General features: G+C 62.0%; 56 protein-coding genes (2 of these 56 only partly in view). 25 read left to right on the forward strand and 31 right to left on the reverse strand.

Annotation, left to right across the window (positions count from 1 at the left end; translation table 11 throughout):
- Positions 1 to 69, reverse strand: partial view of an acyl-CoA dehydrogenase family protein gene (locus FX984_RS15480; protein WP_146477762.1) — the beginning only. The gene continues 1587 nt to the left of window position 1, outside the view; 69 of the gene's 1656 nt are visible here — the first part of the coding sequence; it begins with the start codon at positions 67 to 69; the stop codon falls past the left edge of the window.
- A gap of 99 nt (positions 70 to 168) precedes the next feature.
- Positions 169 to 2559, reverse strand: a complete 2391-nt coding sequence (locus FX984_RS15485) for a hybrid sensor histidine kinase/response regulator (protein WP_146477760.1) — start codon at positions 2557 to 2559, stop codon at positions 169 to 171.
- A gap of 276 nt (positions 2560 to 2835) precedes the next feature.
- On the opposite strand from FX984_RS15485, the gene FX984_RS15490 reads away from it, so the two are divergent.
- The 4 genes from FX984_RS15490 (at position 2836) to FX984_RS15505 (ending at position 6372) form a co-directional block, all read left to right on the forward strand.
- Positions 2836 to 3633 carry a hydroxymethylpyrimidine/phosphomethylpyrimidine kinase gene (locus tag FX984_RS15490; protein WP_108574255.1) on the forward strand — a complete coding sequence of 266 codons (798 nt, stop codon included), beginning with the start codon at positions 2836 to 2838 and terminating at the stop codon, positions 3631 to 3633.
- A gap of 32 nt (positions 3634 to 3665) precedes the next feature.
- Entirely contained in the window at positions 3666 to 4289 is a 624-nt protein-coding gene (gene thiE / locus FX984_RS15495; protein ID WP_065938355.1) for a thiamine phosphate synthase, read from the forward strand.
- Between the two features lie 18 nt (positions 4290 to 4307).
- Positions 4308 to 5591 carry a glutamate-1-semialdehyde 2,1-aminomutase gene (hemL, locus tag FX984_RS15500; protein WP_108574253.1) on the forward strand — a complete coding sequence of 428 codons (1284 nt, stop codon included), beginning with the start codon at positions 4308 to 4310 and terminating at the stop codon, positions 5589 to 5591.
- Between the two features lie 226 nt (positions 5592 to 5817).
- A complete protein-coding gene (locus FX984_RS15505; protein WP_027605258.1) occupies positions 5818 to 6372 on the forward strand; it encodes a tetratricopeptide repeat protein in 555 nt (184 codons plus the stop codon).
- A 3-nt stretch (positions 6373 to 6375) separates the two neighbouring features.
- On the opposite strand, the gene FX984_RS15510 is transcribed toward FX984_RS15505, so the two are convergent.
- The 6 genes from FX984_RS15510 to FX984_RS15535 form a co-directional block, all read right to left on the reverse strand.
- A complete protein-coding gene (locus tag FX984_RS15510; RefSeq protein ID WP_027605257.1) occupies positions 6376 to 7488 on the reverse strand; it encodes a succinylglutamate desuccinylase/aspartoacylase family protein in 1113 nt (370 codons plus the stop codon).
- Between the two features lie 9 nt (positions 7489 to 7497).
- Positions 7498 to 8208 (reverse strand): ABC transporter permease, encoded by a 711-nt coding sequence (locus FX984_RS15515; protein ID WP_027605256.1) that lies wholly within the window; start codon positions 8206 to 8208, stop codon positions 7498 to 7500.
- On the reverse strand, positions 8205 to 8921 hold the full coding sequence (locus tag FX984_RS15520; RefSeq protein ID WP_027605255.1) for an ABC transporter permease: 717 nt from the start codon (positions 8919 to 8921) through the stop codon (positions 8205 to 8207). The genes FX984_RS15515 and FX984_RS15520 overlap by 4 nt, the downstream gene beginning before the upstream one ends.
- Positions 8922 to 8938: 17 nt before the next feature.
- Positions 8939 to 9697: a transporter substrate-binding domain-containing protein gene (locus FX984_RS15525; RefSeq protein WP_115487522.1), complete on the reverse strand. Its 759-nt coding sequence runs from the start codon at positions 9695 to 9697 to the stop codon at positions 8939 to 8941.
- A 38-nt stretch (positions 9698 to 9735) separates the two neighbouring features.
- Positions 9736 to 11790 carry an oxidoreductase gene (locus tag FX984_RS15530; protein ID WP_027605253.1) on the reverse strand — a complete coding sequence of 685 codons (2055 nt, stop codon included), beginning with the start codon at positions 11788 to 11790 and terminating at the stop codon, positions 9736 to 9738.
- Positions 11791 to 12019: 229 nt separating this feature from the next.
- Positions 12020 to 12346: a DUF1820 family protein gene (locus FX984_RS15535; RefSeq protein ID WP_003215457.1), complete on the reverse strand. Its 327-nt coding sequence runs from the start codon at positions 12344 to 12346 to the stop codon at positions 12020 to 12022.
- Positions 12347 to 12477: 131 nt separating this feature from the next.
- On the opposite strand from FX984_RS15535, the gene miaB reads away from it, so the two are divergent.
- The 5 genes from miaB to lnt all read left to right on the forward strand — a co-directional run bounded on the left by miaB (position 12478) and on the right by lnt (position 17809).
- A complete protein-coding gene (gene miaB / locus FX984_RS15540) occupies positions 12478 to 13806 on the forward strand; it encodes a tRNA (N6-isopentenyl adenosine(37)-C2)-methylthiotransferase MiaB (protein WP_146477758.1) in 1329 nt (442 codons plus the stop codon).
- 133 nt (positions 13807 to 13939) lie between these two features.
- Positions 13940 to 14944, forward strand: a complete 1005-nt coding sequence (locus FX984_RS15545; RefSeq protein ID WP_053138073.1) for a PhoH family protein — start codon at positions 13940 to 13942, stop codon at positions 14942 to 14944.
- A complete protein-coding gene (gene ybeY / locus FX984_RS15550) occupies positions 14937 to 15395 on the forward strand; it encodes an rRNA maturation RNase YbeY (protein WP_027605250.1) in 459 nt (152 codons plus the stop codon). The genes FX984_RS15545 and ybeY overlap by 8 nt, the downstream gene beginning before the upstream one ends.
- 42 nt (positions 15396 to 15437) lie before the next feature.
- Positions 15438 to 16277 (forward strand): CorC family transporter, encoded by an 840-nt coding sequence (locus tag FX984_RS15555; protein ID WP_005791724.1) that lies wholly within the window; start codon positions 15438 to 15440, stop codon positions 16275 to 16277.
- An 8-nt stretch (positions 16278 to 16285) separates the two neighbouring features.
- Complete coding sequence (lnt, locus tag FX984_RS15560; protein ID WP_027605249.1) at positions 16286 to 17809, forward strand: apolipoprotein N-acyltransferase; 1524 nt, start codon at positions 16286 to 16288, stop codon at positions 17807 to 17809.
- 74 nt (positions 17810 to 17883) lie between these two features.
- Here lnt and FX984_RS15565 read toward each other — a convergent pair whose 3' ends face one another.
- Both FX984_RS15565 and FX984_RS32750 read right to left on the reverse strand, forming a co-directional pair.
- Positions 17884 to 18645 carry a YdcF family protein gene (locus FX984_RS15565; RefSeq protein WP_027605248.1) on the reverse strand — a complete coding sequence of 254 codons (762 nt, stop codon included), beginning with the start codon at positions 18643 to 18645 and terminating at the stop codon, positions 17884 to 17886.
- A gap of 97 nt (positions 18646 to 18742) precedes the next feature.
- A complete protein-coding gene (locus FX984_RS32750) occupies positions 18743 to 19060 on the reverse strand; it encodes a hypothetical protein (protein WP_027605247.1) in 318 nt (105 codons plus the stop codon).
- A 261-nt stretch (positions 19061 to 19321) separates the two neighbouring features.
- Between FX984_RS32750 and leuS the strand changes: the two genes are divergently transcribed.
- The 5 genes from leuS to FX984_RS15595 all read left to right on the forward strand — a co-directional run bounded on the left by leuS (position 19322) and on the right by FX984_RS15595 (position 25459).
- The gene (leuS, locus tag FX984_RS15575) at positions 19322 to 21928 is read left to right on the forward strand and encodes a leucine--tRNA ligase (protein WP_146477757.1); all 2607 of its coding nucleotides are present in this window, start codon (positions 19322 to 19324) and stop codon (positions 21926 to 21928) included.
- Between the two features lie 88 nt (positions 21929 to 22016).
- Positions 22017 to 22622 (forward strand): LPS-assembly lipoprotein LptE, encoded by a 606-nt coding sequence (locus tag FX984_RS15580; RefSeq protein WP_027605245.1) that lies wholly within the window; start codon positions 22017 to 22019, stop codon positions 22620 to 22622.
- A gap of 39 nt (positions 22623 to 22661) precedes the next feature.
- Positions 22662 to 23699, forward strand: a complete 1038-nt coding sequence (holA, locus tag FX984_RS15585) for a DNA polymerase III subunit delta (protein WP_027605244.1) — start codon at positions 22662 to 22664, stop codon at positions 23697 to 23699.
- Between the two features lie 208 nt (positions 23700 to 23907).
- Positions 23908 to 24072: an alternative ribosome rescue factor ArfA gene (gene arfA, locus FX984_RS15590; protein ID WP_003176285.1), complete on the forward strand. Its 165-nt coding sequence runs from the start codon at positions 23908 to 23910 to the stop codon at positions 24070 to 24072.
- 61 nt (positions 24073 to 24133) lie between these two features.
- Entirely contained in the window at positions 24134 to 25459 is a 1326-nt protein-coding gene (locus FX984_RS15595; protein ID WP_146477755.1) for a lytic murein transglycosylase, read from the forward strand.
- A gap of 68 nt (positions 25460 to 25527) precedes the next feature.
- Here the strand turns inward: FX984_RS15595 and FX984_RS15600 are convergent, their stop codons facing one another.
- The 13 genes from FX984_RS15600 to FX984_RS15660 all read right to left on the reverse strand — a co-directional run bounded on the left by FX984_RS15600 (position 25528) and on the right by FX984_RS15660 (position 37998).
- The gene (locus FX984_RS15600) at positions 25528 to 26448 is read right to left on the reverse strand and encodes a S66 peptidase family protein (protein WP_146477753.1); all 921 of its coding nucleotides are present in this window, start codon (positions 26446 to 26448) and stop codon (positions 25528 to 25530) included.
- Between the two features lie 155 nt (positions 26449 to 26603).
- Positions 26604 to 27605: a lipoyl synthase gene (gene lipA, locus FX984_RS15605; protein ID WP_057444888.1), complete on the reverse strand. Its 1002-nt coding sequence runs from the start codon at positions 27603 to 27605 to the stop codon at positions 26604 to 26606.
- A gap of 26 nt (positions 27606 to 27631) precedes the next feature.
- The gene (lipB, locus tag FX984_RS15610; protein WP_027605241.1) at positions 27632 to 28279 is read right to left on the reverse strand and encodes a lipoyl(octanoyl) transferase LipB; all 648 of its coding nucleotides are present in this window, start codon (positions 28277 to 28279) and stop codon (positions 27632 to 27634) included.
- The gene (locus FX984_RS15615; protein WP_098480875.1) at positions 28279 to 28554 is read right to left on the reverse strand and encodes a DUF493 domain-containing protein; all 276 of its coding nucleotides are present in this window, start codon (positions 28552 to 28554) and stop codon (positions 28279 to 28281) included. Before FX984_RS15615 ends, lipB begins: the two co-directional genes overlap by 1 nt.
- Before the next feature lie 84 nt (positions 28555 to 28638).
- On the reverse strand, positions 28639 to 29796 hold the full coding sequence (locus FX984_RS15620; protein ID WP_027605239.1) for a D-alanyl-D-alanine carboxypeptidase family protein: 1158 nt from the start codon (positions 29794 to 29796) through the stop codon (positions 28639 to 28641).
- A gap of 176 nt (positions 29797 to 29972) precedes the next feature.
- Positions 29973 to 30971 carry a septal ring lytic transglycosylase RlpA family protein gene (locus FX984_RS15625; RefSeq protein ID WP_027605238.1) on the reverse strand — a complete coding sequence of 333 codons (999 nt, stop codon included), beginning with the start codon at positions 30969 to 30971 and terminating at the stop codon, positions 29973 to 29975.
- Positions 30971 to 31981 (reverse strand): lytic murein transglycosylase B, encoded by a 1011-nt coding sequence (mltB, locus tag FX984_RS15630; protein WP_027605237.1) that lies wholly within the window; start codon positions 31979 to 31981, stop codon positions 30971 to 30973. The genes FX984_RS15625 and mltB overlap by 1 nt, the downstream gene beginning before the upstream one ends.
- A gap of 17 nt (positions 31982 to 31998) precedes the next feature.
- Positions 31999 to 33102: a rod shape-determining protein RodA gene (gene rodA, locus FX984_RS15635; protein WP_051429342.1), complete on the reverse strand. Its 1104-nt coding sequence runs from the start codon at positions 33100 to 33102 to the stop codon at positions 31999 to 32001.
- Positions 33103 to 33133: 31 nt separating this feature from the next.
- A complete protein-coding gene (mrdA, locus tag FX984_RS15640; protein WP_027605235.1) occupies positions 33134 to 35032 on the reverse strand; it encodes a penicillin-binding protein 2 in 1899 nt (632 codons plus the stop codon).
- A 15-nt stretch (positions 35033 to 35047) separates the two neighbouring features.
- Entirely contained in the window at positions 35048 to 35515 is a 468-nt protein-coding gene (gene rlmH, locus FX984_RS15645) for a 23S rRNA (pseudouridine(1915)-N(3))-methyltransferase RlmH (protein WP_003176297.1), read from the reverse strand.
- Between the two features lie 9 nt (positions 35516 to 35524).
- Positions 35525 to 36019 (reverse strand): ribosome silencing factor, encoded by a 495-nt coding sequence (rsfS, locus tag FX984_RS15650; protein WP_003176298.1) that lies wholly within the window; start codon positions 36017 to 36019, stop codon positions 35525 to 35527.
- 69 nt (positions 36020 to 36088) lie between these two features.
- Positions 36089 to 36733 carry a nicotinate-nucleotide adenylyltransferase gene (gene nadD, locus FX984_RS15655; protein WP_065910068.1) on the reverse strand — a complete coding sequence of 215 codons (645 nt, stop codon included), beginning with the start codon at positions 36731 to 36733 and terminating at the stop codon, positions 36089 to 36091.
- Positions 36733 to 37998: a glutamate-5-semialdehyde dehydrogenase gene (locus FX984_RS15660; protein WP_065938368.1), complete on the reverse strand. Its 1266-nt coding sequence runs from the start codon at positions 37996 to 37998 to the stop codon at positions 36733 to 36735. Before FX984_RS15660 ends, nadD begins: the two co-directional genes overlap by 1 nt.
- A gap of 175 nt (positions 37999 to 38173) precedes the next feature.
- Here FX984_RS15660 and FX984_RS15665 point away from each other — a divergent pair, with 175 nt between their 5' ends.
- Entirely contained in the window at positions 38174 to 38857 is a 684-nt protein-coding gene (locus FX984_RS15665) for a DNA-3-methyladenine glycosylase (protein WP_092358220.1), read from the forward strand.
- Between the two features lie 25 nt (positions 38858 to 38882).
- On the forward strand, positions 38883 to 40199 hold the full coding sequence (locus tag FX984_RS15670) for a bifunctional DedA family/phosphatase PAP2 family protein (RefSeq protein WP_027605231.1): 1317 nt from the start codon (positions 38883 to 38885) through the stop codon (positions 40197 to 40199).
- On the opposite strand, the gene FX984_RS15675 is transcribed toward FX984_RS15670, so the two are convergent.
- The 4 genes from FX984_RS15675 to FX984_RS15690 all read right to left on the reverse strand — a co-directional run bounded on the left by FX984_RS15675 (position 40193) and on the right by FX984_RS15690 (position 42187).
- Positions 40193 to 40408 carry a hypothetical protein gene (locus FX984_RS15675; RefSeq protein WP_074847728.1) on the reverse strand — a complete coding sequence of 72 codons (216 nt, stop codon included), beginning with the start codon at positions 40406 to 40408 and terminating at the stop codon, positions 40193 to 40195. The genes FX984_RS15670 and FX984_RS15675 overlap by 7 nt on opposite strands.
- Before the next feature lie 100 nt (positions 40409 to 40508).
- Positions 40509 to 41099: an LON peptidase substrate-binding domain-containing protein gene (locus FX984_RS15680; RefSeq protein WP_027605229.1), complete on the reverse strand. Its 591-nt coding sequence runs from the start codon at positions 41097 to 41099 to the stop codon at positions 40509 to 40511.
- Between the two features lie 21 nt (positions 41100 to 41120).
- Entirely contained in the window at positions 41121 to 41837 is a 717-nt protein-coding gene (locus FX984_RS15685) for an LrgB family protein (RefSeq protein ID WP_027605228.1), read from the reverse strand.
- Positions 41834 to 42187, reverse strand: coding sequence for a CidA/LrgA family protein (locus FX984_RS15690; protein ID WP_092358214.1), 354 nt, complete (start codon positions 42185 to 42187; stop codon positions 41834 to 41836). Before FX984_RS15690 ends, FX984_RS15685 begins: the two co-directional genes overlap by 4 nt.
- Positions 42188 to 42352: 165 nt before the next feature.
- Here FX984_RS15690 and FX984_RS15695 point away from each other — a divergent pair, with 165 nt between their 5' ends.
- The 3 genes from FX984_RS15695 (at position 42353) to FX984_RS15705 (ending at position 45304) form a co-directional block, all read left to right on the forward strand.
- Complete coding sequence (locus tag FX984_RS15695; protein ID WP_027605226.1) at positions 42353 to 42808, forward strand: MaoC family dehydratase; 456 nt, start codon at positions 42353 to 42355, stop codon at positions 42806 to 42808.
- 105 nt (positions 42809 to 42913) lie between these two features.
- Entirely contained in the window at positions 42914 to 44632 is a 1719-nt protein-coding gene (locus FX984_RS15700; RefSeq protein WP_027605225.1) for a C13 family peptidase, read from the forward strand.
- Positions 44633 to 44662: 30 nt separating this feature from the next.
- Positions 44663 to 45304: an oxidoreductase gene (locus FX984_RS15705; protein WP_027605224.1), complete on the forward strand. Its 642-nt coding sequence runs from the start codon at positions 44663 to 44665 to the stop codon at positions 45302 to 45304.
- Between the two features lie 37 nt (positions 45305 to 45341).
- Here the strand turns inward: FX984_RS15705 and FX984_RS15710 are convergent, their stop codons facing one another.
- The 4 genes from FX984_RS15710 to FX984_RS15725 all read right to left on the reverse strand — a co-directional run bounded on the left by FX984_RS15710 (position 45342) and on the right by FX984_RS15725 (position 49563).
- Positions 45342 to 45626, reverse strand: a complete 285-nt coding sequence (locus FX984_RS15710) for a YceK/YidQ family lipoprotein (protein ID WP_027605223.1) — start codon at positions 45624 to 45626, stop codon at positions 45342 to 45344.
- The gene (gene ubiX / locus FX984_RS15715; protein WP_146477751.1) at positions 45619 to 46248 is read right to left on the reverse strand and encodes a flavin prenyltransferase UbiX; all 630 of its coding nucleotides are present in this window, start codon (positions 46246 to 46248) and stop codon (positions 45619 to 45621) included. The genes FX984_RS15710 and ubiX overlap by 8 nt, the downstream gene beginning before the upstream one ends.
- Positions 46245 to 47594, reverse strand: coding sequence for a UDP-N-acetylmuramate:L-alanyl-gamma-D-glutamyl-meso-diaminopimelate ligase (mpl, locus tag FX984_RS15720; RefSeq protein ID WP_053138137.1), 1350 nt, complete (start codon positions 47592 to 47594; stop codon positions 46245 to 46247). Before mpl ends, ubiX begins: the two co-directional genes overlap by 4 nt.
- A gap of 73 nt (positions 47595 to 47667) precedes the next feature.
- Positions 47668 to 49563, reverse strand: a complete 1896-nt coding sequence (locus tag FX984_RS15725; protein ID WP_146477749.1) for a sigma-54-dependent Fis family transcriptional regulator — start codon at positions 49561 to 49563, stop codon at positions 47668 to 47670.
- A gap of 272 nt (positions 49564 to 49835) precedes the next feature.
- Between FX984_RS15725 and exaC the strand changes: the two genes are divergently transcribed.
- From exaC to FX984_RS15755, 6 genes are all read left to right on the forward strand, one after another.
- A complete protein-coding gene (exaC, locus tag FX984_RS15730; protein ID WP_027605219.1) occupies positions 49836 to 51356 on the forward strand; it encodes an acetaldehyde dehydrogenase ExaC in 1521 nt (506 codons plus the stop codon).
- A 146-nt stretch (positions 51357 to 51502) separates the two neighbouring features.
- Entirely contained in the window at positions 51503 to 52936 is a 1434-nt protein-coding gene (gene eat, locus FX984_RS15735) for an ethanolamine permease (protein WP_024077594.1), read from the forward strand.
- A gap of 57 nt (positions 52937 to 52993) precedes the next feature.
- On the forward strand, positions 52994 to 54388 hold the full coding sequence (locus FX984_RS15740; protein WP_027605218.1) for an ethanolamine ammonia-lyase subunit EutB: 1395 nt from the start codon (positions 52994 to 52996) through the stop codon (positions 54386 to 54388).
- Positions 54385 to 55218, forward strand: coding sequence for an ethanolamine ammonia-lyase subunit EutC (eutC, locus tag FX984_RS15745; protein ID WP_027605217.1), 834 nt, complete (start codon positions 54385 to 54387; stop codon positions 55216 to 55218). The genes FX984_RS15740 and eutC overlap by 4 nt, the downstream gene beginning before the upstream one ends.
- A 92-nt stretch (positions 55219 to 55310) precedes the next feature.
- Complete coding sequence (locus tag FX984_RS15750; protein ID WP_027605216.1) at positions 55311 to 55769, forward strand: GNAT family N-acetyltransferase; 459 nt, start codon at positions 55311 to 55313, stop codon at positions 55767 to 55769.
- A 301-nt stretch (positions 55770 to 56070) separates the two neighbouring features.
- Positions 56071 to 56502: the 5' portion of a DedA family protein gene (locus FX984_RS15755; protein WP_027605215.1), read on the forward strand. Its footprint extends 225 nt past the window's final position; the window shows 432 of its 657 coding nt (coding positions 1–432); the start codon lies at positions 56071 to 56073; its stop codon lies off the right edge, out of view.

Consider the following 56502-nt stretch of genomic DNA (forward strand, 5'->3'; position numbering starts at 1 on the left):
ATTGGTGCCGTCCAGGCAGGGCGGCTGGTTGGTGACGTCGTGGGTTTCGGCGAACTGATGCAGGTTCATGACAGGCCTCCTGGAAAAAGGCCCTGTCGAATGCGCACCTACCCATAAAGGCGCAGATCGATTGAGGCCGGTTTTTTCAGTTAAGCACCGTCATCCAGGTTAAAAAAGTGGCATACCCGCCGAATGCCCGGCGCTTTCGCCCTCGAGCGCGCTCAACAGGTGGCGCTCCAGTACCGCCTGCAGCGCCTCGAAGCGCACCGGCTTGGCCAGGCGATCGGTGATGCCGATGCCATGGCTGCGCTCGCGCTCGGACGTGTGCAGCGACGTACTCAAGGCGATCACCGGCAATTCACCGCAGCCCGGCAGTGCACGAATCTGACAACACAACGAGAAGCCGCCTTCGGGCACATCCAGCAAGACCGCGTCGAAGCTTTGCCCCTGCAAGGCCGCCAACGCCGCCGGGCCACTGTCCACGGTTTTCACCCGGTAACCCAGCTTGAGCAACATGCCGCGCACCGCCAACTGGCCGACGCTGTTGTCATCCACCAGCAATACCGCGCAATCCTGGGGCGCGCGTTGCCGGCCGGGCGCCGGTTTTGCCTCGATCGGCACCGGGCTGACGTTCACGTCCAGCTGGAAGCGGCTGCCCTTGTGCGGCTCGGAATGATGGGTAAGGCGCCCGCCCAACAGCTCGATCAATTGCCGGCAGATGGCCAGGCCGATGCCCAGGCCGCCGTATTCGCGGGTCATGGAGCCATCGAGTTGGAAAAAGCGCTGGTACAAGGTCGCCTCGTCAAGGAAGGCGAAGCCAATACCGGTGTCGGTCACAATGAAGCTCAGGCGCACGTCGCCATCACTGTGAGGCACACCCACCACCCGCAGGCGCACGGAGCCTTCGCGGGTGAACTTGAACGCATTGTCCAACAGGCAATCCAGGCACTGGAGCAGTTTGTCGGCGTCACCCACCACACGGTCCGGCAGCTCATCGGCCACATCGATGGAAAATGCCAGGCCTTTGCCTTGGGCGCTGGTGTTGAATTGCTGGCGCAAGGTGTCGAGCACGCCGCGCAGGCTGAACACCCGAGGCTGGGCACTCAGGCGCCCGGCCTGCAATTCGGTGAGGGTGAGGATGCCGTTGACCATGCGCATCATGTCCCGTGCCGAACCGGCGGCCGTTTGCTGGTACTGCGCCAGGTCGTCGTCCAGCGGCACCGTTTGCATCAGCTCAAGGGAGCCGATCACACCGTTCATGGGCGTGCGCAGTTCGTGGGTCAGCGTCGCGAGGAATTCATCCTTGAGACGGTTGCTGCGGGCCAGTTGCTGGTTGAGCACTTCGAGCTTCTGGCTGGCATCGAACAGGATCTGTGCCTGCTGCTCACGCATGGCATTGATACGGTCGGCGAGGGCCAGGGATAACAGCGCCACTTCAATTGCCGAGCCGATCTGGCTGGCGTACATGGTGAGGAACACATTGGGCAAGTAGCCCAGCACCATCAGCGTGTTCACCACGCCACCCAGCAGGAACGCCGACCAGGCGATGATGAAATACCGCGCCACCCGCTGGCCGCAGTACCAGGCCTTGATGGCGGCGACGAAGATGGTCACGGTGAATACCAGCGCCAGGCCGGTCGCCAGGCGCAAGGCCAGGGCGTAGCTGGTCAGCAGCGCCAGCGCCATCACTGCGCCGCCGCACACCGCCAGTGCCAGCAAGAGCCGGTTGAGCCAGCGGCTGTGCTGCGCGGTATGCAGGAAGCTGCGGGCGAACAGGCTGCCGAACATCGCCGCCGAACCGATCAGCAACGGCACCGCCGCATTCGCCCACCACGGGTTGTTCGGCCAGAAGTACTGCACCGCCACGCCATTGACCGACAGTTGGTACAGGCCAAACGAGGCGATGTAGAGGATGTAGTACAGGTAGCTGGTGTCGCGCACGCTCAGGTAGATGAACAGGTTGTAGACCAGCATCCCCAGCAATACGCCATAGATCACCCCCAGCACCGACAGGCGCAGCGGTTGTTGCTCCAGGTAAGCGGTGCCGGCCCAGAGCGTCAACGGCGCCTGGATCGAGCCCTCGCTTTGCAGGCGCAGGTAGAGCGTTTGCTGCTGGTCGGGCACGAAATTGAGCTTGAACAGGTAGTTGCTCTGGCTGACCTCACGGCTGGAAAAAGGCAGCGCACTGCCGGTACGGCCGGCCAGCCGATAGTTGCCGGTGCCATCGTTCTGGTACAGGTCCAGATGATTCAGCGGCGGGTAAGCCAACTCCAGGAACCAGGTGCGGGGGGCACGGGGGTCCCTGGCCATGTAATGCAGGTCGACCTTGAGCCAGAACACCGAGCGCGAATAGCCGGCGTTGAGGGTGGCTTTGTCATGGTGCTTGAATTGAGCAGCGTAGGCGGGAGAACTTACTTCGGCGATGGTGAGGGCATCGGTGGGGTCTTCGAGCACTTGCATGGCTCGGCCCAGCGGCAGGCTTCGGGTGTCCTGGTTGAACTCGATGGCGCTGGCGAGCATCGGCAGCCCGCACAACAATAAGATCAGCAAATAGCGCATAGAGCCCCAGCGTGGCCTGTCCGGTTATGTCAAAAGCCCCCCATTCCTTTTGAGAAGACGTACACCGGCGGTACAGTTAAGTTGTTTGAATCCACTTTAGCATAGCCGCTAAAGGCCATTGGACACCATTGAAATAATTTTTTGAAAGGCTCTAGAACAAGGCTTTCAGAGCGTTTTCGCAGCCGAGCACACGCCAAAAAAGCGGCGTTTGCGCGACAACATTCAACCATCGCCCGAAGGCCCCGCCAAAAGCGTTTGGTGGTAAGCTCGCGCACCATGAATATCTACAGCTCTCGCCCCGTTGTCCTCTGTCTCTCCGGCCATGATCCCAGTGGTGGCGCCGGCTTGCAGGCAGATATCGAAGCCCTCCTCGCCCAAGGCTGCCATGCGGCCCCGGCCGTCACTGCCCTGACCGTGCAGAACACCGTCAATGTCAGCGATTTCCGCGTACTGGACCGTGAGTGGGTACTGGCCCAGGCCAATGCCGTCCTCGGTGACTCCGACGTGGCGGCGGTCAAGCTGGGCATGCTCGGCTCCACCGCGATGGTCGACACCGTGGTCGAACTGCTGCAGGCGCACCCGCACCTGCCGGTGGTGTGCGACCCGGTGCTGCGCGCCGGCGGCGGTGGCAGCCTGGGCAAGGACGAAGTCGGCTACGCCATGCGCGAGCGGCTGCTGCCGTTGTCGCTGATCGCCACGCCGAACCTGCCTGAAGCCCGCATCCTCGCCGAACTGCCCGAGGGCACCGCCGACGAATGCGCCGCGAAGCTGTTGCCGTTCATCAAGCACCTGTTGATCACCGGCGGCCATGGCGATGAGCATGAAGTGCACAACCGTCTCTACAGCCGCGATGGCACGCGCCAGACCTTTACCTGCCAGCGCCTGCCCGGCAGCTATCACGGTTCGGGCTGCACCCTGGCCAGCGCCCTGGCCGGACGGATCGCCCAGGGCGAAGGGCTGGTGAGTGCGGTGCAGTCGGCACTTAACTACACTTGGCGCACCCTGCGTGATGCCGAACAACTCGGCCAGGGCCAGTTCGTACCGCGCCGGCTGCCGCTGGATTTCTGCTCGTAACTATCTGCTCTTAACAGCAAGAGGCCTGCCCGATGAAACTACGTGGCCTTTACGCCATTACCGACAGCCAACTGTTGGCCGGCAAGTTCCTCGCCTACGTCGAAGCGGCATTGGACGGTGGCGTGACCCTGCTGCAGTACCGCGACAAAAGCAGCGACGAAGCCCGGCGCCTGCGCGAAGCGGAAAAACTGCGGGAGCTGTGCTCGCGCTACAAGACCCAGCTTATTATCAATGATGACTTCGACCTGGCCGCCCGCCTGGGCGTCGGCGTGCACCTGGGCCAGACCGACGGCCCACTGACGCCGGCCCGTGCGCTGCTAGGCTCCAAGGCGATCATCGGCGCCACCTGCCACGGCCAGATCGAACTGGCCGAACAGGCGGCGAAGGAAGGCGCCAGTTATGTCGCCTTCGGCCGCTTCTTCAATTCCAACACCAAGCCGGGTGCTCCGGCCGCCACCGTTGAAATGCTCGCCGAGGCCCGCAAGCGCCTGCATGTGCCGATCTGCGTGATCGGCGGCATCACCCTGGAAAACGCCGCACCGCTGGTGGCCCAGGGTGCCGACCTGCTGGCCGTGGTCCACGGCCTGTTCGGTGCCGACAGTACCCAGGAAGTCACGCGCCGCGCCCGCGCCTTCAACGAACTCATCAAATCCTGAATTCAGAGAGCCCTCACCATGTCTCGTTCCGAAACCCTGTTTGCCAATGCCCAGAAACACATCCCCGGCGGTGTGAACTCCCCCGTGCGTGCGTTCAAAAGCGTGGGCGGCACGCCGTTGTTCTTCAAGCATGCCGAAGGCGCCTACGTCACCGACGAAGATGACAAGCGCTACGTGGATTACGTCGGCTCCTGGGGCCCGATGATCCTCGGCCACAGCCACCCCGACGTGCTGGACGCCGTGCGCAGGCAACTGGAGCACGGCCTGTCCTACGGCGCGCCGACCGCCATGGAAACCGAGATGGCCGATCTGGTCTGCAGCATCGTGCCGTCGATGGAGATGGTGCGCATGGTCAGCTCCGGCACCGAAGCCACCATGAGTGCGATTCGCCTGGCCCGTGGTTTCACCGGCCGCGACAGCATCATCAAGTTCGAAGGCTGCTACCACGGCCATTCCGACAGCCTGCTGGTCAAAGCCGGTTCCGGCGCGCTGACCCAAGGCGTACCCAGCTCGGCCGGCGTACCGGCAGCGTTCGCCAAACACACCCTGACCCTGCCGTTCAACGACATCGGTGCCGTCGAGCAGATGCTCAGCGAAGTCGGCCAGGACGTGGCGTGCATCATCGTCGAGCCGGTGGCCGGCAACATGAACTGCGTGCCGCCCGCCCCAGGATTTCTGGAAGGCCTGCGCGAACAGTGCGACAAGCACGGCGTGGTGCTGATTTTCGACGAAGTGATGACCGGCTTCCGCGTTGCCCTCGGCGGTGCCCAGGCGCACTACGGCGTCACGCCGGACCTGAGCACGTTCGGCAAGATCATCGGTGGCGGCATGCCCGTGGGCTGCTTCGGCGGCAAGCGCGAAATCATGCAGCACATCGCGCCGCTGGGCCCGGTGTACCAGGCCGGCACACTCTCGGGTAACCCGCTGGCCATGGCGGCCGGCCTGACCACCCTGCGCCTGATCAGCCGCCCGGGCTTCCACGCCGAGCTGACCGACTACACCACCCGCCTGCTGGACGGCCTGCAACAGCGCGCCGACGCCGCCGGTATCCCGTTCGTGACCACGCAAGCAGGCGGCATGTTTGGCCTGTACTTCAGCGGTGCCGATGACATCGTCACCTTTGATGATGTGATGGGCAGCGATGCCGACCTGTTCAAGCGCTTCTTCCACCTGATGCTGGAGGGCGGCGTGTACCTGGCGCCGAGTGCCTTCGAAGCCGGCTTCACCTCGATCGCCCATGGCGATGCCGAGCTGAAACTGACCCTGGATGCCGCCGAGCGCGCCTTCGCCGCCCTGAAATAAGCCGGAGCAAAAACCTGACGTCGCTGTGGGCGGCGTCAGATTTGCTACTTTGCCTACAGGGATTTCCTTATTTTTCCGAGAATTTACCTGCAATCCGGCAGATAACTTGCCCAAGCAGCAGAAAAACGAGTAAAGACTTTGTAAGCAGAGGCCTGCTTATTTCATAATGCGCGCTTATTGGATCCCGAGAGGATCCGCGCGCCCCGTCAGAGGTAAGTCGATTCCCATGAAACGCACCGGCCGCACCCTGGTACTGGGCTGCCTGTTGCTCCTTCAGCCGCTGCTGGCACAAGCCCAGGCAGGCGGCAACTCGTTGTTAATCCCAGCGATGGGTCGTTGCACCCTCAATACCCAGCCGGACAGCCAGGCCGAAGCCCTGAGCGCGTGTCAGAAACAGGCCGACGATGGGGATGCGCAGGCGCAATACGAGTTGGGCGAGTACTACCACGACAGCAAGAACCCGGCCCGTGACCTCAACAAAGCCTTGAGCTACTTCGAGAAAGCCTCGCTGCAGGGCCACGCCCAGGCGCAATTCCAGTTGGGCACCATGTTCTTCAAAGGCGAAGGCGTGCCGGCCAATAACGTCCAGGCCTATATCGTGCTGAAAATGGCCGCGGTCAACGGCGCCGAAGACGCGCTGGACACCGCCGACGAAGTCGCCGAGCACATGCAACGCGATGAATTGGAAGTGGCCACCCAGGTCCTGGGGCAGATTTTCCGCAACTACCTGCTGGAGCTGCAGAGCGCCGATGGGCGCTCGCCCTTCTCACCCCTGCCCTGATGCTCAAGGCGATAACAGATACCCCTGTCGATAGGCCTTCGCACCTGCGACATGGGCAATGGTCATTCCCGCAGTTGCCATTCGCCGCACTGAACGAACATACAAAAGCCCCCCACGCGTACAAACCACCGGTGTGACGCGGTCGGTGATCGGATCAATGATTTCGGCCAGGGTTTGCCCCGCCTCCAGGTAATCGCCCACCTGCGCGCAAAACACAATCAAACCTCCCACCGGACTCATCACGGGCTCTACCCCGGCCAACGGCGTCGGCCGGTTGAGTAATGCCGGCGGGCATGACGTCTGGCCATCAATGGCTCCGCACTGAATCAGGTACTGAATCAAAGCCTGGCAATCCTGACGTGCCAGCCCATGGTCCACATCGGCAACCCCTCGTAACTCAACCGTCACAGCGAACCCGGGTGGCGAAAAGCGCCCAGGGAAACGCGCCTGCATCTGCTCCCAAAACAACGTAAAGCACTCATCGAACGATTGCCCGCCTGCCTCTTTTGTCAAAAAGCAGGCCCTGGCGCCCAAGTAGCGGGCCAGGGGTTCCACCTGTGGCCAGAAATCCGGCGACAGGTACAAGTGCTGCACGGCTTCGAAATCACAGTGCAGGTCCAACACGATATCGGCGTCACAGGCCAGCGCCTGCAGGGTCAGGCGCATTGACTGCAATTGCGTCGCCGGCACTTGGCTGGCGAGCGCTTGCCGAAGGCTCGAACGAATCAGCTGCAGATTGCTGGCAGGATCATCAGTCAACAGACCTTGCACGCAATCACCGACCTGCTGGCTGACATCAGGGAAGAAACGATTGAAGTTCTCCCGGCTGTCGTTATCGAAGCGCCCCTGGGGCACATCCATCAGCACTTGCTCCAACCCCAGCGGATTGGCCACCGGCACGAGGACGACCGACCAACGCAACAACCCGGCCGCTTCCAGCTGCGCCAACCGTTGCTTGAGATGCCATAAAACCAGCATCCCCGGCAGCTCATCGGCATGCAGCGACGCCTGGAGATAGACCTTCCCCGATGCATTGCCCGGACCGTAATGAAAACTATGGATCTGTCGCGTCGTACCTGGCACGGCCGCCAGTAACTCATGCACATGAGTCTGCATATCGACCCCCTATCGGCCCGGATCAAGAAAGCGCAGCCATCGCCGTTCTGCCAGGCGAAACAGACCGACCAAGGCAAAGGTGATGCACAGGTAAAGGGCTGCGGCGAGGCCGAAGGATTGGAAGGTCAGGAAGGTGGCAGCGTTGGCATCCCGGGTCACTTTGAGGATGTCCGGCACGGTGGCGGTAAACGCCAACGTGGTGGAGTGCAGCATGAAGATCACTTCATTGCTGTAGTAGGGCAATGCGCGGCGCAGGGCCGAAGGCATGATCAAGTGGACATACAGCTTCCAGCCATCGAACCCCAGGGACCTTGCAGCCTCGATTTCACCACGCGGCGTCGCTCGAATGGCACCCGCCAGTATTTCCGTGGTGTAGGCCCCGGTATTCAAGGCGAACGCCAGCAGCGTGCAGTTCAGTGCGTCGCGGAAAAACCCATCCAGCAGTGGTTGCTCACGCACTGCGGCAATGCTGTAGATCCCGGTGTAGAAGATGAGCAACTGGATATACAGCGGCGTACCGCGAAACAGATAGGTGAAGCTTTGCACCGGCCAACGCCACCGGCGCCGGGAGGACGCCCTGGCAATGGACAGTGGCAGTGCAAGCAGCAGGCCGAAACACAGCGAGGCACTGGTCAGCCATAGGGTCATGGCCAGGCCCGTCAGTTGTTGACCGTCGGAGTAGAGCAAGGGCCGCCAGTATTCCTGAATCAGCTCGATCATCGCGGCGACTCCTGCACACCCCCGCAGTAGCGACGCTCCAACCAACGCAATACGAGGTTTGAAACGCTGCTGAGCACCAGGTAGATCAACGCCGCCATCAGCAAAAAGGCCAACACCTGCTGGCTGCTCTTGCCCGCTACCTGGGCCACTTTGATCAAATCCGCCAGGCCGATGATCGATACCAGCGCAGTGGCCTTGAGCAAAACCATCCAGTTATTGCCCAGCCCTGGCAGGGCGAACCGCATCATTTGCGGGAATATCACGTGCACAAAACCTTGGCTGAAGGTCATGCCCAAGGCCTTGGCGGCCTGGAACTGACCGCGAGGCACGGCCAGCAAGGCGCCGCGAAAGGTTTCGGTGAAATAGGCGCCGTAGATAAACCCCAGGGTGAGCACTCCTGCGCTGAAAGGGTCGATTTCGATGTAGGCCCAGCCCAGTTCCTGCGTCAGACGACTCAAACCGGTTTGCACTCCGTAGAAAATCAACAACATCAACAGCAGGTCCGGCACCCCACGGATCAGGGTGGTGTAGAGCTGTGCGCAGAAGCGCCAGGCCCTGCACCCGGACAACTTGGCGCCCGCACCGAGCAGGCCGAATGTCAGCCCCAGCAGCAGCGACAGCAGCGCCAGTTGCAACGTGACCCAGACACCGCGCAATAACAACGGCGCGAAGCCCTCCAGGGTCGCAGCGAACTGCGTGAAGGTAGGTAGCATGGTTGCGCCCTCGCCGATCATTGACCGCTGAACATGTCCACACCCGGGAAGTACTGTTCCTGTAACCGGGCATAGGTGCCATCCGCGTGCAGGGCGGCCAGCCCTTTGTCCAGCAAGGCTTTTAACGCGTGATTGCCCTTGGCGATACCAATGGCACTTTGGGAGGGCATCAGTTCGCTTTCAATCAACGGTCCCAGCACAAACCCCGCGCCTTGGGGCAAGCGCAAAAATCCGCTTTGCGCCTGCTGAGCATCTTGCAGCGAAGCCTGCAAGCGGCCCGCCACCAGGTCGGCGTACACCTGCTCCTGATCGGCGTACGCCACGACCTTCATGCCCTGTTTAACAAGCACTTGGCGGGCATAGGTTTCCTGGGTACTGCCCTGTAAGTAGCCAACGGCCGTCCCCTTGGCCAGTTCAGTGCCGGGGCGGAATACCATGGCAGTGGGACTGGAAAACACCTCCGAGGAAAAATCGATCACCTTTTGCCGTGCTTCAGTAACCGTCATTGAAGCCAGGATTGCGTCGATCTTGCCGGCGTTCAGGCTCGGGACCAGTCCGTCGAAGTCGCTTTCGACCCATTGGCAGCGAATCTTCAAACGCGCGCATAGAGCATTGCCTATATCAACTTCGAAACCGGTCAAAGTTCCCGCACTGTCCTTATAGGCAAACGGCGCATAGTTGGGGTCGGCACCGAAACGAATTACCGCATAGTCCCTGGCAACGAGTGGCGCACTTACAAATAACATGGCGAATAACATCAGGATTATTTTTTTCATTATTGTATTCCTCGTTATTAATCAAACAGCAGGACTGGCTACACTTCGATAAACGGAATCTCTCGTCGTAGAAACAAAGAATCAGCAGGCGCATCAAACTCTCGTGCCATTCGATGCCCGGAATACACCGCCGCAGCAATCGTGCCCGGCGCCATACAGTCGCCGATCAAGGTCAGCGTACTGATACCGGCCGCCAGTGATTGTTCGGGTGCGTTATTCAACGCCTGAAACAGCGCCTGCTCGGGCTCGCGGGAGGTGACCAACACCAGTGATGCGGCTGGAATGAAGGAGGTCCGCGCGGTGTAGACGCACCCTGCCAGCACACCTTCCGGCATACCACTGACCAGTGTATGGGACGGGATGATCGTGACATTCAACTCCAGCAGCCGGCGCTGGATGCGATGCTGCTCCAGGGTGTTGTGGGTCCAGGCCGCCACATCCGCCGCAGGGGTGACGAATATCACGTCGAGTCCCCGCGCCACCAGGTGCTCGGCCAACACACTGCCCATGTAATAGTGATCGTCGTCGAACAGCAGCACCGGTGAAGGCGGTAGTACACCCGCCATCAGATCGTCCGGCGTCAGCACGGGCAGGCACTCCAGGCCCGGTAACACCCACCGCAGGGCGCGCCCCAACCCGTCCCGCCGCCAGCGAGAGCCGGTGGCGATAAATACATGCTCGGCAGCAAAGTCGAGGACGTCCTGGGCCTGCAAAGGACTTTCCCGATAAACCTCGACCGATGCCAGGCGGCTTAAGGCATCCAGTCGATAATCGATGACCCGCGCCCAACTCGCCAGCCCCGGAAGCCGCGCCTCCAAGGCTACGCGTCCGCCCAGCGTGCGCTGGCTGTCCACAAGCGCAACGTCCATCCCTCGCGCGCCCAGTATCCGCGCGCACTCAAGCCCAGCAGGGCCGGCGCCGACCACCAGCGCGCGCCCTGGCTCATCCGCCCGCTTCACCGCCTCCGGGTGCCAGCCGCGCCGCCACTCCTCGCCCATGGTCGGATTCTGAGTACAGCGCAAAGGCGTGCTGGTGTGATCGCCACTGACACACACATTGCAGCCAATGCATTCACGGATCTCTTCAGCGCGCCCCTCTTCAATCTTTTTTGGCAGGAAAGGATCGGCAATCGAAGGGCGGGCCGCACCAATGAGGTCGAGAACGCCACGGCGGACCATGGAGGCCATGGTGTCCGGCGAGGTGAACCGCCCGACGCCTACCACCGGCTTGCAGGTCAGCGATTTGAGCCCCAGCAGGAAGGCCTCTTGATAACCTTCCGAGGCAAAGCGCGCGGTGACGCTGTCATTGGACCAATCGGCGACATTCACATCCCACAAGTCCGGCAAGTCCGCCAGCATCGAGAAAACTTCAGCCCCTTCGCCCTCGCGACACAGACCGCCGGCCATCTGCTCATCCACCGCCAGGCGCACCGCCACGGCGCATCGATCACCCACCGCATCGCGGGTGTCCTCAATCAGTTCGCGCAGCAGGCGCACGCGGTTTTCCAGCACGCCGCCGTACTCATCGGTGCGGCGGTTATTACGTGGTGTGAGGAAATGGAAAGGCACACTCAGGTCATGCCCGGCATAGACATAGATGATGTCAAACCCCGCGTCCCGCGCCCGCAGCGCGGCTGCGCGGTGCATGGCGCGTAACTGCTGGATATCGGCACGACTCATGGCCCGCGCCTGGACGGGGTCATAACCACGCACCGGCGTATTGGAGGGCGCCCAGGGGATTTCACGGCTGTAGCGGTTGGGCGCGGAGTAACCATTGAACGCCAATTCGATGCCGGCCAGTGAACCGTGCTGGTGGACCGCCTCGCACATCAGTGCGAGTGCCGGAATGTCGCGTTCATCCCACAAGCGCGCCTCTATGTAAGGGGAGAACTCGCTCAGCGGGCTGATTTCACACTCTTCAGTGCAAACCACGCCCCAACCGCCCTCGGCTTTTATGCCACGCATGCGGGCCATGGCCGAGGGGTGCACATGGCCCATGCCATTACAGTGGGGAACTTGATAAAAACGGTTGCGGGTGCGAACCGGGCCGATTTGCACCGGTTCAAACAGAATGTCATAGCGAGGATCGCGCACGGGGCTACTCCCGAACAGATAAGTTCGTTAATGACTGCGTGAGAAGAAACTCGGCGTTAACTAATGGTGTGGTTTAACAGTGTTGAAGTACGGGAAAACTTCGAGGCATTTTATTCTTGATGTAGTCATGGCACCCCCTCGGCATGGACGAAAACTGCTACTTTTCCAGCAGAATGTCCATGCACTACAGGTGCATTTCAGAAGCGTCCTACAAATTCATCAAGAGACTTTACTTCTCAGGCATCGGCATCGGAAACGGCATGACATTGCTCATGCCCCGGGCTTCGCTGATTTTCGGCGTGCCCAGGCGCTCGACTTCGTCGATGCGCACGATCGAATGCATCGGCACAAAACTGCGCACCACGCCTTCGAACTGGGCCTTGAGTTTTTCCTCGCCCGGGTCGACGACCAGCTGTGTGCGCTCGCCAAAGACGAACTCTTCCACTTCCAGGAAGCCCCACAGATCACTTTGATAGATCTGCTTGGCGTACATTTCGAACACCTGGCCCTGGTTGAGGAAAATCACCTTATAGATTGGAGCTTCACGTTTGGTCATGGTGGGTGAGGAACACATGGGGGATATAAAAGAGGGCGCGAACTATAGCATGGCACCCGATGCACAGTGCTAGGAACCGATGGGCATGACCCCTATAATGCGCGGTTCTTTACCACCAGTTGACGATTCCCATGGCCAAGAAGCTTTATATCGAAACCCACGGTTGCCAGATGAACGAGTACGACAGCTCGCGCATGGTCGACCTGCTGGGTGAACACCAGGCCCTGGAAGTCACCGCCCGCGCCGAAGATGCCGACGTGATCCTGCTCAATACCTGCTCGATCCGCGAGCGGGCCCAGGACCGTGTGTACTCGCAGCTGGGTCGCTGGCGCGAATTGAAACTGGCCAACCCGGACATGGTGATCGCCGTCGGCGGTTGCGTGGCCAGCCAGGAAGGCGCCGCGATCCGCGACCGTGCGCCGTATGTCGACGTGGTCTTCGGCCCACAGACCCTGCACCGCCTGCCGGAAATGATCGACGCCGCGCGCATCACCAAGCTGCCCCAGGTCGACGTCTCGTTCCCGGAAATCGAAAAATTCGACCACCTGCCCGAACCGCGCATCGATGGGCCGAGCGCCTACGTGTCGGTGATGGAAGGCTGCAGCAAGTACTGCACCTTCTGTGTGGTGCCCTACACCCGTGGTGAAGAGGTCAGCCGGCCGTTTGACGACGTGCTCGCAGAAATCATCCACCTGGCCGAAAACGGCGTGCGCGAAGTGACCCTGCTGGGCCAGAACGTCAACGGCTATCGCGGCCTGACCCACGACGGGCGCCTGGCTGACCTGGCGGAGTTGATCCGCGTGGTCGCTGCGGTGGATGGCATCGAGCGCATTCGCTACACCACCTCGCACCCGCTGGAGTTCTCCGACAGCCTGATCCAGGCCCATGCCGATGTGCCGGAACTGGTCAAGCACCTGCACTTGCCGGTGCAATCGGGCTCGGACCGCATCCTCTCGGCGATGAAACGCAACCACACCGCCCTGGAGTACAAATCCAAACTGCGCAAATTGCGTGCAGCCGTGCCGGGCATCTGCATCAGTTCGGACTTTATCGTCGGCTTCCCCGGCGAAACCGAGAAAGACTTCCAGCAGACCATGAAGCTGATCGAAGACGTCGGTTTCGACTTCTCCTACTCGTTCGTCTACAGCCAGCGCCCCGGCACCCCGGCGGCGGACCTGCTGGACGAAACCCCGGAAGCGCTGAAAAAAGAGCGCTTGAACGCGCTGCAACATCGCCTTAACCAGCAGGGTTTTGAGATCAGCCGACAAATGGTCGGTTCGATCCAGCGCATCCTGGTCACCGACTACTCGAAAAAAGCCCCTGGTGAATTGCAGGGCCGTACCGAGAACAACCGGATCGTCAACTTCCGTTGCGATAATCCGACATTGATCGGTCAGTTTGCCGACGTGCATATCGATGCGGCGCAACCGCACTCGCTGCGCGGCTCGCTGGTGCAATAAAGGTGAGAGGGGGACAAGCCCCCTCCCACATTGGAACCGTGCAACATTCCAATGACGTAAGTGCTTTCGTACCCGCGTCACTGGCGTTATCCTCTCTTTCACCTAAACAGCCAAAGGGCGGCTAAAAGCAACCTTGAACGCACCCATAGCAGAACCCCATCGTTTTCTCCTCGAGCCCTTTGAGGCTCGCCGTTTCGCCAACCTGTGCGGACAGTTCGACGAGCACCTGCGCCTGATCGAGCAACGCCTGAGCATCGAGATCCGCAATCGCGGCAATCAGTTCGAGCTTATTGGTGAACCCCAACACACCACGTCTGCAGAAAACCTGCTGCGCCGCCTCTACCGTGAAACCAAGGGTAGCGAGCTGTCGCCGGAAACGGTGCACCTGTACCTGCAGGAATCCGCCGTGGAAGACCTGGCCAACAACCCGGTGGCCGAAGCCAGCGTGGCCCTGCGCACCAAAAAAGGCATGATTCGCCCGCGCGGCTTGAATCAGCAGCGCTACGTCAAGGAAATCCTCGGCAACGACATCAACTTCGGCATCGGCCCCGCCGGTACCGGCAAGACCTACCTGGCCGTGGCCTGTGCGGTCGACGCCCTGGAGCGTGAGCAAGTACGCCGTATCCTGCTGGTGCGCCCAGCGGTCGAGGCCGGTGAAAAACTCGGCTTCCTGCCCGGCGACCTGGCCCAGAAGATCGACCCGTACCTGCGCCCGCTCTACGACGCGCTGTACGAGATGCTCGGCTTTGAATACGTGGCCAAGCTGATCGAGCGCCAGGTGATCGAGATCGCCCCGCTGGCCTACATGCGCGGCCGCACCTTGAACAACAGCTTCATCATCCTCGACGAAAGCCAGAACACCACCGTCGAGCAGATGAAGATGTTCCTCACCCGGATCGGTTTCGGCTCCACCGCCGTGATCACCGGTGACGTCACCCAGGTCGACCTGCCCAAGGGCACCAAGTCCGGCCTGGCCCAGGTGATCGAGGTGCTCAAGGACGTGCCGGGTATCAGCTTCACGCACTTCATGCCCAAGGACGTGGTCCGCCATCCGCTGGTGCAGCGCATTGTCGAAGCCTACGAGCGCTTCGACCACCGCGATGACGCACCGGCCAAGGACGTTCGCCGCGATGCTTGAGCTTGACCTGCAGCTGGCCACCGAAGCGCCCGCCCCCAGCGAAGAACAGTTCCGTCAATGGTGCGCCCTGGCCCTGCGCCAGCGCAGCGCCGACTCGGAACTGACCATCCGCCTGGTGGACGAGCCCGAGGGCCGCGAGCTGAACCACACCTGGCGCCAGAAGGACTACGCGACCAACGTGCTGTCGTTTCCCGCCGACGTACCCGATGAGTTGCTGGATATCCCCCTGCTGGGCGACCTGGTGATCTGCGTCGAGGTGGTCGAGCGTGAAGCGAAGGAACAAGGCAAGGAACTTGAGGCTCACTGGGCCCATCTAGTCATCCACGGCTGCTTGCATCTCTTGGGTTACGACCATATAGACGATGAAGAAGCCGAGGAAATGGAAGCACTGGAACGAACGTTGCTTGCAGAATTGGGTCACCCGGATCCATATGCAGACGACGAAAACTGATCAACACTCAACTGTCACATCAAAGGATTTAGAGTAATCGCTATGAGCGAAGACCGATCGAGCAACGGGCAAAAGTCATGGCTGGGTAAACTGACCCAGGCTTTTGCCCACGAGCCGAAAAACCGCCAGGAGCTGCTGGAGCTGCTGCGCGAGGCCCACCAGAACAAGTTGCTGGACAGCGAAGCGCTGGCCATCGTCGAAGGCGCCATCCAGGTGGCTGACCTGCAGGTTCGGGACATCATGGTCCCGCGCTCGCAGATGATCAGCATCAAGGCGACCCAGACCCCACGGGAATTCCTCCCGGCCGTGATCGACTCGGCGCACTCGCGCTACCCGGTGATCGGCGAAAGCCATGACGACGTCATGGGTGTCCTGCTGGCCAAGGACCTGCTGCCGCTGATCCTCAAGGAGAACGGTGACAGCTTCAACATCAAGGACCTGCTGCGTCCGGCCACCTTCGTGCCTGAATCCAAGCGCCTGAATGTGCTGCTGCGCGAATTTCGCGCCAACCACAATCACATGGCCATTGTGATCGACGAATACGGCGGCGTGGCGGGCCTGGTGACCATCGAAGACGTGCTGGAACAGATCGTCGGCGACATCGAAGACGAACACGACGTCGAAGAAGACAGCTATATCAAGCCGCTGCCCAGCGGTGACTTCCTGGTCAAGGCGCTGACGCCGATCGAGAACTTCAACGAGTTCTTCGACAGCGAATTCTCCGACGACGAGTTCGACACCGTCGGTGGCCTGGTGATGAGTGCGTTCGGGCACCTGCCCAAGCGTAACGAAACCACCGAGATCGGCGCCTATCGCTTCCGCATCCTGAATGCCGACAGCCGCCGCATCCACTTGATCCGCCTGACACCTATTGCCCGCTAAGGATTGATATGCGCCGTCTGACCCGCCCCGGCTGGCCCGGTAACCTGCTGGCCGTGGTGGCCGGCGCCATCACCACCCTGGCGCTGGCGCCGTTCGACCTGTGGCCATTTGCACTGGTTGCGGTCGGATTGTTCTATGTCGGGCTGCGGGAGCTGACGCCGCGCCAGGCCCTGGGCCGTGGCTGGTGCTTCGGGTTCGGCCTGTTTGGCGCCGGCACCAGCTGGATCTACTACAGCATCCACCACTTCGGCGGCGCTTCGGTGCTGCTGGCGGGGTTCCTGATGCTGCTGTTCACCGCCGCCATTGCCTGGTTCTTCGCCCTGCCCGCCTGGCTGTGGGCGCGCTGGTTGCGTCGCAATGAAGCGCCGTTGGCGGATGCGCTCACGTTTGCCGCGTTGTGGGTCGGCCAGGAAGCCTTTCGCGGCTGGTTCCTCACCGGATTCCCATGGTTGTATTCCGGTTACAGCCAGCTCGACGGCCCGCTAACCGGCCTGGCGCCAGTGGGCGGGATGTGGCTGATTTCCTTTGCCCTGGCGCTGACGGCGGCCCTGCTGTGCAACCTGCCGCGCCTGCTGGCCGGCAAACGCAATGGGTTTATCGGCGCCGGCCTGGTGTTGCTGGTAGCGCCCTGGGCCATCGGCCTGGCGCTCAAGCATCATGCCTGGACCACGCCGTCCGGCGCGCCGCTGAGCGTTGCCGCGATTCAGGGTAACGTCGAACAAAGCATGAAGTGGGACCCCGAGCAGCTCAATGCGCAGCTCGCGCTGTACCGCGACATGAGCTTCAGCTCCAAGCCGGTCGACCTGCTAGTGTGGCCGGAAACGGCGGTGCCGGTGCTCAAGGAGTCCGTCGAGGGCTACCTGGGAATGATGGGCAAGTTTGCGGCCGACCGGCACACCGCGTTGATCACTGGCGTGCCGATACGCCAGGAAGTGCATCACCAGAAGCGCTACTTCAACGGCATCACCGTGGTGGGTGAAGGTGACGGCACCTACCTCAAGCAGAAACTGGTGCCGTTTGGCGAGTACGTGCCGCTGCAGGACATGCTGCGCGGCCTGATTGCCTTCTTCGACCTGCCCATGTCGGACTTCGCCCGGGGCCCTGCCGACCAGCCGATGCTGCAAGCCAAGGGCTATCAGATTGCGCCGTTCATTTGCTACGAAGTGGTATACCCGGAGTTCGCCGCCGGCCTTTCAGCCCAGAGCGACCTGCTGCTGACCATCAGCAATGACACCTGGTTCGGCCGCTCCATCGGCCCCTTGCAGCACCTGCAAATGGCGCAGATGCGTGCGCTGGAGGCTGGCCGCTGGATGATCCGCGCCACCAATAATGGCGTGACCGGGTTGATCAACCCGTTTGGGCAGATCACCGTGCAGATCCCGCAGTTCGAACGCGGCATTCTCTACGGCGAAGTGGTGCCGATGCACAACCTGACGCCGTACCTGCAATGGCGCTCGTGGCCGCTGATCATCGTGTGCCTGGCGCTGTTTGGTTGGGCGTTGCTGGCAGGCCGGATGGCCAAAACCGTTTAACAGCCAACGCGAAACAAAATGTGGGAGGGGGCTGGCCCCCTCCCACACTTTGATCTGCATTTTAATCAGCAGGGTTATCGATAGAACAACCGGTAGCCTAGCTGCCCCACCGCTTCATTGATCAACTGCCCGCTCTGCCACACCGACTTGAACTCCGGCATCCAACCGCCCAGCGGCCGAGCGTTGTCCACGCCAAGGAACCCCACCGGCGCCGGCACCACGGTGAAGCCGGCCTTTTCAAAACTCCACACCGACCGCGGCATGTGCCAGGCCTGGGTCACCACCACCACACGCTTGATGCCCTCGGGCAATAGAATCCCGGCACTCATCTGCGCGTTTTCCCAGGTGGTGCGGCTGCGTTCTTCCTTCCAGCGCACAGCAACGCCGAAGTCATCCTGCATCGACACCGCCATCAACTGCGCCTCGCTGGGCGGCGTGCCGTAATGCAGGCCACCGGTGGTCAGCACCGGCAGCCCGGAGGCCTTGGCCAGTCGCGCGGCATACCGCTGGCGCTCCAGGCCGATACCGGTCGGCTGATCAGAACCCCAGGCGGGGTCGCCGCGCTCGCGTCCCGAGCCCAGCACCACAATGGCATCGGCGCGCTGGGCCAGGGTCGACCAGTCTTCACGGGCCAACGGTGGTTCGGTCTCCAGGGCACGTGCGCCCCACTCCACCGCCACCGGCAGGCTGATCAACCACATGCCGCCAAACCCGAGGGCAAAGCAGCAGCCGGCCAAACGGGGGCGGCTGCGACGAAACCACCAGGCAAGGGCCAGCAGCAGCAAGAGAATGCCGGGTGGCAGGAGCAGTTGTTTGATGAAATAACGAATAGGCATCGGGCATCTCCATAGATGCCCGAAGCCTAAGGTGTAACGGGGTTTAGCGACAATCTTTACAGTGACATGGCACGATGATGTGTTCCTGGGGAGTGAACTACTTGAAGCGGGCGGACCGGAGCCTTTCCGGGCCACGACCGGCCGACAAGTCCTTGAGCCACACCACCTTGGCTGAGTGCGTAGGTTCTCTGGCTGGCGGGGTTGCCACCCAAGGAGGCGCACTGCGCCTATTACGTTCCAGGTAAGCTTTGATCAGTTCCAGCTCCGCACGGCTCAAGCCGCGCAGTTCCAACTCGACGGGCCGTTCATCACGCAATCGGCCCGCGGTCCTCGCTGCATCCAATGCACGACCCAATCGGTCGATCAGTCCTTCGTAGATTTCCGGTTTCGTTGCGATTCGCTGCGATTCAACCATCCCCTCACCTCATTGAAGAAAGAACTGCTCCCCAATAAACAGCGTAGTCCCCGTGGGTGCGCCTGCCCGGCGCCGCGACAGACGGCCCTTGCCGCGCAATCAGGGTTTCCCTCGATAGAGTGGGGTCATGTATGCTACGGCGCTTCCTGTAACTCCACTTCCCGCAGGGTTTGGGCACGGACGCGCCGCTTTTTGGTGTCGAACAACCTGAACGTTGCACCGAAGAGGATTAGGCCACCCCTATTCAGTTCAAAAGTAGCCATGCACGAACAATATCAGCCCCGTGAAATAGAAAATGCCGCCCAAACCTTCTGGGACGAGCAAAAGTCCTTTGAAGTCAGTGAACAGCCAGGCAAGGAGACGTTCTACTGCCTGTCGATGTTCCCTTACCCCAGCGGCAAGCTACACATGGGGCATGTGCGCAACTACACCATCGGCGACGTCATCTCCCGCTACCAGCGCATGCAGGGCAAGAACGTCCTGCAACCCATGGGTTGGGACGCCTTCGGCATGCCGGCGGAAAACGCCGCGATGAAAAACAACGTGGCCCCCGCCAAGTGGACCTACGAAAACATCGCCTACATGAAGACCCAGCTGCGCAGCCTGGGCCTGGCGGTGGACTGGTCCCGCGAAGTCACCACCTGCAAGCCGGATTACTACCGTTGGGAACAGTGGCTGTTCACCCGCCTGTTCGAAAAAGGGGTGATCTACAAAAAAAGCGGCACCGTGAACTGGGACCCTGTCGACCAGACCGTCCTGGCCAACGAACAGGTGATCGACGGTCGCGGCTGGCGGTCCGGCGCGCTGATCGAAAAGCGCGAAATCCCGATGTACTACTTCAAGATCACCGCCTACGCGGATGAACTGTTGTCGAGCCTCGACGATTTGCCGGGCTGGCCTGAACAGGTCAAGACCATGCAGCGCAACTGGATCGGCAAGTCCAAGGGCATGGAAGTGCAGTTCCCCTACAACGTCGACTCCATCGGCGAAGCTGGCGCACTCAAAGTCTTCACCACCCGTCCGGACACCTTGATGGGCGCGACCTACGTCGCCGTGGCCGCCGAGCATCCGCTGGCTACCCAGGCCGCACAGAACAATCCTGAGCTGCAGGCGTTCATCGCCGAATGCAAAGGCGGCAGCGTGGCCGAAGCCGACGTCGCCACCCAGGAGAAAAAAGGCCTGCCGACCGGCCTGTTCGTCGAGCACCCGCTGACCGGCGAGAAGTTGCCGGTATGGGTCGCCAACTACGTGCTGATGCACTACGGCGATGGCGCAGTAATGGCTGTGCCGGCCCACGACGAGCGCGATTTTGAATTCGCCACCAAATACAACCTGCCGATCAAGTCAGTGGTGCGCACCAGTTCCGGCGACACCAACCCGGCCCCGTGGCAAGACGCCTATGGCGAGCACGGTACGCTGATCAACTCCGGTGAGTTCGACGGCCTGGACTTCGCCGGCGCCTTCGACGCCATCGAAGTGGCACTGATCAAGAAGAACCTCGGCGCCTCGCGCACCCAGTTCCGCCTGCGCGACTGGGGCATCAGCCGCCAGCGCTACTGGGGCTGCCCGATCCCGATCATCCACTGCCAGACCTGCGGTGACGTACCGGTGCCGGAAGACCAGTTGCCGGTCGTCCTGCCGGAAGACGTGGTGCCGGACGGCGCCGGTTCGCCATTGGCGCGCATGCCCGAGTTCTACGAATGCAGCTGCCCGAAATGCGGCGCGCCGGCCAGGCGTGAAACCGACACCATGGACACCTTCGTCGAGTCCTCGTGGTACTACGCCCGCTACGCCTCGCCGCACTATGAAGGCGGCCTGGTGGAAAAATCCGCAGCCGACCACTGGTTGCCGGTGGATCAATACATCGGCGGTATCGAACACGCCATCCTTCACCTGCTGTACGCGCGCTTCTTCCACAAGCTGATGCGCGACGAAGGCCTGGTGAGTTCCAACGAACCGTTCAAGAACCTGCTGACCCAGGGCATGGTGATCGCCGAGACCTACTATCGTCGCGAAGCCAATGGCGCCTACACCTGGTTCAACCCGGCGGACGTCGAGCTCGAGCGCGACAGCAAGGCCAAGGTCATCAGCGCCAGACTGATCGCCGACGGCCTGCCGGTGGAAATCGGCGGCACCGAGAAGATGGCCAAGTCGAAGAACAACGGCGTCGACCCTCAGTCGATGATCGACCAGTTCGGCGCCGACACCTGCCGCCTGTTCATGATGTTCGCCTCGCCGCCTGACATGAGCGCCGAATGGTCCGATTCCGGCGTCGAAGGTTCGCACCGTTTCCTCAAGCGCGTCTGGCGCCTGGCGCACGCCCATGTCAGCCAGGGCCTGCCGGCCAAGCTGGACGTAGCGTCCTTGAGCGACGAGCAGAAACTCATTCGCCGCAGCACCCACCTGGCCATCAAGCAGGCCAGTCAGGACGTGGGCCAGAACCACAAGTTCAACACCGCCATCGCCCAAGTGATGACGCTGATGAACGTGCTGGAAAAAGCCCCGCAAGCCACCGCGCAGGATCGCGCACTGGTACAGGAAGGCCTGGAAACGGTCACCCTGCTGCTGGCGCCGATCACACCGCACATCAGCCACGAACTGTGGAGCCGCCTGGGCCATAGCGACGCGGTCATCGATGCGCGCTGGCCGGTACAGGATGACAGCGCCCTGGTACAGGACACGCTGCAACTGGTGATCCAGGTCAACGGTAAACTGCGCGGCCAGATCGACATGCCGGCCAGTGCCAGCCGTGAAGAAGTCGAAGCGGCCGCACGGGTCAACGAGAACGTGCTGCGCTTTACCGAAGGCCTGACGATCCGCAAAGTGATCGTGGTGCCTGGCAAACTGGTCAATATCGTCGCTAGCTAATCGGATCGGGCGTGGGGCTCAAGCCCTGCGCCGAACAAAGCCTTCAGGGCCTCGATAAGGCCCACATGGTTTCAAGGGGAGCAACAAAATGATCAAACGCAATCTGCTGGTTATGGGCCTTGCCGTACTGCTGAGCGCTTGCGGCTTCCAGCTGCGCGGCACCGGCACCAATGACCTGACGATCAAGGAACTGGACGTCAGCGCTCGCGACGCCTACAGCGAGACAGTGACCCAGCTGCGCCAGGTCCTGGAAAACAGCGGCGTGCACGTCTACACCGGCGCGACCTACAAACTGTTCCTGGCTAACGAGAAAGAAACCCAGCGCAACCTGAGCTACGCCAGCGCCGGACGTGCGTCCGATATCGAACTGAGCACCGTGCTCAGCTTTGAAATCCAGGGCCGCGATCACCTGCCGTTGATGAATGACAACATCCAGGTGCAGAAGATTGTCAGCCACGATGGTAACAACCTGGTGGGTTCGGACTCCGAAATCATCCAGGTGCGCAAGGAGATGCGTCGCGAGCTGGTGCAACGCATGGTCCTGCGCCTGTCGCTGCTGACTCCGCAACAACTCGAAACCTTGCAGCAACGTGCTGATGACAAGGCCAAGGCCGATGCCGACGCGCTGAAAGCCGCGAAAGAGTACGAAGACAACACGCCGAAACAATCGCCTGTTGAAGTCCCTGTCGAGTAAGCCAGACGGGGCGCCCCAGGCGCCCCGTTCACCCTGCCTATGAAACTCGCCCCCGCCCAACTCGCCAAACACCTGCAAGGTGGCCTCGCGCCTGTCTACATCGTCAGCGGTGATGACCCGCTGTTGTGCCAGGAAGCCGCCGACGCCATCCGTAGCGCCGCACGCCAGCAGGGCTTCGATGAACGCCAGGTATTCAGCGCCGACGCCAGTTTCGACTGGGGCACGCTGCTGCAAGCCGGCGCAAGCATGTCGCTGTTCGCCGAAAAACGCCTGCTGGAGCTGCGCCTGCCTTCGGGCAAGCCCGGTGATAAAGGCGCGGCTGCACTGATGGAATACTGCTCGCGGCCCGCCGAAGACACGGTGTTGCTGATCAGCTTGCCCAAGCTCGACGGCAGCGCGCAGAAGACCAAGTGGGGCAAGGCCCTGGTGGAAGGGGCGCAGACCCAGTTCATCCAGATCTGGCCAGTGGACAGCAATCAGTTGCCGCAATGGATTCGCCAGCGCCTGTCCCAGGCGGGGCTGTCCGCGACCCAGGATGCAGTGGAGCTGATCGCCGCGCGGGTCGAAGGCAACTTGCTTGCCGCCGCCCAGGAGATCGAAAAGCTCAAGCTGATGGCCGAAGACGGGCAGATTACCGTCGAGACCGTCCAGGGCGCCGTGGCAGACAGTGCACGTTTTGACGTGTTCGGGCTGGTGGATGCGATCCTCAACGGCGAGCCCGCCCATGCCCTGCGCATGCTCGAAGGCCTGCGTGGCGAAGGTGTGGAGCCACCGGTGATTCTCTGGGCCCTGGCCCGGGAGCTACGGGTATTGGCCAATATTGCCCTGCAATACAGCCAGGGCACGCCGCTGGACAAGTGCTTCAGCCAGGCGCGACCACCGGTGTGGGACAAGCGCAAACCCCTGATGAGCAAAGCCCTGCAACGGCACTCGGCGCAACGCTGGGCGCAGCTGTTGCTGGAAGCGCAGCGCATTGATGCACAGATCAAGGGCCAGGCGGCGGGTTCGCCGTGGATGAGCTTGAGCCGTTTATCGCTGTTGATGGCCGGACAACGCCTGGCACTTCCCGCCGAATAACCCCTCTCTTAAAAACACTGCAAAACCAATGTGGGAGGGGGCCCCCGATAGCGGCGTGTCAGCCACTGCATTGTTGACTGAGCCACAGCTATCGGGAGCAAGCCCCCTCCCACATTTTTGACTGCGTTTACAATTCATGGGCTTTACAGCGGCCTGACTTCGGCAGATTATTTGCGCCGCATCTCCCCCCCCATCAAGAGCATCGACCATGAGCAAAAAGCCATCCAAGCATGGCCCCAACAAGGCCAAATCCATCATCGCCCAGCCACTGTTCCGCAGCCGTCAGGAACGCGCCGGCAAGGGCAAAGGCAGCTACCGCCGCGAAGCCTTCCAGTCTAATAGCTGGGAGGCTTCTTACTTTCTGGCTGCCTGAAGGCAAGCGCCCCTCTGGCATGATAAGGTCTGTGCCTGATTTGTAATTCCTGGACCTGTGCATGCCCTCTTGTCTTTCCCGTCGTTGGCACCTTCGCCAATTGATCGCTGCCTCCAGCCTCATTCTGCTTGTCGCCTGCGCGGAAAAACCCACCGCCGCCGATGCCCAACCCTTGCCGAAGCTCCAGACCGCCCCCGTAGTGGCCCCTGCCGTCGTGGCCCCGCTGGCCGTGGACAATCTCGACATCCAACCGACCCAGACCTTTGCTGAATGGCAGGCCGGTTTTCGCGTGCAAGCCCTGCAAGCCGGCATCACGGCCGACGTTTTCGACACCGCATTCGCCAATGTCACCCCCGATATGGCGGTGATCCGCGCCGACCGCAGCCAGCCGGAGTTTTCCCGCCCTGTGTGGGAATACCTCGACGGCGCCCTGTCGCCTGTGCGCGTACGCAATGGCCAGGCGCTGCTGATCAAGTACGCTGACATCCTGCAAAGCATCGAGCAGCGTTATGGCGTCGACCGCCAGGCGCTGGTCTCGGTATGGGGCATGGAGAGTAACTTCGGCCAGTTCCAGGGCAATAATTCGGTGATCCGCTCCCTGGCGACCCTGGCCTATGAAGGCCGCCGCCCGGCCTTTGCCCAGGCGCAATTACTGGCGGCATTGCAGATCATCCAGCACGGCGACATCGCCGCCGACCAGATGAAGGGCTCCTGGGCCGGGGCCATGGGCCAGACCCAGTTCATTCCGACCACTTACAACACCCACGCGGTGGACTTCGATGGCGACGGTCGCCGCGACATCTGGAACAGCCCGGCCGACGCCCTCGCATCGACCGCGCACTACCTGCAAAGCTCCGGCTGGCAGAAAGGCCAGCCGTGGGGCTTTGAAGTCAAGCAATTGCCGGCGAACTTCGACTACGCCCTGGCTGACGGCGGCGTGCGCAAGAGCATTGCCGAGTGGATGAAACTGGGCATTCAACTGCCACCGGGCGCGAGCATGCCGCCGAACGTCGACCAACTGTCCGCCGCCCTGCTGCTGCCGGCAGGCTACCGTGGCCCGGCGTTCCTGGTGCTGGATAACTTCCGCGCGATCCTCAAGTACAACAACTCGTCGTCCTACGCACTGGCGGTGGGCCTGTTGTCGGAGCGCTTTGGCGGCGGCGGTGTGATCCGTGGTGACTGGCCCAAGGATGAGCTGCCGCTGAGTCGCTCCCAGCGCATTGATCTGCAGACGGCGTTGAGCGCCAACGGTTATGACGCGGGCAACCCGGATGGGATTATCGGCGCCAATACGCGCAAGGCGATTCGGGCCGCACAGCAGGCGCTGGGCTGGCCGGCGGATGGGTATCCGACGGTGAAGTTGCTGGAGTCGCTGCAAAACCGATAGATCCGCCTATGGCGACTGCCGCAATCGGGGGCAAGCCCCCGATTGCGGTGTAGCAAACGCCAGCAGATTCAGGACCTGAAGACCACTTCCTGCTCCAACACTACCCGCTGCTCCCCCGCATCCAGCCGTACCAAGGCGCCCATGGGCAGCGTCAGGTTCGGATCGCAATGCCCGCTGCGCCAGCCGGCCAGCACCGGTATGCGCAATGGCTCGAACGTCTGCGTCAGCAAGCGCTCCAGCGCCACGTTATCCACACCCGCCACATCCCCGACCAGTACACCCGCGACCTGGGCCAACTTGCCTGCCAGACGCAGATGGATCAACAGGCGGTCGATGCGGTAGATCGGTTCGTTAACGTCTTCGATAAACAGGATGATGCCTTCAGCGTCGATTTCGTAAGGCGTGCCCATGACCGCCGCAATCATCGACAGGTTACCCCCCAGCAAGCGCCCACGGGCAATGCCAGGCTCGATCGTGGTCAGCGGGTACGCCACCGGGTGCGCAAGCACGCTGCCGGCGCCCAACTGGCCGCGCAGAAGGCTGAACAATGAAGACTCGGTAGGTTGTTGCTTGCCGCCGAGCAGGTCGGCATTGAGCATCGGGCCGTGGAAGGTCACGAAACCGGCGTAACGGTTGATTGCCAGATGCAGGGCGGTGATGTCGCTATAGCCGACGAACGGCTTGGGATTGGCGCGCAGCAGGTCGAAATCCAGCGCGTCGAGCAGCCGTGGCGTGCCGTAACCACCGCGCAGACAGAAGATAGCGTCGATGTGCGGATCGGCAAAAGCCGCGTGCAGGTCACGCAGGCGCACGGCATCGCTGCCGGCGAGGTAGCCGTCGCGTTCATAGACACCGGGGAAAATTCGCAGATCGTAGCCGCGCGTGCGCATCCATTGGCCGGCCTTTTCAACGTCCAGCACGGCGGGGCCGGCGGGGGCGATCAGGGCGATGGTGCCTTCAGAGCGAAGGGCTGGAACGGCGGCGGTCATCTGAGAATCTCCCTCTCTAACGCTGAAACCAATGTGGGAGGGGGCTTGCCCCCGATAGCGGTGGATCAGCCAGCACATGTAGCGACTGACATACCGCAATCGGGGGCAAGCCCCCTCCCACATAAGCCCACTCCCACACCGGCTCTGAACCCCGATCAGGAAACCAGGCTAGCCTTGACCAGCTTGGCCTGTTCGTCGGCGTGGTACGAAGAGCGTACCAGCGGGCCCGAGGCGACGTTCTTGAAGCCCATCTTGTAGCCTTCCTCGGCGAACCAGGCGAAGGTGTCCGGGTGCACGAAACGCTGCACCGGCAAGTGGCTGCGCGACGGTTGCAGGTATTGGCCCAGGGTCAGCATGTCGATGTCGTGTTCGCGCATGCGCTTCATGACTTCGATCACTTCTTCATCGGTCTCGCCCAGGCCGAGCATCAAGCCGGATTTGGTCGGGATGTGCGGCATCATCTGCTTGAATTTCTGCAGCAGGGTCAGCGACCACTGGTAGTCCGAACCTGGACGCGCAGCCTTGTACAGGCGAGGCACGGTTTCCAGGTTGTGGTTGAACACATCCGGCGGCTCGGCAGCGGTGATTTCCAGCGCGACGTCCATGCGGCCACGGTAGTCAGGCACCAGGGTCTCGAGCATCACGTTCGGCGACAGCTTGCGGATTTCGCGGATGCAGTCGGCAAAGTGCTGGGCACCCCCGTCGCGCAGGTCATCACGGTCAACCGAGGTGATCACAACGTATTTGAGTTTCAGGTCGGCAATGGCGATGGCCAGGCTTTCCGGTTCGTTGACGTCCAGTGGCTTCGGCCGGCCATGGCCGACGTCGCAGAACGGGCAACGACGGGTGCAGATGTCACCCATGATCATGAAGGTGGCGGTGCCGCCGGAGAAGCATTCGCCCAGGTTCGGGCAGGACGCTTCTTCGCACACGCTGTGCAGCTTGTGCTTGCGCAGCAGGGCCTTGATACGGTCGACTTCCGGCGAAACCGGGATGCGCACGCGGATCCAGTCGGGCTTCTTCGGCAACTCGGTGGTCGGGATGATCTTGACCGGGATGCGTGCAACCTTCTCGGCGCCGCGCAGCTTGACGCCGGCTTCCACCTTGGCACGCGGGGCCGGGGCCGGACGCTCGGTGATGTCCAGCGTCGGGATCATGGTTTGCACTGCATCAGTAGTCATAATCAGTCGATTCCGCCCGTGAGGGTCGTCTGCTCAGCATAGTCGAGGTGTTTGACGAGCTGCGCACGCAGCCGGGCACTTACCTCGGCAAATTTAATCGGTGTGGCGTGGTCGCTCAGTTGGGTCATCGCCAGCCCGGCATAACCGCACGGGTTGATGCGCCGGAACGGTGCCAGGTCCATGTCCACGTTCAGGGCCAGGCCATGAAAGGAACAACCGTGGCGAATGCGCAAACCGAGGGAGGCGATTTTCGCGCCGTCCACATACACACCGGGTGCATCGGGCTTGGCCGCGGCGCTCACGCCGTAACTGGCCAACAGCTCGATCAGGCAAGCCTCCATGCGGCTCACCAGGTCGCGCACGCCAAAACCCAGCTTGCGCACGTCCAGTAGCAGGTACGCCACCAGTTGACCGGGCCCATGGTAAGTCACTTGGCCACCTCGGTCGACCTGCACCACCGGAATATCCCCCGGCAGCAGCAGATGTTCGGCCTTGCCGGCCTGGCCCTGGGTGAACACCGGTGGATGTTCCACCAACCAGATTTCGTCGGGCGCCGAAGTACCGCGTTCATTCGTGAACCGCTGCATGGCGTGCCAGACGGGCTCGTAGTCCATCCGGCCGAGCTCGCGAAAGCCCAGGACCTGTGACATCACAGCACCATGTGCACGAAGCCGGTGGCCCGCAGTTCGCTATTGATGTCGTAGAGCTGGTCTTGACCGGTCGCAACGATGTGCAACTGGATCGTGGTGTACTTACCGTTGGTGCTCGAACGCTCGTCCACCCGGTTGTCATTGATCTTCGCGTGTTTACGCACGATATCCAGGATTCTGTCTTTGTTGCCTACACCGGTATCGCTGATCACCTTGACGGGATAATCCGTCACCGGGAATTCGATCTTTGGCGCCTTTACTTCTTTATCGGTCATGGCAGAACGGCCTCGTAAGCGGTAAGCCGTGGCGACGGCAAAGCCCCGCGTCGGATCAACGCGGGGCTTTGCAGGTGCACACAATCAGTTGAACAAGCCGTAGAAGAATAGACGGATGCTATCCCACACGCGGCGGAAGATACCACCTTCGTCGACGGCGTCCAGCGCGATCAGGTCGGCGCTGTGCACCACCTTGTCGTCCAGCTTGACTTCGACTTTACCGATCACGTCGCCCTTGGCGATTGGCGCAACCAATTGCGGGTTCATGGTCATGCTGGCAGCGAGCTTTTTCAGCTGGCCTTTAGGCATGGTCAGGGTCAGGTCTTCAGCCAGGCCGGCCTTAACCTGTGAGGTCGCGCCTTTCCATACCGGCGCGGTCGCCAGTTCAGCACCCTTCTGGTAGAAGGTCTGGGTTTCGAAGAAGCGGAAACCGTAGGTCAGCAATTTTTGCGTCTCGGCCGCACGGGCCTGCTCGCTGTTGGTGCCGAAGACCACCGCGATCAGGCGCTGGCCATCACGTACCGCGGACGACACCATGCAGTAGCCGGCTTCGTCGGTGTGACCGGTTTTCAGGCCATCGACAGTCTTGTCGCGCCACAGCAACAGGTTGCGGTTAGGCTGCTTGATGTTGTTCCAGAAGAATTCCTTCTGGGAGTAGATCGCGTAGTGCACCGGGTCGACACGAATGATCGCGCGCGCCAGGATCGCCATGTCGTGAGCCGACGAGTAGTGCTCAGGGTTTGGCAGGCCGGTCGGGTTCATGAAGTGGCTGTTGGTCATGCCCAGGTCGGCCACGGTTTTGTTCATCATGTCGGCGAATGCGTCTTCGCTGCCGGCGATGTGCTCGGCCAGGGCGACGCTGGCGTCGTTACCGGACTGGATGATGATGCCGTGCAGCAGGTCGCTCACAGTGACTTGCGAGCCGACCTTGATGAACATCCGCGAACCGCCGGTACGCCAGGCGTTTTCGCTGACGGTCACCGGGTCGTTTTCGCCGATCTGGCCGCGACGGATTTCCAGGGTCGCGATGTAGGCGGTCATCAGCTTGGTCAGGCTGGCCGGTGGCAGGCGCTGGTCACCGTTGCTCTCGACCAGCACGTTGCCACTGGCGGCATCCATGAGGACCCAGGACTTGGCGGCCAGTTGCGGTGAAGCCGGTACCATTTCAACCGCCCAGGCGGCCGGGGTGATGATCAGCGAAAGAAGCAGGCACGTGCGTTTGGCTAAGGTGGTGATGTTCATCCGTCTCTCGAAATTGCTTATGGAAACTTGCCCTCGCGGGCAAAACTTATTCAGACAGCCCGCTACCAGACTGTCACGTGTTCGGTTGCCCGCTCACCCCTTGCCCCTGGGTTTTATTGTTCAACGAGCCAACAACCAGGGTCCAGGCCCGCATGCGAGCCTCAACCATCAATTTATTATTCGGCAGTGACCACGCTGGGTTGCCCCAGGTTGGCCAGGCGCACGCTGTTCTGCACTTGCGCAACCTCGCTCGGCGAACCGATCGGGCCCATGCGCACACGGTGCAACGTTTGCTGGTTACGCACGATGGAGCTGATGAATACCGGCGCGCTGACCATGCTGCTGAGCTTGGACCTTAACAGTTCTGCCGCATCCGGGTTGGCGAAAGCACCTACTTGCAGGTATTGCCCGCCCGCGACCGCGGCGCCCGGTGCCGCATGGGGCACGACCACGGTATCCGGTGCGTGCTGCTGCGGTGGCGGTGTCCATTGTTCGATCTTGCCGGTAGATGCCGTCACTTGCGGCTGCGCACTCTGCGGCTCGTTGAGCATCAACGGCGCGGGCTTGCCACGCTGGGCCCAGTACTGCGCCGGATCGATGCCTTCGACCTTGACCCGCGCGGTACCGGTTTCGGCATAGCCGAGTTTTTTTGCGGCGGCGTAGGACAAGTCGATAATGCGATCCGAATAGAACGGCCCACGGTCGTTGACCCGCAGGATCACCGTGCGGTTGTTGTCCAGGTTGGTCACGCGGACATAGCTGGGCAGCGGCAGGGTCTTGTGGGCCGCGCTCATGCCGTACAGGTCATAGACTTCGCCGTTGGCGGTGTTCTGGCCGTGGAACTTGGTGCCATACCAGGACGCCGTGCCCGATTGCACGTAGGTCTTGGAGTCCTGCAGCGGGAAGTAGGACTTGCCCAGCACCGTATAGGGGTTGGCCTTGTACGGGCCGGTGTGCAGGGTCGGCGTGGCGTCCGGGATCTTCGACACGTCGACATCCCACCACGGCGCGCCATCTTTGTGCGCGCGGTTGATGTCCAGCCCTGGCTGGGAACGCACCGCAGTGCCGCCGGACTTCGGTACCGGGCCACGGCTGGTGGAACAACTGACGACGAGCAGGGACAACGCGGCGAACGCCACCAGCTTGAGCGGTTGATTGAACGGCGATGCCCGCATTACTTGTTGCCCCGTGCTTGGACCAGCATGTCTGACAGCTGATGCACGGCCATGGCGTACATCACACTGCGGTTATAACGCGTGATTGCGTAAAAATTCTTCAGGCCCATCCAGTATTCAGGGCCGTTTTCACCTTCGAGACGGAATGCCGTCACCGGCATATCGTCGCGTGGCGCATTCTGACTCGACCAGCCCAGCGCCCGCAACTCCCCGACGGTCTTGGCCGGCTCGATACCCTGGGTCAGGCCTTCATCGGCACGCTCCCCGCTGACATCGGCGCGGATCACCACCGGCTCGCCACCGACCCAGCCGTGGCGCTTGAAGTAGCTGGCCACACTGCCGATGGCATCGTCCGGGTTGCTCCAGATATTGATGTGCCCGTCGCCGTCGAAATCCACCGCGTAGGCGCGAAAACTGCTCGGCATGAACTGCGGCAAGCCCATCGCCCCGGCGTAGGAGCCCTTGAGGGTCAGCGGGTCGACCTGCTCTTCACGGGCCAACAGCAGGAACTCACGCAGTTCCTTGCGGAAGAAGTCGGCGCGCGGCGGGTAATCGAAGCCCAGGGTCGACAAAGCGTCGATTACCCGGTAACTGCCGGTATTGCGCCCGTAGAAGGTTTCAATGCCAATGATCGCAACGATGACCTGGGCCGGCACGCCGTATTCCTGCTCGGCCCGGGCCAACACGGCCTCGTGCTGGCGCCAGAAGTCCACCCCCCGGGCCACCCGGGCGTCGGTGAGGAACATCGGACGGTATTCCTTCCACTGCTTCACGCGCTCGGCGGGGCGAGAAATCGCGTCGAGGATCGCCTGCTTGCGCTGGGCTTCGCGGAACACGCCCATCAGCTGTTCACCGGCGAAGCCGTAGTCGCGGGTCATTTCACCGACGAATTCGGCGACCTGGGGTGAGCCATCGTAGTCACCGGCCTGCGCCTCGTGCGTTGCCCCCAGCAGCCCGATCAGGCCCATCCAGGACGCATGCCGAGTCGCCCAGCCGCGCATTACTTGCATTGACATCTTCACCTTATTCAAACCTGTGCGATCCACTTGCGATGCGTATGAATCGACATCAAAACCCCAAACGCTGACAGCAATGTCACCAGCGAAGTTCCGCCGTAGCTAATGAACGGCAACGGCACCCCAACCACCGGCAGCAGGCCACTGACCATACCGATGTTGACGAAAACGTAAACAAAAAAAGTCATGGTCAGGCTGCCGGCGAGCAATTTGCCGAACAGCGTCTGCGCCTGTGCGGTAATCACCAGGCCACGCCCAATCAACAGAAGATAGATCAGCAACAGTGCGCAGATGCCCACCAGGCCGAACTCTTCGCCCATCACCGCAATGATGAAGTCGGTATGGCTCTCGGGCAGAAAGTCCAAATGCGACTGGGTGCCGAGCAGCCAGCCCTTGCCAAATACACCGCCGGAACCGATGGCCGCCTTCGACTGGATAATGTTCCAACCGGTGCCGAGCGGGTCGCTTTCGGGATCGAGGAACGTCAGGATCCGCTGCTTCTGGTAGTCGTGCATAAAGAAGAACCACATGGCCACGGCCACCGGCACTGCCGCCGCCAGCACGCTGAGGATCCAGCGCCAGCGCAGCCCGCCCATGAACAGCACGAACGCACCGCCGGCCAGGATCAGCAGCGAGGTGCCGAGGTCCGGCTGGCGCACGATCAGCACAAAGGGGATGCCGATCAGGATCAGGCTGATCCCCACATGCTTGAGCTGCGGCGGCAAGGTGCGCTTGGACAGGTACCAGGCGATCGTCGCCGGCATCAGGATCTTCATGAATTCCGACGGTTGGAAGCGAATCACCCCCGGAATATTGATCCAGCGGGTCGCGCCCATGGCGTTGTGGCCCATGACGTCCACCACCACCAGCAGCAACACCCCGGCCACATAGCCAAGCGGCACCCAGCGCGCCATGAAACGCGGCTCCAGCTGGGCGATCACCACCATGGACAGCAGGCCCAGGCCAAACGACGAAGCCTGCTTGATCAGCAAGTCCCAGTTCTTGCCGCTGGCCGAATACAGCACGAACAGGCTGCCGGCCGCCAGGGTCAGCAGCAGGATCAGCAACGGGCCATCAATGTGCATGCGCTGCAACAAAGTCGCGCGGCGACGCATCACATCCTCGCTGGAGAGGATGCGGTCAAAATTACTCTTCACTGGCCGTAACCTCTGGGGTTGAAGGGGGGCCGCCATATTCGGGCTTGAGCCTGCCGTCGTCGGCCAGCAACCAGGCGTCCATCACCTGGCGCACCACAGGCGCCGCCACACCGGAGCCGGACTCGCCGTTCTCGACCATCACCGCCACCACGATTTTCGGGTCGTCGGCCGGGGCAAAGCCCACAAACAAGGCGTGGTCGCGGTGGCGTTCCTGGACCTTGGAGCGGTCGTATTTCTCGCCCTGCTTGATCGCCACCACCTGGGCGGTACCACTCTTGCCGGCGATACGGTATTGCGCACCGATCGCCGCCTTGCGCGCGGTCCCGCGTGCGCCGTGCATCACCTGCTGCATGCCGTGGTTGACCTTGGTCCAGTCGGACGGATCGCGCAGTACGATGTCGGGGATCGGGTTTTCATCCACAGGCTTTTCGCCTTCGATGGTACGGGCCAGGTGCGGGCGGTTCCAGATGCCTTTGTTGGCCACCAGCGCCGTGGCCTGGGCCAGTTGCAAAGGCGTGGCCTGCATATAGCCCTGGCCGATGCCGAGGATCAGGGTTTCGCCCGGGAACCATGCCTGGCGGCGGGTCGCACGCTTCCACTCCCGCGATGGCATCAGGCCAGGGGATTCTTCGAACATATCCAGGGAGACTTTCTGACCGAGGCCGAACTTGCCCATGTAGGCGGACAAGCGGTCGATCCCCAGCTTGTGGGCCAGGTCGTAAAAATAGGTGTCGTTGGAACGCATGATCGCGGTATCCAGGTCGACATAGCCGTCACCGGTACGGTTCCAGTTGCGGTATTTGTGGTCGTAGTTGGGCAGCATGTAGTAGCCCGGGTCGAATACCCGGCTGGAAGCCGTGACCACACCCGCATCCAGGCCGGCAATCGCCACCGCCGGCTTGATCGTCGAACCCGGCGGGTACAGGCCGCGCAACACACGGTTGAACAGCGGCCGGTCGATGGAGTCGCGCAACTCGGCGTAGGCCTTGAAGCTGATCCCGGTCACGAACAGGTTGGGGTCGAAGCTCGGCTGGCTGACCATGGCCAGCACTTCGCCGGTCTTCGGGTCCAACGCCACCACTGCACCACGCCGGCCGCCCAGGGCCATCTCGGCCGCTTCCTGCAGCTTGATGTCCAGGCTCAGCACAATGTCCTTGCCCGGCACCGGGTCGGTACGCTTGAGCACCCGCAGCACACGGCCGCGAGCGTTGGTCTCGACTTCTTCGTAACCCACCTGGCCGTGCAGTTCGGGCTCGTAGAAACGCTCGATGCCGGTCTTGCCGATATGGTGGGTGCCGCTGTAATTGACGGGATCGAGGCTTTTCAGCTCTTTCTCGTTGATCCGCCCCATATAGCCGACGGAGTGGGCAAAGTGCGGCCCTTGGGGATAGTGGCGTACCAGCTGCGCCACCACTTCCACACCCGGCAGGCGGAACTGGTTCACCGCGATCCGCGCAATCTGCTCTTCGGTCAGCTCGAACAGGATCGGCACCGGTTCGAAAGGCCGACGCCCCTGCTTCATGCGTTTCTCGAAGATCACCCGGTCTTCCGGGGTCAACTGCAGCACCTCGACGATGACATCGAGGACCTGCTGCCAATCGCCGGAACGCTCACGGGTCATGCTCAGGCTGAAGCTGGGCCGGTTATCCGCCACCACCACGCCATTACGGTCGAAGATCAGCCCACGGGTCGGCGGAATCGGCTGCACATGCACGCGGTTGTTTTCCGACAGCGTGGAGTGGTAGTCGTACTGGATCACCTGCAGGAAATACAGGCGCGCAATCAGCACCCCGATCAGCGCCACCACCATGATCGCGCCAAACACCACCCGCGCGCGTACCAGACGTGCGTCTTTCTCGTGGTCCTTGATGCGGATCGGCTGGGTCATCGGGAGAGGCGCAGATTATTTGTGATAAGGGTGCCCGGACAGAACTGTCCAGGCGCGATACAGCTGTTCACCGATCAGGATCCTTACCAACGGGTGCGGCAGCGTCAGCGCCGACAGCGACCAGCGCTGGTCCGCCCGCGCGCAGACTTCCGGCGCCAGCCCTTCGGGGCCGCCGACCATGAAGTTGACGGTGCGCGAGTCCAGGCGCCAGCGATCCAGTTCCACCGCCAGTTGCTCGGTGCTCCAGGGTTTGCCGTGCACTTCGAGGGTGACGATGCGCTCGTTGGGGCCGACCTTGGCCAGCATGGCTTCGCCTTCCTGACGGATGAAGCGCGCCACGTCGGCATTCTTGCCCCGGGTGTTGAGCGGTATCTCCACCAGTTCCAGCGACAGCTCGGCGGGCAGACGCTTGGCATACTCGTGCCAGCCTTCTTCCACCCACTTGGGCATGCGTGAACCGACAGCAATCAGACGCAGGCGCACAGCCGTTCCTTATTCCTGGTCTTTGTTGAGCTTGTCGAAGTGCGCGTGGCCCACTTCCGGGCTGTGGTGCTTGCCATCGGCGGCACGGCTCTGCTCGGCGCCTTTCCACAGACGCTCCAGGTCGTAGAACTGACGGGCATTGCTGGTCATCATGTGAACGATCACGTCGTCCATGTCCAGCAGCACCCAGTCGCTGTCGCCCTTGCCTTCTTCACCCAGTGGCTTCACGCCTTGGGCTTTGACGGCTTCGCGAACCTTGTCCAGCATCGCGCCGATCTGGCGGTTGGAGGTACCGGTGGCGATGATCATGAAGTCGGTGATGCTCTGCTTGTCGCGTACGTCCAGGACCTGGATATCCTGGGCCTTCACGTCTTCCAGGGCGGCAACGGCGACTTTCACCAGCTCTTCGCCAGCCAGTTCCGGGCCAACGTGGGCTTCAACCGGCAGCGGGGCGCTTTTGAACGTGCCTTTGCGTTTTACTTTGCTTACGTCTTTGTTCGTCATAAAAAACTCGTTTTGCTCATATGTTCGGGCGCTCGCTGCACGAGTGTTCGTGCGTTCAAGCGCGCCTTTTCAGTTCGACGCACGGTAAAGCCCGTGCGCATCGATGTAGGCCAGGACCGCGTCAGGCACCAGGAAACGTACCGACTTCCCGCTGGCCAGCAGTTGACGGATCTGGGTGGCAGACACCGCAAGCGGGGTCTGCCAGACGAATGCAATATTCCCGTTCGGCCCGGTCAGGGCCAAGGGGTCACTTACCGACCGCGCGGCCAGCAGGTTGCGCAAGGCATCCGGCGGTTCGCTGTCGGCATCCGGGCGTTGCAAAACCAGGATGTGGCAGTGCTGGAGGAGTTCCTCCCAGCGATGCCAAGAGGGCAGGCCGCAAAATGCGTCCCAGCCCAAAAGCAGAAACAACTGGTCATCCGCGGCCAACTCAGCGCGCATCAGCTCCAGGGTGTCGACAGTGTAGGACGGTTTATCGCGCTTGAGCTCACGATCATCCACCACCAGCGGCGGTATGCCTTCTACGGCCAGGCGCACCATTTCCAGGCGCTGCTGCGGCGACACCTGCGGGGTATCGCGATGGGGCGGCCGGAAATTAGGGATCAGGCGCAGCTCATCCAGCGCCAAGGCATCCGCGACTTCCAGGGCACTGCGCAAATGGCCGATGTGCACGGGGTCGAAGGTACCGCCGAGCAGCCCGATGCGTTTAGCCATCAAGTGCGCACGTGACCGTCGCCGAACACCACGTACTTCTCGCTGGTCAGGCCTTCCAGGCCAACCGGGCCGCGTGCGTGGAGCTTGTCGGTGGAGATGCCGATCTCCGCCCCCAGGCCGTACTCGAAGCCGTCGGCAAAGCGCGTCGAGGCGTTGATCATCACCGAAGCGGAATCCACTTCGGTGAGGAAACGCCGGGCATCGCTGAAATGCTCGGAGACAATGGCGTCGGTGTGCTTGGAGCCGTACGTGTTGATGTGTTCGATGGCCTGGTCCAGGTCGTCGACGATGCGGATCGACAGGATCGGCGCCGTGTACTCGGTGTACCAGTCCTGCTCGGTGGCTTCGATCACGTCCGCGCCCAACAGCGCACGGGTGCGTTCGCAACCGCGCAGCTCCACGCCCTTGTCACGGTAGATGGCAGCCAGCGGCGGCAGCACGCGCTCGGCAATGCCGACGTGCACCAGCAGGGTTTCCATGGTGTTGCACGGCGCGTAGCGGTGGGTCTTGGCGTTGTCGGCGATGCGGATCGCCTTGTCGATGTCGGCGGCGATGTCGATATACACGTGGCAGACGCCGTCCAGGTGCTTGATCACTGGCACCTTGGCATCGCGGCTGACGCGCTCGATCAGGCTCTTGCCACCGCGCGGCACGATCACGTCGACGAATTCCGGCATGGTGATCAGCGCGCCGACAGCGGCACGGTCGGTGGTTTCCACCACTTGCACCACTTCGGCCGGCAACTCGGCCACGGCCAGGCCCTGCTGGATGCAGGCGGCGATGGCGCGGTTGGAATTGATCGCCTCGGAACCGCCACGCAGGATGGTGGCGTTGCCCGACTTGAGACACAGGCTCGCGGCGTCGATGGTCACGTTCGGGCGCGACTCATAGATGATGCCGATCACGCCCAGGGGCACGCGCATCTTGCCCACCTGGATGCCGGACGGCAGGTAACGCATATCGCGAATTTCACCGATGGGGTCAGGCAGCTTGGCCACCTGACGCAACCCTTCGATCATGTCGTCGATACGTGCCGGCGTCAGCGCCAGGCGGTCCAGCAGGGCGGGCTCGAGGCCATTGGCGCGGCCGTTGGCCAGGTCCAGTTCGTTGGCGGCAGTCAGCTCGGAGCGCGAAGCGTCCAGAGCATCGGCGGCGGCCAGCAGGGCACGGTTCTTCTGCGCGGTGCTCGCACGGGCGATCAACCGCGAGGCCTGACGGGCAGCGCGACCCAGGCGGGTCATGTAGTCAAGAACGGACTCAGTCATGGTCAGGGAGTCTTGGCAAAGAGGAAAGCGGCAGATTATAGCTGTGACGCCGCCCGACTGACAGCGGTGAGGGGCGGATGGTCGAAATGAACTGTAAAAACCTGGGGTTCAGCCGTAATTAAGGTGGGAGTTGTTATTATTCCGTCACATTTAGCCGTATTAACCCCAGGCCACCATGCCCAGTTCTTCGCCCCAACTCCCCGCCAGCGCCCTGCCCGACAGCTTCTTCGACCGTGACGCGCAAATACTCGCGCGAGATTTGCTTGGAAAAGTCATCCGCCATCGCGTCGGCGATAGCTGGCTTTCGGCGCGAATTATTGAAACCGAAGCCTATTACGTGGCCGAAAAAGGCAGCCACGCCTCACTCGGCTACACAGAAAAGCGTAAGGCTTTGTTTCTGGATGGCGGGCATATCTATATGTACTACGCCCGTGGCGGCGATTCGCTGAACTTCAGCGCGCAGGGGCCGGGCAATGCCGTGCTGATCAAATCGGCCTATCCCTGGGTCGATGAAACCTCCGGACCCGCCAGCCTGGCGCAGATGCTGCTGAACAACCCGAATGCCGACGGCAGCCCGCGCTCGTCGCAAAAGCTGTGTGCCGGCCAGACGTTGCTGTGCAAGGCGCTGGGCCTGAAGGTGCCGATGTGGGATGCCAAGCGCTTTGATCAAGAATTGCTCTATGTGGAAGACGTCGGCCAGACACCGACACAGATCATCCAGACCACCCGCCTGGGCATCCCCAGCGGCCGTGACGAGCACTTGATGTACCGCTTCGTCGATGCCGGCTATGCGCCCTACTGCACGCGGAACCCGCTGCGCCGGGGCCAGGTCGAAGGCCGCGACTATTTCCTGATTTGAATCTGTGGCGATGGAGTAACGATTTATGGGCCAATGGCTCGATGGCATTACCGGCTGGCTGACCCTCAACCCGCAATGGCTGGCGGCGGCGGTATTTATCGTCGCGTGCGTGGAATGCCTGGCCATTGCCGGGCTGATCGTGCCGGGCACGGTACTGCTGTTTGCCATTGCGGCAATGGCTGGCAGCGGCGCCTTGTCCCTGAGTGAAACCCTGCTGCTGGGGTTCCTGGGAGGCTTGTTGGGCGACGGGGTTTCCTACTTCCTCGGCCGACACTTCCATCAGAACATCCGCCGCCTGCCCGGCCTGCGCCACCACCCGGAATGGATGAACGGCGCGGAAACCTACTTTCACAAATACGGCATCGCCAGTCTGCTGGTGGGACGTTTCATCGGGCCATTGCGGCCGATGCTGCCGATGGTGGCCGGGATGTGCGACATGCCGTTCCCGCGTTTCGCCCTGGTCAGCCTGCTGGCGGCAGCCGGTTGGTCGGTCGCCTACCTGCTGCCGGGCTGGGCAACCGGCGCTGCGTTCCGCCTGCCATTGCCGGAAGGGTTCTGGCCTGAGGCGGGGGTTGTTACAGCCTGCCTGGCAGCCATGCTGGGACTGAGCCTGCACACCAGCGTTCGCGGCCATCGTCGCGCGACCTTGTGGATAGGGTGCGCCAGCCTGACATTATTGATCGCTCTGTTTATCGGCTATACCCACCTGGATGACTTTGACCAGGGCCTGAGCGCGCTGGTACAGGAACATCGCAGCCCCTGGCTGGACCAGACCATGGTGATGGTGACCCAATTGGGTGAGTTCAAGAAAATGTTCTTCGCCAGCGCCGTATTCACCGCGCTGCTGCTACTGGCGCGGCAATGGCGTCATGCCGTGTTTGTCGGTGCAACACTGGCCGGGGCGGCGGTGATCAATACCGGGACCAAACTGTTTTTCGCCCGCGGCCGCCCGGAAATCCTCACCGACCCATTGACCAGCTTCAGCATGCCCAGCGGCCACGCCTCCGGTGCGTTTGCGTTTTTCCTGGCGTTGGCAGTGCTGGCCGGTCGCGGACAACCCACGCGCCTGCGCCTGACCTGGATGTTGCTGGGCTGTATTCCTGCGGCCTTCATCGCGCTGTCACGGGTCTACCTTGGCGCCCATTGGCCCACCGACATCCTGGCTGGCACACTGCTGGCAATGACCGTGTGTGCATTCAGCCTCACCGTCTGCCAGTACCGAAGCCCTTTGCCGCCGATGCCGCAGAAGGCCTGGTGGCTGGTATTACCCGCTGTGGTGGCGGTGCTCGGCTTCATTGCCTTTACCGGCACCCCACACGCGCTGCTCAGGTATGCCTACTGACCCTGGGTCGGGCCGAGCCAATGGATTGGCGCGGCGCGGCGTTCAACACAACGCTCACGTCGCTCCAGCATCATCTCATCGGCGATTTCTGCGGCGCGTTCAGCGATGTATTCCGGGCCCCGCTTGGCATCCAGCGGCAGCAGTTGCACGGCAATACTGACAAAAAAAACGTCCCAGGCCGCCTGTTCCGATGGCGCTAGCCGAATCATGTTCACCCCCAATCATTGTTGTGTGATCGGTGACTATTTCAGGCGACGCGCAGGGAACAACGAGGAAACCTCTGAAAACCGCGCAGGACAGATCCGAGGCTCAGGCAAACAATTCGCCCTGAAGCTCATCGAGCAGCATCTGGATCGCATCCAGCCGCTGCTGCGGGTCGTCGAGTTGCAGCAGGTCGATCTTGTCGGCCTCAGTGAACGGCAAGAGATAAGCCAGTTGATTGCCCAAGGCTTGCTGGCCATCGGCGTGAGTGTCCATGTCCAGCGACGCGACCATCGGGTGTTCGGCCAGGGCCTGGAGCAAGGCCAGCAGGTCGGCATCCTCTTCTTCCAGCGCCTGGTCCGGCAGTTCTTCCAGCCATTGCACCTCGGCCACCAGCAACTGGTCCTTCTGCACACCGGCGTCTCGCACGCGGAAGCGCCGCCCACCTTCGACGCGAATCCCCAGCAGGCCGTTGTCCTGCTGCTTGAAGTCGCGAATCAACGCTTCGCAGCCGATCAAGGCATAGCCATCCGGAGCCATGCCCACCTCCTTGCCATCGAGGATGCACACCACGCCGAAGCTTTCGCCCTTTTTCATACAGCGGCTGATCATGTCCAGGTAGCGCGCCTCGAACAGTTGCAGGTCGAGGATGCAGCCAGGGAACAGCACGGTATTGAGGGGGAACAGCGCCAGACTCATAAAGGCTTCCTTAAACCCGGTTTAAACAATCACTGACACGGCCAGCGGCAGGAACACCGCTGTGGCTACGCCCATCAGACTCATGGCCAGCGCCGCAAAGGCGCCACACTCTTCGCTTTCCTGCAGGGCCACCGAGGTGCCGACAGCGTGTGCGGTCATGCCCAGCGCCATGCCGCGCGCCTCGGGGCTGTGCACCCCAAGACGCGAGAGTAACGCCGGGCCAACCATCGCGCCCACCACCCCGGTAATCAGCACAAACACCGCCGCCAAGGCTGCCACACCGCCGATCTGTTCGGCCACCAGCATGGCAATCGGCGAGGTCACCGACTTCGGCGCCATGGTCATCAACATCCTGTGTTCGGCGCCGAACCACCAGCCCAGCAGTACGCACAGGCCGGTGGCCAACACGCCGCCTATCACCAGCGTAGTAAAAATCGGCCAGAACAATTGCCGAATCCGCCGCAGGTTCAGATAGAGCGGCACCGCCAGGGCCACCGTCGCCGGGCCCAGCAGGATCCCCATGATCTCCGTGCTCTTGCGGTACTCGGCGTAGCTCAGGCCGCACGTGAGCAACACGCCGATCACCAGCAGCATGGAGACCAGCACCGGTTGCAGGAAAATCCAGCGGGTTTTCTCGAAACCCGCCAGCACCAGCTGATAGGCGCCCAGGGTGATCCCGATACCGAACAGCGGGTGATGAATCACCGCCGTCCATGCGCCGTGCCAGTCGAAGATCATTGATCCTGCTCCTTGCGCTTGACCATGCGTTCCATCAACAGCCCGACAAAGCCCATGGCGATCACCAGCGACAACACCAGTGCACCGACGATGGCCCAGAAGTCGGCGGCAATATCCCTGGCATACACCATCACCCCCACCGCCGGCGGCACCAGCAGCAACGGCAAGTAGCGCAGCAGGCTGCTGGCCGCCAGGCTCAGGGGCTCGCCGACTTCGCCACGCCAGATCAGGAACCCGAGCATCAACAGCAGGCCGATGATCGGCCCCGGCAGTACCGGCAGCAGCAAATGATTGATCGCCGTGCCGATCAATTGAAACAGCACCAGCCATGTCAGACCGCGTAACAGCATCCGTCCTCTCCCCCCTCAAGACCCGCCCGCATTATAAGCATGCCCGTCCTATGCTCCGGCATTCGCCAAAAGCATGGTGGGTTGACCGGGCTGGTTGGCCATGATGATCTACATTGGTTCTCTGTACCCCATAACAAAAGCACCGATGAACCAAGGAGAGACGCAATGCCCTATGTACCCGTAGCGCAGCTCAAAGATTATGTCGGCAAGGAACTGGGACGTTCCGAATGGCTCACCATCGACCAGGCACGTATCAACCTGTTCGCCGAGGCCACTGGCGATCATCAGTTCATCCACGTCGATCCGGTCAAGGCCGCGCAAACCCCGTTCGGCAGCACCATTGCCCACGGTTTCCTGTCGCTGTCGCTGATGCCCAAGTTGATGGAAGACATCCTGATCGTGCCCGAAGGCCTGAAGATGGCCGTCAACTATGGCCTGGACAGCGTGCGCTTTATCCAGCCGGTGAAAGTCAATTCCAAGGTGCGCCTGAACGTGACCCTCACCGACGTCACCGAGAAAAAGCCCGGCCAATGGCTGCTCAAGGCCACCGCCACCCTGGAAATCGATGGCCAGGAAAAACCCGCTTACGTCGCCGAGTCGTTGTCGCTCTACTTCGTGTAAGCCCATCCCTGTGGCGAGCCACTGAAACTCGCCACAGGGTATGTAAATTTATGTATGAATCTCGCAGCTGCGGCATACTCGGCGCTCAATTATCCGGATCCCGCTATGCGCCCACTCGCTCCCCTTGCCCTTGCCCTGTTGCTCACCGCTTGCGGAGACGGCGAATCGCTGTTGCCGCCCGATGCGCGCCTGCCCGATGGCGGTCGTTACCGGGGCGATGTGGTCAATGGTCTGCTGCAAGGCCAGGGCCGCGTGGATTATCCCAACGGCAGCTGGTACGCCGGGCAGTTCGACAAAGGCCAGTGGCACGGCCAGGGCGAATGGCATGGCAGCAACGGCGAAGTCTATAAAGGCCAGTTCCAGCAAGGCCTGTTCGATGGCCAGGGCAGCCTGACCACGGCCGGCAGCCACTATGTGGGCGGGTTCAAGAACGGTCGGCGCAACGGCGAAGGCACCCTCAAAGAAGGGCAGATGACCTATCGCGGCGAATTCAAGGACGACCAGTATTCCGGCCTCGGCCGCCTGGAACTGGCGGATGGCAGCCAGTATCAGGGCCAGTTCGCCCACGGCAAGCCGAACGGTGAAGGCCAGCGCAATGACGACAGCGGCAACCAATTCAGCGGCCACTTCGTCGACGGCCAGCTGGAGGGCAACGGTACATTCAACAGCGCCGACGGCGACATCTATGTCGGCCAGTTCAAGCAGAACCAGCTCAACGGCAAGGGCCGTTATGAAAACGCCGATGGCGACGTGTGGATCGGCCAGTTCAAGGAAGGCGCACTCAGCGGCAAGGGCGAGTTGATCGGCGTCGACGGCAGCCACTACGTCGGCCAGTTCAGCGACTGGCGCTTTACCGGCGAAGGCCGCCTGAACCTGACCGACGGCAGCTTCTATATCGGCGGCTTCGACAGCGACAACTATCAAGGCCGCGGCACCCTGGTACTCACCGACGGCACGGTGCAGGCCGGTACCTGGGTCAATGGCATGCGCGTGCGTGATGCCGACGGCAAGCTGTTGCCCGACCCGCTGGAAATCGGCGTACTGGCCCAGGGCCGCCTGCTGGACACCGCCCTCGCCGCCGTGCCCGCCTCCACCTCGGCCGTGGAGCTGTACACCCTGGCCGTGGCCGGCGACGGTAAACAAAGCGTGTTCCTGCGCGAAGCCGATTACGTCAGCAATATGCTCGCCACCCGCTTCGGCGCACGTGGGCAGATCCGCCTGGTCAACCACCGCGACCATATCGCCGACCGGCCGCTGGCCACCCGCGAAAGCCTGCGCCGGGCCGTGCAGACCCTGGCCGAGCGCACCGGGCCGGAAGACCTGGTGTTTATCTACATGACCAGCCACGGCACCCACGAACACGAACTGGTGCTGGACCAACCGCGCATGGAACTGGCCGACCTGCCCGCCGATGAACTGGCCGCCGTGCTCGCGCCGCTGAAAAACCGCGACAAGATCGTGGTGATTTCAGCCTGCTACTCCGGCGGCTTCATCCCGGCGCTCAAAGACGAACGCACCCTGATCATGACCGCCTCGCGCGCCGACCGCGTGTCCTTCGGCTGTTCTGAAGAGGCCGACTTCACCTACTTCGGCGACGCCCTCTTCGCCCAAGCCTTCAACCAGACCGACGATCTGCAGCAAGCCTTCAAGCTGGCGCAGCTGCATGTGAGCGAACGCGAACAGGCTGACAACTTCGAAGCGTCCGAACCGCAGATCTGGGCCCCCAAAGGCGTGATCGCCCATTGGCAATTATTACGCAAGCAGCAGGCACGAAAGGCGCTGGAAAGCGTCTCAATGAATAGCAAGGAAGCCAAAGGCAACTAAGCTGTAACGTGTAACAAGGGGGGAAACACCATGTACCTGACACCTCAGCATATCCTGCTCGCTGGCGCCTCTGGCCTGACCGGCGAACACCTGCTCGACCGCCTGCTCAACGAACCCACCGTGACCCGCGTGCTGGCGCCCAGCCGCAAGCCACTGGCCGAGCATCCGCACCTGGAAAACCCGGTGGGCGACCCGGCGGTGTTCCTGCCGCAACTGAGCGGCCAGGTGGATATTGCCTTCTGCTGCCTGGGTACCACCATCAAGAAAGCCGGTTCGGAAGAAGCTTTTCGTGCCGTCGACCTGGATATGGTCGTAGCCTTTGCCAAGCGCGCGCGGGAGATGGGCGCGCGGCACCTGATCGTGATCAGTGCGATTGGCGCCGATCCGAAATCCTCGGTGTTCTACAACCGGGTCAAAGGGGAAATGGAACAGGCACTCAAGGCCCAGGACTGGCCGCAACTGACCATCGTGCGGCCTTCGTTGCTGCTGGGGGAACGGCTGGAGCCCCGCTTGGCCGAGCAACTGGCCGGGCCGCTGTCACGGTTGATTCCGGGGAAATACCACGGCATTGAAGTCTGCGAACTGGCCCGGGCCATGTGGCGCCTGGCGCTGGAAGAGCAGGACGGGGTGCGGGTGGTGGAGTCGGATGAACTGCGCAAGCTCGGTAAGTAACGCCTCCCACATTAGTTTTGTGGTGCCCAGGTCAGCGCTAGAGCCCGCCCGTGGCGTTAAATCCCACACCGAGCACCGTCAACACCGACAGCGGCAATAAAAGCGTGTCGAGCAACGCGCTGGCCGGCAGGTCGACGCCGGGATAGCTGGGCGCCTCGGCACCGAAACGGTCCTTGGCACAGCAACCTCCGTTCATTGCATACAAATCCAATCGCGTGCCGGCATACACCACCGGCGCGCCGGGCTGCGCGGCGTCCAGGGTACGCGCGGTGGCGCAGCCGGCCAGTTGCAGCGCCAGTATCACCAACAGCGCCTTATTCATCGCTGCTCAAATGGTGTTCGCCCCAACGCGGCAGCATGTCCTGGGGGATATTCAACAGGTTGAGAATGCGCGCCACCACGAAATCCACCAGGTCATCGATGGTCTGCGGCTGGTGATAGAAGCCGGGCGACGCCGGCAGGATGGTCACCCCCAGGTTCGACAGCTTGAGCATGTGCTCCAGATGAATGCTCGAGTACGGCGCCTCACGCGGCATCAGGATCAACTGGCGGCGCTCCTTCAACGTCACGTCGGCGGCGCGTTCGATCAGGTTGTTGCAAGCGCCGGTGGCAATCGCCGATAGCGTACCGGTGGAGCACGGCACCACGACCATTGCCGCCGGCGCACCGGAGCCCGAAGCCACCGGCGACATCCAGTCTTCCTTGCCGTAGACCTTGATCTGCCCCGCCGCCGCACCGGTGTACTCGGTAAGGAAGGCTTGCATCATCTGCACCTTGGCTGGCAGCGCGACATCAGTCTCGGTGGCCATCACCAACTGCGCGGCCTTGGAGATCAGAAAGTGCACCTCGCGGTCTTCACGCACCAGGCAATCGAGCAGGCGCAAGCCATAGGGCGCGCCGGATGCGCCGGTCATCGCCAGGGTGACGCGCTCCGGGCCACTCATTTCAGGGCCTCGGCCAGTTTGCCGTGCAAGCCGCCGAAGCCGCCGTTGCTCATCACCACCACATGGGTGCCAGGCTTGGCCTGGTGCTTGACGAACGCAATGATGCCCTCGATGGAATCACAGACTTTCGACGGCACCGTGCATTGCGCCGCAATCGCCGGCAGGTCCCAGCCGAGATTGGCCGGGGCATACCACACCACCTGGTCGGCATCGTTAACGCTTTCCGGCAGGCCGTCGCGGTGTGCGCCGAGCTTCATGGAGTTTGAACGCGGCTCGACAATCGCAATGATCGGGGCATCGCCAACACGTTTGCGCAGGCCGTCGAGGGTGGTAGCAATGGCCGTTGGGTGGTGGGCAAAGTCGTCGTAGATAGTAATCCCATTCACGTCGGCGACCTTTTCCATACGGCGCTTCACGCTCTTGAATGCGCTCAACGCAGCAATGCCCATGGACGGCACCACGCCCACATGCCGCGCGGCCGCCAGGGTCACAAGGGCATTGGCGACGTTGTGCTGGCCAGTCATGTCCCACTCGACGATGCCTTGGGCCTCGCCTTCAAACAGCACTTCAAACCGGGAACCGTCTTCACTGAGCAACTTGACCTGCCATTGCCCGCCCGCACCGGTGGTTTGCACCGGGGTCCAGCAGCCCATCTCGATCACGCGTTGCAAGGCCGGCTCGGTGGTCGGGTGGATGACCAGGCCTTCGCTCGGAATGGTGCGTACCAAATGGTGGAACTGCCGCTCGATGGCCGCCAGGTCGGGGAAGATGTCGGCGTGATCGAACTCAAGGTTGTTGAGGATCGCGGTGCGTGGACGGTAGTGGACGAACTTGGAGCGCTTGTCGAAGAACGCACTGTCGTACTCGTCGGCTTCGATCACGAAGAACGGCGTATCACCCAGGCGCGCCGACACCGAGAAGTTCTGCGGCACGCCGCCGATCAGGAAGCCCGGGCTCATGCCCGCGTGTTCCAGCACCCAGGCGAGCATGCTGCTGGTGGTGGTCTTGCCGTGGGTGCCGGCAACGGCCAATACCCAGCGACCTTGCAGCACATGGTCGGCCAGCCACTGTGGGCCGGACACGTAAGGCAAGCCTTTGTTGAGGACGTATTCGACCGCCGGATTGCCCCGGGACATGGCATTGCCGATCACCACCAGGTCCGGCACCGGGTCGAATTGCGCCGGGTCGTAACCCTGGGTCAGCTCAATGCCCTGGGCCTCGAGTTGCGTGCTCATGGGTGGGTAAACATTGGCATCGGAGCCCGTTACGTGATGGCCCAGTTCTTTGGCCAGAACCGCCATCGAACCCATGAAGGTGCCGCAGATACCAAGAATATGAATGTGCATAGTCGACCTCGTAAACATCGAGGCAGGTTAGCGCAGGGGGGCGAAAATCGCACTCTTTAGCTGTAGGACCGATCTATGGCACAGCCCGTGCAATACCGTGCCGGCGCAGCTTTCTATACAGCGTGTTACGGCTGACACCCAGCTGCTCCGCCGTGTGGGTCATGTGCCAGCGCTGTTGCTCCAGGGCCGTGAGCAGGGCGAGTCGCTCGGCGTCGCCCAGGGGCGAGTCGGCAAGCCTGGCCTCGGCCACTGCTTGCGGCCGTGCCTGGCGAATCAACGCGGGCAAATCCTCAAGGCCGACCCGCCCGTCGTCGCACAGCGCCGCCAGCGTACGCAACACCGTGCGCAGTTGCCGGACGTTGCCGGGCCAGGGGTAGGTCAGCAGCGCCGAGCGCGCCGCCGGGTCGAGTTGTAGACTCTGCCCGCCCGCCTCCTGCGCCAGCAGGAAATCCAGCAACTGAGGCTTATCGCTGCGTTCACGCAACGCTGGCAAACCGACTTCCAGGCCATTGAGGCGGTAATACAGGTCTTCCCGAAAACTTCCGTCCTGCACGCGCTCCAGCAAATTTCGGTGAGTCGCGCTGATAATTCTGACATCAACCGCCTGGGGCTCACCGCCGATGGGCACCACCATGCGGTCCTCCAGCACCCTTAACAGGCGCGTCTGCAGCGCCAACGGCATATCGCCGATTTCATCGAGGAACAGCGTGCCGCCGTCGGCCTGTTGCAACTTGCCCTGCATGCCGTCCTTGCGCGCGCCGGTAAAGCTGCCGCCGCGATAGCCGAACAGTTCGCTTTCGATCAGGCTTTCCGGGATGGCGGCGCAGTTGAGGGCAACGAACGCCTTGTCGGCACGCTGGCTGGCGTGATGCACCGCCTTGGCGAAGGCCTCTTTGCCGGAGCCGGTTTCGCCGTTGATCAGCAAGGGCACATCGCGCTCGAATACCCGCAGCGCTTTGCGGAAGTCACTCTGCAGCGCCGGGTCGCCGAGGCAGATACCGGCCAGGCGCACGGGCTCAGGCTTGGCGATGGGCGCAGGCACACTGCGCGATTGACCACGCAAGGCCGCGAACAAGTGCCGGCCATCCCGCGTGCGCAATGGCCAACTGGCGGTGGCATTGGCACTGGCGCGACCGAGCAGTTGGTCCAGGGAACACTCGAACAACGCCTCCACCGGTTGCCCCAGCAACCCGCCACGCACCTGCCCCAGCAGGTTGAGTGCGCTCTGGTTGACGGCACAAATCCGCCCTTCGCCGTCAAACGCCAACAACCCTTCGCTGAACAGGCCCACCGACTCGGCCTGCAGGTGAAAGCGCAGCAGCCAATGGTTTTCGAAGTGACGCAGGAAGTAGCAACTCTCGATCATCTTCGCCGACAGGTTGACCAGCGCCATGGTGTGGAACTGGCTCTGGCGCGACACCTCCTCCCGGGCCGACGACACGTCCAGCACCGCCAAGAGGTTGCCGTGGGGGTCGAACACCGGGCTCGCCGAACAGGTCAGCCCGGTGTGGCGCCCACGAAAATGTTCATCGCGATGAATGGTCAACGACTGGCGTTCCACCAGGCAGGTGCCGATGCCGTTGGTGCCCTCGCACGCTTCGCTCCAATCGGCACCGAGCCACAGCCCGGCGCGTTCGAAAATCTTGCGCTCGGACGGCGCTGTGACACAGTTGAGGATCACCCCACGGGCATCGGTCAGCAGCACCGCATGGCCAGCGCCCGACAGCTGCTGGTGCAGGCTGTTCATCTCGCTGCCGGCGATATGCAGCACGTGTTGCAGGCGTTCGCGGCTTTCCAGCAGGCGGCCGTGCTCAAGCACCGTAGGGGCGATGGTCTGGGCAGGATCGAGGTGGTAGTCCTCCAGGCAGCGCAGCCAGGAGCGGGCGATGGACGGGTCGCTCGACGGGTCGCGCCCACGGGCCACAGTGAGGACTTGCTGGGCATGGCGACTGAAATGATCGTTGTGCATGTTCTTATTATTCTCCCTGCGTGAGAACCACCAGCATCCCCCAGGCACCCAGCCAATGCAATCCCGGACCGACCCGTCGGTCACGGCCTGTACCGTTTATGGCACAAACTGTCACAGCGCCTGTGCCAGCCGTGTCACAGCAACGCCTTGCAACAAACCCCAAGCCCTTGATTTTCCTGGCCTGCAAAGCAGTGGCCCAACCTTTGCTCTACGCTTTATCAAGCGCTTGCGCGCTGCACTCCAATAAACATAAAAGCCAGGAGATACCCACCATGCGTTACGCACACCCCGGTACTGAAGGCGCGATCGTTTCGTTCAAGGCCAAGTACGGCAACTACATTGGTGGCGAATTCGTTGCCCCGGTCGATGGCAACTATTTCACCAACACCTCGCCGGTCAACGGCAAGCCTATCGCCGAATTCCCGCGCTCCACTGCCAAAGACATCGACAAGGCGCTGGACGCCGCCCACGCTGCCGCTGACGCCTGGGGCAAGACCTCGGCCCAGGACCGCTCGCTGGTACTGCTGAAAATCGCCGACCGCATCGAACAGAACCTCGAACTGCTGGCCATCACCGAAACCTGGGACAACGGCAAGGCCGTGCGTGAAACCCTCAACGCCGACATCCCGCTGGCCGCCGACCACTTCCGCTACTTCGCCGGTTGCATCCGCGCCCAGGAAGGCACCAGCGCCGAGATCAACGAACACACCGCGTCCTATCACTTCCACGAGCCGCTGGGCGTGGTCGGCCAGATCATCCCGTGGAACTTCCCGCTGCTGATGGCCGCGTGGAAACTCGCCCCGGCCCTGGCCGCCGGCAACTGTGTGGTGCTCAAGCCTGCCGAGCAAACACCGCTGGGCATCAACGTGCTGCTGGAAGTCATCGGCGACCTGCTGCCACCGGGCGTGCTGAACGTGGTGCACGGCTTCGGCAAGGAAGCCGGCGAAGCCCTGGCCACCAGCAAGCGTATCGCCAAGATCGCCTTCACCGGCTCCACCCCGGTGGGCTCGCACATCATGCATGCGGCGGCCGAGAACATCATTCCGTCCACCGTCGAGCTGGGCGGCAAGTCGCCGAACATCTTCTTCGCCGACATCATGAAAGCCGAACCGTCGTTCATCGAGAAAGCCGCCGAAGGCCTGGTGCTGGCGTTCTTCAACCAGGGCGAAGTGTGCACCTGCCCATCCCGCGCGCTGGTGGAAGAGTCGATCTACGACGATTTCATGAAAGTAGTGATGAAGAAAGTCGAGCAGATCAAGCGCGGCGACCCGCTGGACACCGACACCATGGTCGGCGCCCAGGCGTCCGAGCAGCAGTTCGACAAGATCCTGTCCTACCTGGAAATCGCCAAGGGCGAAGGCGCGCAATTGCTCACCGGCGGCAAGGTCGAGCAACTCACCGGCGATATGGCCGGCGGCTATTACATCCAGCCGACCCTGCTCAAGGGCACCAATGAAATGCGCGTGTTCCAGGAAGAAATCTTCGGCCCGGTGGTGAGCATCACCACCTTCAAGGACGAAGCCGAAGCCCTGGCGATTGCCAACGACACCGAGTTCGGCCTGGGCGCCGGTGTGTGGACCCGCGACATCAACCGCGCCTACCGCATGGGCCGCGCGATCAAGGCGGGCCGCGTGTGGACCAACTGCTACCACCTGTACCCGGCGCATGCCGCGTTTGGCGGTTACAAGAAGTCCGGCGTGGGCCGTGAGACGCACAAGATGATGTTGGATCATTACCAGCAGACCAAGAACCTGCTGGTGAGTTACGACATTAATCCGCTGGGCTTCTTCTAACTACCCCCTCCTCCCACAGTTGAAATGCACTCAAATGTGGGAGGGGCTTGCCCTCTCCCACACTTAGCTCTCCACAAGTACTTGCCAATTGCATTCGGCACACAGAGGCCGAGTTAAAAAACAATAACAATGAAAGGTACTTTCCCATGCCTAGCGAACCGACTGGATCTTCTGTCGACTTCGAAAAAGTCGACTCCCAATACTTCCAACAACGCGAACTGAAAAAAGGCGCCGCCGGCTGGGTCCTGCTGGTTGGCCTTGGCGTTGCCTACGTGATCTCCGGCGACTACGCCGGCTGGAACTTCGGCCTGGCCCAGGGTGGCTGGGGCGGGATGTTCCTCGCCACATTGCTGATGGCCACCATGTACCTGTGCATGTGCTTTTCCCTGGCCGAACTGTCTTCCATGATCCCCACCGCCGGCGGTGGCTACGGTTTTGCCCGCAGTGCCTTCGGGCCCTGGGGCGGGTTCCTGACGGGCACCGCCATCCTGATCGAATACGCCATCGCCCCCGCCGCCATCGCGGTATTTATCGGCGCCTATTGCGAGTCGCTGTTCGGCATCGGCGGCTGGATGATCTACCTGGCGTTCTACATCATCTTTATCGGCATCCATATCTTTGGCGTCGGCGAAGCCTTGAAGCTGATGTTCGTGATCACCGCCATTGCCGCGATTGCGCTGGGCGTGTTCCTGGTGTCGATGGTGCCGCACTTCAATGTCGCCAACCTGCTGGATATTCCGGTGACCGAGGCCAAGGGCGCCAGCACCTTCCTGCCATTTGGCTATGTCGGCGTGTGGGCGGCGATCCCTTATGCGATCTGGTTTTTCCTCGCCGTAGAGGGCGTGCCCCTGGCCGCCGAAGAAACCAAGAACCCCAAGCGCGACCTGCCCCGGGGCCTGATCGGCGCCATTGTGGTGCTGACCAGCTTTGCCCTGTTGATCCTGGTGATCGCACCGGGCGGCGCGGGCACCTACGCGCTGGTCAAATCCGGTAACCCGCTGGTGGAAGCGCTGGCGCTGTCCTATGGCGGTTCGACCTGGATGGGCAGTTTCGTCAACCTGGTCGGCCTGGCCGGCTTGATCGCGAGCTTTTTCTCGATTATCTACGCCTATTCGCGGCAGATCTTCGCCTTGTCCCGTGCCGGCTACCTGCCGCGCAAACTGTCCCAGACCAACAAGAGCAAGGCACCGGTACTGGCCCTGGTGATCCCCGGCATTATCGGTTTCGGCCTGTCGCTGACCGGCCAAGGGGATTTGTTGATTCTTGTGGCCGTGTTTGGCGCGACCATTTCCTACGTGCTGATGATGGCCGCGCACATCACCCTGCGCATCCGTCGCCCCAAAATGGACCGGCCTTATCGCACGCCAGGTGGCATCTTCACCTCCGGTGTCGCCCTGGTACTGGCCTGCGTGGCCGTCGTTGCGGGCTTTCTGGTGGATCCACGGGTGGTGATTGGCGCCGCGATCATCTATGGAGTATTAATTGCTTACTTTGCTTTCTACAGTCGGCATCACTTGGTAGCAGGTACGCCCGAAGAAGAATTCGCCGCGATCCAGGCCGCAGAGGCCGCCTTGCACTAACTGCCGTAAACCTCGACGCGGGTTCCTCTCCTGCCCGCGTCGTCAAGGAGACACTGTATGGCAAGCTTTTCCCACGCGGTCGGTGCACAAACCTACCGCTTCGACAGCCTCAAGGACGTGATGGCCAAGGCCAGTCCCGCCCGCTCCGGGGACTTCCTCGCCGGCGTTGCCGCGCAGAACGACGGTGAGCGGGTGGCGGCACAAATGGCCTTGGCCAATATTCCGCTCAAGCACTTCCTCGAAGAAGCGCTGATCCCCTATGAAAGCGATGAAGTCACGCGGCTGATCATCGACACCCACGACAAGCAGGCTTTCGCCGTGGTCAGCCACCTGACCGTCGGCGGCCTGCGCGACTGGCTGCTCAGCGACGCTGCAGATGAACAATCCCTACGCGCATTGGCGCCGGGGCTGACACCGGAAATGGCAGCGGCGGTGTCGAAGATCATGCGCGTGCAGGACCTGGTCCTGGTGGCGCAGAAGATCCGGGTGGTCACCCGGTTTCGCGGCACCCTGGGCCTGCGCGGACGCCTGTCGACCCGCCTGCAACCCAACCACCCGACCGACGAGCCGGCGGGTATCGCTGCGAGCATTCTCGACGGCCTGCTCTACGGTAACGGCGACGCCATGATCGGCATCAACCCGGCCACCGACAGCATCGCCTCGATCTGCGCCATGCTGGAGATGCTCGACGCAATCATCCAGCGCTACGAAATCCCCACCCAGGCCTGTGTACTGACCCACGTCACCACGTCCATCGAAGCCATCAACCGCGGCGTGCCGCTGGACCTGGTGTTCCAGTCGATTGCCGGCACCGAGGCGGCCAACGCCAGTTTCGGCATCAGCCTGAGCGTACTGCAGGAAGGTTACGAGGCGGGTTTGAGCCTGAACCGGGGCACCTTGGGCCAGAACCTGATGTATTTCGAAACCGGCCAGGGCAGTGCCTTGTCGGCCAACGCGCATTTTGGCGTCGACCAGCAAACCTGCGAAACCCGCGCCTATGCGGTGGCCCGGCATTTCAAGCCGTTTCTGGTCAACACCGTGGTCGGTTTTATCGGCCCCGAGTACCTGTACAACGGCAAGCAGATCATCCGCGCCGGCCTTGAAGACCACTTCTGCGGCAAGCTGCTGGGCGTGCCCATGGGCTGCGACATCTGCTACACCAACCACGCCGAAGCCGACCAGGACGACATGGACACCCTGCTGACCCTGCTGGGTGTCGCAGGGATCAACTTCATCATGGGCATCCCCGGCTCCGACGACATCATGCTCAACTACCAGACCACCTCGTTCCACGACGCCTTGTACGCTCGCCAGACATTGGGTTTAAAGCCGGCGCCGGAGTTTGAACAGTGGCTGGCCAAAATGGGCATCTTTACGCAAGCCGACGGCAAGGTGCGCTTCGGCAACAGCCTGCCACCGGCGTTTCGCCACGCCCTGGCGCAACTGGGATGAAGGAGCCGCCTGTGCAACTCGACCTGCCTGAAAACCCGTGGCTGGAACTGCGCCGCCTGACCCCGGCGCGAATTGCCCTGGGCCGCACCGGCACCAGCATTCCCACCAACGCCCAACTTGATTTCCAATTTGCCCACGCCCAGGCACGGGACGCGGTGCACCTGCCCTTCGACCACGGCGGCCTGAGCAGTCAGTTGGCCGAGCGTGGGCGCGATAGCCTGTTGCTGCACAGCGCGGCAACCGACCGGCACAGCTATCTGCAACGTCCGGATCTGGGGCGGCGTTTGAGTGACGAATCGGCCCAAAGCCTGCGGGATTACGCGGCTGCGCATCCGGGCGGCATGGACCTGGCGGTCGTGGTGGCGGACGGTCTGTCGGCGCTGGCAGTGCATAAACATACGTTGCCGTTTCTGACGCGCATGGAAGAACAGACCCACGCCGAAGGGTGGTCCTTGTCGCCGGTGATCCTGGTGGAACAGGGCCGCGTGGCGGTCGCGGATGAAATCGGGCAACTGCTCGGCGCCAAGATGGTGGTGATCCTCATCGGTGAACGGCCGGGGCTCAGTTCGCCGGACAGTTTGGGGCTGTACTTCACCTACAACCCCAAGGTCGGCCTCACCGATGCCTATCGCAACTGCATCTCCAATGTACGTTTGGAAGGCCTGAGCTATGGCATGGCGGCCCATCGCCTGCTGTACTTGATGCGAGAGGCGTGTCGCCGGCAGCTGTCGGGGGTCAACCTGAAGGACGAGGCGCAGGTTCAGACCCTTGAATCCGACAACCCGGACCTGATGAAGGGCAATTTCCTGCTCAGCCCACCCACCGACTGATCCCGGCACGATTGCGCTTTTTCGCGCCTTTAGGCAGCATCAAGTCACGGCCGCTCGTGTGGTCATACCCCATTTGGAAGTTGAGGCCTGGCATGCGGATTACTCAAGCGACCCTGGAACACCTGGACCTGTTGACCCCGTTGTTCGTCAAGTACCGCGAGTTCTACGGGGCCCTGCCCTTTCCGGATTCGTCACGGGCCTTCCTGGAAAAGCGCCTGCGCCGCAAGGAGTCGGTGATCTACCTGGCCCTCGCCGATGACGACGACAAACGCGTGCTCGGGTTTTGCCAGCTTTACCCGAGCTTTTCCTCGCTGTCGCTTAAACGCGTGTGGATCCTCAACGACATCTATGTGGCCGAAGACGCGCGCCGGCAACTGGTGGCGGATAACCTGATGCGCACGGCGAAGAAGATGGCCAAGGAAACCCACGCGGTGCGGCTGCGGGTATCGACCAGCAGTGATAACCAGGTGGCGCAGAAGACGTACGAGTCCATCGGGTTTCGTGAAGACACCGAGTTCAAGAACTATACCTTGCCGATCAGCGAAGACTGACGCCCTGACACCATGGACACCTTGTGGGAGGGGGCTTGCCCCCGATAGCGGTTTGTCAGTCAGACTATTTATAACTGACACACCGCTTTCGCGAGCAAGCCCGCTCCCACATTGAATTTCTGGCGATCTTCAGACCTCACGCCACGACATCCCCCGCTACAAAACCAACAGGCTTTTCACCTCTCAATCCGTATAATGCGGACCTTTCAGGGTTGTAAGAAACACTACATAAACGTGTAGCCTTATTACCCGAGCTTCCGCACAGGCCTGCCGAGTCGGGCCGTTCACACAGGTGCCATCCATGGATTTCAACCCGCTCGACCTTATCCTGCATCTCGACGTGTACCTCGACATGCTGGTAACCAACTACGGTCCGTGGATATACGCCATTCTGTTCCTGGTCATCTTTTGCGAAACCGGCCTGGTGGTCATGCCGTTCCTGCCGGGTGATTCGCTGCTGTTTATCGCCGGTGCGGTCGCTGCAGGCGGCGGCATGGACCCGGTATTGCTGGGCGGGCTGCTGATGCTGGCGGCAATCCTCGGCGACAGTACCAATTACGTGATCGGGCGAACGGCGGGAGAACGCCTGTTCAGCAACCCGAACTCGAAAATCTTCCGCCGCGACTACCTGCAAAAAACCCACGACTTCTACGACAGGCACGGCGGCAAGACCGTGACCCTGGCGCGCTTCCTGCCGATCCTGCGCACCTTTGCGCCGTTCGTTGCCGGCATC

Origin of the sequence: Pseudomonas marginalis, assembly GCF_008692035.1 — a bacterium.
GTDB lineage: Bacteria > Pseudomonadota > Gammaproteobacteria > Pseudomonadales > Pseudomonadaceae > Aquipseudomonas > Aquipseudomonas marginalis.

Bases quoted from the DNA above. Each gene is read 5' to 3' on its own strand.
- mpl (WP_053138137.1), bottom strand. From the start codon at position 47,594: ATGCACATTCATATTCTTGGTATCTGCGGCACCTTCATGGGTTCGATG.
- FX984_RS15740 (WP_027605218.1), top strand. From the start codon at position 52,994: ATGGCAAGCTTTTCCCACGCGGTCGGTGCACAAACCTACCGCTTCGAC.
- FX984_RS15525 (WP_115487522.1), bottom strand. From the start codon at position 9,697: ATGAAAAAAATAATCCTGATGTTATTCGCCATGTTATTTGTAAGTGCG.
- FX984_RS15685 (WP_027605228.1), bottom strand. From the start codon at position 41,837: ATGATCTTCGACTGGCACGGCGCATGGACGGCGGTGATTCATCACCCG.
- eat (WP_024077594.1), top strand. From the start codon at position 51,503: ATGCCTAGCGAACCGACTGGATCTTCTGTCGACTTCGAAAAAGTCGAC.
- FX984_RS15485 (WP_146477760.1), bottom strand. From the start codon at position 2,559: ATGCGCTATTTGCTGATCTTATTGTTGTGCGGGCTGCCGATGCTCGCC.
- FX984_RS15670 (WP_027605231.1), top strand. From the start codon at position 38,883: ATGGGCCAATGGCTCGATGGCATTACCGGCTGGCTGACCCTCAACCCG.
- nadD (WP_065910068.1), bottom strand. From the start codon at position 36,733: ATGGCTAAACGCATCGGGCTGCTCGGCGGTACCTTCGACCCCGTGCAC.
- hemL (WP_108574253.1), top strand. From the start codon at position 4,308: ATGTCTCGTTCCGAAACCCTGTTTGCCAATGCCCAGAAACACATCCCC.
- miaB (WP_146477758.1), top strand. From the start codon at position 12,478: ATGGCCAAGAAGCTTTATATCGAAACCCACGGTTGCCAGATGAACGAG.
- FX984_RS15600 (WP_146477753.1), bottom strand. From the start codon at position 26,448: ATGACCGCCGCCGTTCCAGCCCTTCGCTCTGAAGGCACCATCGCCCTG.
- FX984_RS15535 (WP_003215457.1), bottom strand. From the start codon at position 12,346: ATGACCAAACGTGAAGCTCCAATCTATAAGGTGATTTTCCTCAACCAG.
- FX984_RS32750 (WP_027605247.1), bottom strand. From the start codon at position 19,060: ATGGTTGAATCGCAGCGAATCGCAACGAAACCGGAAATCTACGAAGGA.
- thiE (WP_065938355.1), top strand. From the start codon at position 3,666: ATGAAACTACGTGGCCTTTACGCCATTACCGACAGCCAACTGTTGGCC.
- ubiX (WP_146477751.1), bottom strand. From the start codon at position 46,248: ATGAGTGGCCCGGAGCGCGTCACCCTGGCGATGACCGGCGCATCCGGC.
- arfA (WP_003176285.1), top strand. From the start codon at position 23,908: ATGAGCAAAAAGCCATCCAAGCATGGCCCCAACAAGGCCAAATCCATC.
- FX984_RS15555 (WP_005791724.1), top strand. From the start codon at position 15,438: ATGAGCGAAGACCGATCGAGCAACGGGCAAAAGTCATGGCTGGGTAAA.
- FX984_RS15520 (WP_027605255.1), bottom strand. From the start codon at position 8,921: ATGCTACCTACCTTCACGCAGTTCGCTGCGACCCTGGAGGGCTTCGCG.
- FX984_RS15565 (WP_027605248.1), bottom strand. From the start codon at position 18,645: ATGCCTATTCGTTATTTCATCAAACAACTGCTCCTGCCACCCGGCATT.
- FX984_RS15725 (WP_146477749.1), bottom strand. From the start codon at position 49,563: ATGCACAACGATCATTTCAGTCGCCATGCCCAGCAAGTCCTCACTGTG.
- FX984_RS15505 (WP_027605258.1), top strand. From the start codon at position 5,818: ATGAAACGCACCGGCCGCACCCTGGTACTGGGCTGCCTGTTGCTCCTT.
- eutC (WP_027605217.1), top strand. From the start codon at position 54,385: ATGAAGGAGCCGCCTGTGCAACTCGACCTGCCTGAAAACCCGTGGCTG.
- lnt (WP_027605249.1), top strand. From the start codon at position 16,286: ATGCGCCGTCTGACCCGCCCCGGCTGGCCCGGTAACCTGCTGGCCGTG.
- FX984_RS15750 (WP_027605216.1), top strand. From the start codon at position 55,311: ATGCGGATTACTCAAGCGACCCTGGAACACCTGGACCTGTTGACCCCG.
- leuS (WP_146477757.1), top strand. From the start codon at position 19,322: ATGCACGAACAATATCAGCCCCGTGAAATAGAAAATGCCGCCCAAACC.
- rsfS (WP_003176298.1), bottom strand. From the start codon at position 36,019: ATGACGAACAAAGACGTAAGCAAAGTAAAACGCAAAGGCACGTTCAAA.
- lipA (WP_057444888.1), bottom strand. From the start codon at position 27,605: ATGATCCCGACGCTGGACATCACCGAGCGTCCGGCCCCGGCCCCGCGT.
- FX984_RS15700 (WP_027605225.1), top strand. From the start codon at position 42,914: ATGCGCCCACTCGCTCCCCTTGCCCTTGCCCTGTTGCTCACCGCTTGC.
- FX984_RS15490 (WP_108574255.1), top strand. From the start codon at position 2,836: ATGAATATCTACAGCTCTCGCCCCGTTGTCCTCTGTCTCTCCGGCCAT.
- FX984_RS15625 (WP_027605238.1), bottom strand. From the start codon at position 30,971: ATGCGGGCATCGCCGTTCAATCAACCGCTCAAGCTGGTGGCGTTCGCC.
- rodA (WP_051429342.1), bottom strand. From the start codon at position 33,102: ATGCGTCGCCGCGCGACTTTGTTGCAGCGCATGCACATTGATGGCCCG.
- FX984_RS15690 (WP_092358214.1), bottom strand. From the start codon at position 42,187: ATGCTGTTACGCGGTCTGACATGGCTGGTGCTGTTTCAATTGATCGGC.
- FX984_RS15695 (WP_027605226.1), top strand. From the start codon at position 42,353: ATGCCCTATGTACCCGTAGCGCAGCTCAAAGATTATGTCGGCAAGGAA.
- ybeY (WP_027605250.1), top strand. From the start codon at position 14,937: ATGCTTGAGCTTGACCTGCAGCTGGCCACCGAAGCGCCCGCCCCCAGC.
- FX984_RS15675 (WP_074847728.1), bottom strand. From the start codon at position 40,408: ATGATTCGGCTAGCGCCATCGGAACAGGCGGCCTGGGACGTTTTTTTT.
- FX984_RS15615 (WP_098480875.1), bottom strand. From the start codon at position 28,554: ATGACCGATAAAGAAGTAAAGGCGCCAAAGATCGAATTCCCGGTGACG.
- FX984_RS15660 (WP_065938368.1), bottom strand. From the start codon at position 37,998: ATGACTGAGTCCGTTCTTGACTACATGACCCGCCTGGGTCGCGCTGCC.
- holA (WP_027605244.1), top strand. From the start codon at position 22,662: ATGAAACTCGCCCCCGCCCAACTCGCCAAACACCTGCAAGGTGGCCTC.
- FX984_RS15580 (WP_027605245.1), top strand. From the start codon at position 22,017: ATGATCAAACGCAATCTGCTGGTTATGGGCCTTGCCGTACTGCTGAGC.
- FX984_RS15515 (WP_027605256.1), bottom strand. From the start codon at position 8,208: ATGATCGAGCTGATTCAGGAATACTGGCGGCCCTTGCTCTACTCCGAC.
- mrdA (WP_027605235.1), bottom strand. From the start codon at position 35,032: ATGACCCAGCCGATCCGCATCAAGGACCACGAGAAAGACGCACGTCTG.
- mltB (WP_027605237.1), bottom strand. From the start codon at position 31,981: ATGCAAGTAATGCGCGGCTGGGCGACTCGGCATGCGTCCTGGATGGGC.
- exaC (WP_027605219.1), top strand. From the start codon at position 49,836: ATGCGTTACGCACACCCCGGTACTGAAGGCGCGATCGTTTCGTTCAAG.
- FX984_RS15665 (WP_092358220.1), top strand. From the start codon at position 38,174: ATGCCCAGTTCTTCGCCCCAACTCCCCGCCAGCGCCCTGCCCGACAGC.
- FX984_RS15705 (WP_027605224.1), top strand. From the start codon at position 44,663: ATGTACCTGACACCTCAGCATATCCTGCTCGCTGGCGCCTCTGGCCTG.
- FX984_RS15620 (WP_027605239.1), bottom strand. From the start codon at position 29,796: ATGAACATCACCACCTTAGCCAAACGCACGTGCCTGCTTCTTTCGCTG.
- FX984_RS15595 (WP_146477755.1), top strand. From the start codon at position 24,134: ATGCCCTCTTGTCTTTCCCGTCGTTGGCACCTTCGCCAATTGATCGCT.
- FX984_RS15710 (WP_027605223.1), bottom strand. From the start codon at position 45,626: ATGAATAAGGCGCTGTTGGTGATACTGGCGCTGCAACTGGCCGGCTGC.
- FX984_RS15680 (WP_027605229.1), bottom strand. From the start codon at position 41,099: ATGAGTCTGGCGCTGTTCCCCCTCAATACCGTGCTGTTCCCTGGCTGC.
- lipB (WP_027605241.1), bottom strand. From the start codon at position 28,279: ATGTCACAGGTCCTGGGCTTTCGCGAGCTCGGCCGGATGGACTACGAG.
- FX984_RS15510 (WP_027605257.1), bottom strand. From the start codon at position 7,488: ATGCAGACTCATGTGCATGAGTTACTGGCGGCCGTGCCAGGTACGACG.